General features: G+C 64.0%; 55 protein-coding genes and 1 tRNA gene (2 of these 56 only partly in view). 35 read left to right on the top strand and 21 right to left on the bottom strand.

From position 1 onward, the window contains the following. A protein-coding gene (locus AC1MBU_RS12270) for an alkaline phosphatase D family protein (RefSeq protein WP_471671859.1) crosses the window boundary here: on the bottom strand, positions 1–332 show its beginning. Its footprint begins 1,351 nt before the window's first position; 332 of the gene's 1,683 nt are visible here — the first part of the coding sequence; the start codon lies at positions 330–332; its stop codon lies off the left edge, out of view. A 159-nt stretch (positions 333–491) separates the two neighbouring features. Here AC1MBU_RS12270 and AC1MBU_RS12265 point away from each other — a divergent pair, with 159 nt between their 5' ends. From AC1MBU_RS12265 to AC1MBU_RS12255, 3 genes are read left to right on the top strand one after another with little or no spacing between them, the layout of a single operon-like run. Further along, positions 492–1,325, top strand: a complete 834-nt coding sequence (locus AC1MBU_RS12265) for a sulfurtransferase (protein WP_479787296.1) — start codon at positions 492–494, stop codon at positions 1,323–1,325. Positions 1,326–1,379: 54 nt separating this feature from the next. Next, a complete protein-coding gene (locus tag AC1MBU_RS12260; RefSeq protein ID WP_479787294.1) occupies positions 1,380–2,441 on the top strand; it encodes an NAD(P)-dependent alcohol dehydrogenase in 1,062 nt (353 codons plus the stop codon). Next, positions 2,438–2,863 (top strand): HIT family protein, encoded by a 426-nt coding sequence (locus tag AC1MBU_RS12255; RefSeq protein WP_056548050.1) that lies wholly within the window; start codon positions 2,438–2,440, stop codon positions 2,861–2,863. Before AC1MBU_RS12260 ends, AC1MBU_RS12255 begins: the two co-directional genes overlap by 4 nt. Positions 2,864–2,948: 85 nt before the next feature. On the opposite strand, the gene hrpA is transcribed toward AC1MBU_RS12255, so the two are convergent. From hrpA to AC1MBU_RS12240, 3 genes are read right to left on the bottom strand one after another with little or no spacing between them, the layout of a single operon-like run. Beyond that, positions 2,949–6,875 carry an ATP-dependent RNA helicase HrpA gene (gene hrpA / locus AC1MBU_RS12250; RefSeq protein WP_479787293.1) on the bottom strand — a complete coding sequence of 1,309 codons (3,927 nt, stop codon included), beginning with the start codon at positions 6,873–6,875 and terminating at the stop codon, positions 2,949–2,951. Positions 6,876–6,912: 37 nt separating this feature from the next. Continuing rightward, a complete protein-coding gene (locus AC1MBU_RS12245; protein WP_277357871.1) occupies positions 6,913–7,599 on the bottom strand; it encodes a DNA alkylation repair protein in 687 nt (228 codons plus the stop codon). A gap of 33 nt (positions 7,600–7,632) precedes the next feature. Continuing rightward, entirely contained in the window at positions 7,633–8,640 is a 1,008-nt protein-coding gene (locus AC1MBU_RS12240) for a helix-turn-helix transcriptional regulator (RefSeq protein ID WP_277357870.1), read from the bottom strand. A gap of 87 nt (positions 8,641–8,727) precedes the next feature. Here AC1MBU_RS12240 and AC1MBU_RS12235 point away from each other — a divergent pair, with 87 nt between their 5' ends. Beyond that, a complete protein-coding gene (locus AC1MBU_RS12235) occupies positions 8,728–9,309 on the top strand; it encodes a DinB family protein (RefSeq protein ID WP_479787292.1) in 582 nt (193 codons plus the stop codon). Here the strand turns inward: AC1MBU_RS12235 and AC1MBU_RS12230 are convergent. From AC1MBU_RS12230 to AC1MBU_RS12190, 9 genes are all read right to left on the bottom strand, one after another. Then, positions 9,287–9,805: a hypothetical protein gene (locus tag AC1MBU_RS12230; protein ID WP_479787291.1), complete on the bottom strand. Its 519-nt coding sequence runs from the start codon at positions 9,803–9,805 to the stop codon at positions 9,287–9,289. The genes AC1MBU_RS12235 and AC1MBU_RS12230 overlap by 23 nt on opposite strands. Positions 9,806–9,813: 8 nt before the next feature. After that, positions 9,814–11,190, bottom strand: a complete 1,377-nt coding sequence (locus AC1MBU_RS12225; protein ID WP_479787290.1) for a DUF58 domain-containing protein — start codon at positions 11,188–11,190, stop codon at positions 9,814–9,816. Continuing rightward, entirely contained in the window at positions 11,180–12,157 is a 978-nt protein-coding gene (locus AC1MBU_RS12220) for an AAA family ATPase (RefSeq protein ID WP_479787289.1), read from the bottom strand. Before AC1MBU_RS12220 ends, AC1MBU_RS12225 begins: the two co-directional genes overlap by 11 nt. Beyond that, entirely contained in the window at positions 12,154–12,657 is a 504-nt protein-coding gene (locus tag AC1MBU_RS12215; RefSeq protein WP_479787288.1) for a hypothetical protein, read from the bottom strand. Before AC1MBU_RS12215 ends, AC1MBU_RS12220 begins: the two co-directional genes overlap by 4 nt. Further along, positions 12,654–13,403 (bottom strand): DUF4129 domain-containing protein, encoded by a 750-nt coding sequence (locus tag AC1MBU_RS12210; RefSeq protein ID WP_479787287.1) that lies wholly within the window; start codon positions 13,401–13,403, stop codon positions 12,654–12,656. Before AC1MBU_RS12210 ends, AC1MBU_RS12215 begins: the two co-directional genes overlap by 4 nt. A gap of 102 nt (positions 13,404–13,505) precedes the next feature. Then, positions 13,506–13,578: transfer RNA gene (locus AC1MBU_RS12205), tRNA-Arg, on the bottom strand. A gap of 99 nt (positions 13,579–13,677) precedes the next feature. After that, positions 13,678–15,189: a ferredoxin--NADP reductase gene (locus AC1MBU_RS12200; protein WP_479787286.1), complete on the bottom strand. Its 1,512-nt coding sequence runs from the start codon at positions 15,187–15,189 to the stop codon at positions 13,678–13,680. Continuing rightward, positions 15,190–16,059: an FAD:protein FMN transferase gene (locus AC1MBU_RS12195; protein WP_479787285.1), complete on the bottom strand. Its 870-nt coding sequence runs from the start codon at positions 16,057–16,059 to the stop codon at positions 15,190–15,192. Next, complete coding sequence (locus AC1MBU_RS12190; RefSeq protein WP_346028110.1) at positions 16,056–16,520, bottom strand: FMN-binding protein; 465 nt, start codon at positions 16,518–16,520, stop codon at positions 16,056–16,058. Before AC1MBU_RS12190 ends, AC1MBU_RS12195 begins: the two co-directional genes overlap by 4 nt. A gap of 174 nt (positions 16,521–16,694) precedes the next feature. Here AC1MBU_RS12190 and argS point away from each other — a divergent pair, with 174 nt between their 5' ends. The 9 genes from argS to AC1MBU_RS12145 all read left to right on the top strand — a co-directional run bounded on the left by argS (position 16,695) and on the right by AC1MBU_RS12145 (position 28,605). Continuing rightward, on the top strand, positions 16,695–18,335 hold the full coding sequence (gene argS, locus AC1MBU_RS12185; protein WP_346028111.1) for an arginine--tRNA ligase: 1,641 nt from the start codon (positions 16,695–16,697) through the stop codon (positions 18,333–18,335). 1 nt (position 18,336) lies between these two features. Then, complete coding sequence (gene lysA, locus AC1MBU_RS12180) at positions 18,337–19,797, top strand: diaminopimelate decarboxylase (protein WP_479787284.1); 1,461 nt, start codon at positions 18,337–18,339, stop codon at positions 19,795–19,797. Between the two features lie 8 nt (positions 19,798–19,805). Continuing rightward, complete coding sequence (locus tag AC1MBU_RS12175) at positions 19,806–21,140, top strand: homoserine dehydrogenase (protein WP_471671849.1); 1,335 nt, start codon at positions 19,806–19,808, stop codon at positions 21,138–21,140. Beyond that, the gene (gene thrC, locus AC1MBU_RS12170; protein ID WP_277359703.1) at positions 21,140–22,270 is read left to right on the top strand and encodes a threonine synthase; all 1,131 of its coding nucleotides are present in this window, start codon (positions 21,140–21,142) and stop codon (positions 22,268–22,270) included. The genes AC1MBU_RS12175 and thrC overlap by 1 nt, the downstream gene beginning before the upstream one ends. Before the next feature lie 13 nt (positions 22,271–22,283). Next, entirely contained in the window at positions 22,284–23,234 is a 951-nt protein-coding gene (gene thrB, locus AC1MBU_RS12165) for a homoserine kinase (RefSeq protein ID WP_277359704.1), read from the top strand. A 350-nt stretch (positions 23,235–23,584) separates the two neighbouring features. Continuing rightward, the gene (gene rho / locus AC1MBU_RS12160) at positions 23,585–25,741 is read left to right on the top strand and encodes a transcription termination factor Rho (RefSeq protein WP_277359705.1); all 2,157 of its coding nucleotides are present in this window, start codon (positions 23,585–23,587) and stop codon (positions 25,739–25,741) included. 102 nt (positions 25,742–25,843) lie between these two features. Then, positions 25,844–26,920, top strand: a complete 1,077-nt coding sequence (gene prfA, locus AC1MBU_RS12155; protein WP_056548352.1) for a peptide chain release factor 1 — start codon at positions 25,844–25,846, stop codon at positions 26,918–26,920. Positions 26,921–26,935: 15 nt separating this feature from the next. After that, positions 26,936–27,784 (top strand): peptide chain release factor N(5)-glutamine methyltransferase, encoded by an 849-nt coding sequence (gene prmC / locus AC1MBU_RS12150; protein ID WP_346028114.1) that lies wholly within the window; start codon positions 26,936–26,938, stop codon positions 27,782–27,784. A 17-nt stretch (positions 27,785–27,801) separates the two neighbouring features. Further along, positions 27,802–28,605 carry an L-threonylcarbamoyladenylate synthase gene (locus AC1MBU_RS12145; protein ID WP_479787282.1) on the top strand — a complete coding sequence of 268 codons (804 nt, stop codon included), beginning with the start codon at positions 27,802–27,804 and terminating at the stop codon, positions 28,603–28,605. Here AC1MBU_RS12145 and AC1MBU_RS12140 read toward each other — a convergent pair. The 3 genes from AC1MBU_RS12140 to AC1MBU_RS12130 are packed head-to-tail and all read right to left on the bottom strand — an operon-like array spanning position 28,556 to position 31,365. After that, positions 28,556–29,500: an NAD-dependent epimerase/dehydratase family protein gene (locus tag AC1MBU_RS12140; protein ID WP_471671845.1), complete on the bottom strand. Its 945-nt coding sequence runs from the start codon at positions 29,498–29,500 to the stop codon at positions 28,556–28,558. The two genes, AC1MBU_RS12145 and AC1MBU_RS12140, sit on opposite strands and share 50 nt — an antisense overlap. Next, the gene (locus tag AC1MBU_RS12135) at positions 29,497–30,462 is read right to left on the bottom strand and encodes a glycosyltransferase (protein ID WP_277358613.1); all 966 of its coding nucleotides are present in this window, start codon (positions 30,460–30,462) and stop codon (positions 29,497–29,499) included. The genes AC1MBU_RS12140 and AC1MBU_RS12135 overlap by 4 nt, the downstream gene beginning before the upstream one ends. 3 nt (positions 30,463–30,465) lie before the next feature. Then, positions 30,466–31,365 (bottom strand): glycosyltransferase, encoded by a 900-nt coding sequence (locus tag AC1MBU_RS12130; RefSeq protein WP_479787279.1) that lies wholly within the window; start codon positions 31,363–31,365, stop codon positions 30,466–30,468. Between the two features lie 177 nt (positions 31,366–31,542). On the opposite strand from AC1MBU_RS12130, the gene AC1MBU_RS12125 reads away from it, so the two are divergent. The 13 genes from AC1MBU_RS12125 (at position 31,543) to AC1MBU_RS12065 (ending at position 42,950) form a co-directional block, all read left to right on the top strand. After that, complete coding sequence (locus AC1MBU_RS12125) at positions 31,543–33,405, top strand: polysaccharide biosynthesis protein (protein ID WP_479787277.1); 1,863 nt, start codon at positions 31,543–31,545, stop codon at positions 33,403–33,405. Between the two features lie 2 nt (positions 33,406–33,407). Then, positions 33,408–34,415 carry an MraY family glycosyltransferase gene (locus tag AC1MBU_RS12120; RefSeq protein ID WP_277358610.1) on the top strand — a complete coding sequence of 336 codons (1,008 nt, stop codon included), beginning with the start codon at positions 33,408–33,410 and terminating at the stop codon, positions 34,413–34,415. A 103-nt stretch (positions 34,416–34,518) separates the two neighbouring features. Then, positions 34,519–35,016, top strand: a complete 498-nt coding sequence (locus AC1MBU_RS12115) for a Cg1360 family ATP-synthase-associated protein (protein ID WP_479787276.1) — start codon at positions 34,519–34,521, stop codon at positions 35,014–35,016. Further along, positions 35,003–35,335, top strand: a complete 333-nt coding sequence (locus tag AC1MBU_RS12110; protein ID WP_404800719.1) for a hypothetical protein — start codon at positions 35,003–35,005, stop codon at positions 35,333–35,335. The genes AC1MBU_RS12115 and AC1MBU_RS12110 overlap by 14 nt, the downstream gene beginning before the upstream one ends. Before the next feature lie 85 nt (positions 35,336–35,420). After that, positions 35,421–36,245 (top strand): F0F1 ATP synthase subunit A, encoded by an 825-nt coding sequence (gene atpB, locus AC1MBU_RS12105; RefSeq protein WP_277358607.1) that lies wholly within the window; start codon positions 35,421–35,423, stop codon positions 36,243–36,245. Between the two features lie 78 nt (positions 36,246–36,323). Then, the gene (gene atpE, locus AC1MBU_RS12100; RefSeq protein WP_009356484.1) at positions 36,324–36,527 is read left to right on the top strand and encodes an ATP synthase F0 subunit C; all 204 of its coding nucleotides are present in this window, start codon (positions 36,324–36,326) and stop codon (positions 36,525–36,527) included. A gap of 53 nt (positions 36,528–36,580) precedes the next feature. Further along, positions 36,581–37,132, top strand: coding sequence for a F0F1 ATP synthase subunit B (locus AC1MBU_RS12095; RefSeq protein WP_479787274.1), 552 nt, complete (start codon positions 36,581–36,583; stop codon positions 37,130–37,132). Further along, positions 37,132–37,947 carry a F0F1 ATP synthase subunit delta gene (locus tag AC1MBU_RS12090; protein WP_277358606.1) on the top strand — a complete coding sequence of 272 codons (816 nt, stop codon included), beginning with the start codon at positions 37,132–37,134 and terminating at the stop codon, positions 37,945–37,947. The genes AC1MBU_RS12095 and AC1MBU_RS12090 overlap by 1 nt, the downstream gene beginning before the upstream one ends. A 106-nt stretch (positions 37,948–38,053) precedes the next feature. Beyond that, positions 38,054–39,688 (top strand): F0F1 ATP synthase subunit alpha, encoded by a 1,635-nt coding sequence (atpA, locus tag AC1MBU_RS12085; RefSeq protein WP_056548099.1) that lies wholly within the window; start codon positions 38,054–38,056, stop codon positions 39,686–39,688. 88 nt (positions 39,689–39,776) lie between these two features. Further along, entirely contained in the window at positions 39,777–40,670 is an 894-nt protein-coding gene (locus AC1MBU_RS12080; RefSeq protein ID WP_056548101.1) for a F0F1 ATP synthase subunit gamma, read from the top strand. Between the two features lie 83 nt (positions 40,671–40,753). Continuing rightward, a complete protein-coding gene (gene atpD, locus AC1MBU_RS12075) occupies positions 40,754–42,217 on the top strand; it encodes a F0F1 ATP synthase subunit beta (RefSeq protein WP_277358605.1) in 1,464 nt (487 codons plus the stop codon). Between the two features lie 5 nt (positions 42,218–42,222). Then, a complete protein-coding gene (locus AC1MBU_RS12070; RefSeq protein WP_056548103.1) occupies positions 42,223–42,507 on the top strand; it encodes a F0F1 ATP synthase subunit epsilon in 285 nt (94 codons plus the stop codon). Positions 42,508–42,518: 11 nt separating this feature from the next. Next, on the top strand, positions 42,519–42,950 hold the full coding sequence (locus tag AC1MBU_RS12065; RefSeq protein WP_277358604.1) for a DUF2550 domain-containing protein: 432 nt from the start codon (positions 42,519–42,521) through the stop codon (positions 42,948–42,950). Between the two features lie 88 nt (positions 42,951–43,038). On the opposite strand, the gene AC1MBU_RS12060 is transcribed toward AC1MBU_RS12065, so the two are convergent. Both AC1MBU_RS12060 and nucS read right to left on the bottom strand, forming a co-directional pair. After that, positions 43,039–43,242, bottom strand: coding sequence for a cold-shock protein (locus tag AC1MBU_RS12060; RefSeq protein WP_056548105.1), 204 nt, complete (start codon positions 43,240–43,242; stop codon positions 43,039–43,041). A gap of 314 nt (positions 43,243–43,556) precedes the next feature. After that, positions 43,557–44,252 (bottom strand): endonuclease NucS, encoded by a 696-nt coding sequence (gene nucS, locus AC1MBU_RS12055; RefSeq protein WP_479787271.1) that lies wholly within the window; start codon positions 44,250–44,252, stop codon positions 43,557–43,559. A 65-nt stretch (positions 44,253–44,317) separates the two neighbouring features. Between nucS and AC1MBU_RS12050 the strand changes: the two genes are divergently transcribed. Together AC1MBU_RS12050 and AC1MBU_RS12045 are read left to right on the top strand one after the other, a co-directional pair. Then, positions 44,318–44,638, top strand: a complete 321-nt coding sequence (locus AC1MBU_RS12050; RefSeq protein ID WP_277358602.1) for a hypothetical protein — start codon at positions 44,318–44,320, stop codon at positions 44,636–44,638. A 14-nt stretch (positions 44,639–44,652) separates the two neighbouring features. Beyond that, entirely contained in the window at positions 44,653–45,441 is a 789-nt protein-coding gene (locus AC1MBU_RS12045; protein ID WP_479787269.1) for an alpha/beta hydrolase, read from the top strand. A 24-nt stretch (positions 45,442–45,465) separates the two neighbouring features. On the opposite strand, the gene AC1MBU_RS12040 is transcribed toward AC1MBU_RS12045, so the two are convergent. Continuing rightward, on the bottom strand, positions 45,466–46,785 hold the full coding sequence (locus AC1MBU_RS12040) for an AI-2E family transporter (RefSeq protein WP_056548110.1): 1,320 nt from the start codon (positions 46,783–46,785) through the stop codon (positions 45,466–45,468). A 240-nt stretch (positions 46,786–47,025) separates the two neighbouring features. Between AC1MBU_RS12040 and AC1MBU_RS12035 the strand changes: the two genes are divergently transcribed. The 7 genes from AC1MBU_RS12035 (at position 47,026) to AC1MBU_RS12005 (ending at position 55,915) form a co-directional block, all read left to right on the top strand. Further along, positions 47,026–48,759, top strand: a complete 1,734-nt coding sequence (locus tag AC1MBU_RS12035; RefSeq protein ID WP_479787268.1) for a DUF8094 domain-containing protein — start codon at positions 47,026–47,028, stop codon at positions 48,757–48,759. Between the two features lie 62 nt (positions 48,760–48,821). Further along, entirely contained in the window at positions 48,822–49,820 is a 999-nt protein-coding gene (locus tag AC1MBU_RS12030) for a co-chaperone YbbN (protein ID WP_479787266.1), read from the top strand. A gap of 85 nt (positions 49,821–49,905) precedes the next feature. Further along, on the top strand, positions 49,906–50,739 hold the full coding sequence (locus AC1MBU_RS12025) for an ABC transporter ATP-binding protein (protein ID WP_277358598.1): 834 nt from the start codon (positions 49,906–49,908) through the stop codon (positions 50,737–50,739). Continuing rightward, on the top strand, positions 50,721–52,292 hold the full coding sequence (locus AC1MBU_RS12020) for an ABC transporter permease family protein (RefSeq protein WP_277358597.1): 1,572 nt from the start codon (positions 50,721–50,723) through the stop codon (positions 52,290–52,292). The genes AC1MBU_RS12025 and AC1MBU_RS12020 overlap by 19 nt, the downstream gene beginning before the upstream one ends. 39 nt (positions 52,293–52,331) lie before the next feature. Continuing rightward, positions 52,332–52,628 (top strand): DUF3039 domain-containing protein, encoded by a 297-nt coding sequence (locus tag AC1MBU_RS12015; protein WP_479787265.1) that lies wholly within the window; start codon positions 52,332–52,334, stop codon positions 52,626–52,628. Between the two features lie 63 nt (positions 52,629–52,691). Beyond that, positions 52,692–54,140 carry an MFS transporter gene (locus tag AC1MBU_RS12010; protein WP_479787264.1) on the top strand — a complete coding sequence of 483 codons (1,449 nt, stop codon included), beginning with the start codon at positions 52,692–52,694 and terminating at the stop codon, positions 54,138–54,140. After that, entirely contained in the window at positions 54,137–55,915 is a 1,779-nt protein-coding gene (locus AC1MBU_RS12005) for a DEAD/DEAH box helicase (protein WP_277358594.1), read from the top strand. Before AC1MBU_RS12010 ends, AC1MBU_RS12005 begins: the two co-directional genes overlap by 4 nt. Before the next feature lie 77 nt (positions 55,916–55,992). Here AC1MBU_RS12005 and AC1MBU_RS12000 read toward each other — a convergent pair whose 3' ends face one another. Together AC1MBU_RS12000 and AC1MBU_RS11995 are read right to left on the bottom strand one after the other, a co-directional pair. Continuing rightward, positions 55,993–56,616, bottom strand: coding sequence for a nicotinamidase (locus AC1MBU_RS12000; RefSeq protein ID WP_277358593.1), 624 nt, complete (start codon positions 56,614–56,616; stop codon positions 55,993–55,995). Continuing rightward, on the bottom strand, positions 56,613–56,875 hold the 3' end of the coding sequence (locus AC1MBU_RS11995; protein ID WP_479789774.1) for a nicotinate phosphoribosyltransferase. 1,003 nt of this gene lie beyond the right edge of the window; 263 of the gene's 1,266 nt are visible here — the last part of the coding sequence; its start codon lies beyond the right edge, outside the window; its stop codon occupies positions 56,613–56,615. Before AC1MBU_RS11995 ends, AC1MBU_RS12000 begins: the two co-directional genes overlap by 4 nt.

Genomic DNA, 56,875 nt, shown 5'->3' with positions numbered 1-56,875 from the left:
GGGACGCTGGTCCGGCATGAGCCGAAGGCGAGGCGCAGCCGCCCCTGAGGATGAAGCGTACGGATGGACGGTGCAGGGAATTCAGAGGCAGGTTCCGGCCATGCGCGCTCGCCGGCTATGTCTACGGTGTACTCCACGGTGGTGCCCGGCGGAAGATGCTCCGCCTCGACCAGCGCATAGTGATGACCATGGACGCCGAACGTGGCAGCGGTCCACGTCTTTCCATCCGCGCGCAACTCGACCGTGCAGGCTGCACTGGTTTCCATCCATAGCGTCGCCGAGGTTTCATCGACATACCGGAGCATGGGACCGAGCACCAGTGAAGCTGTCATTACCCTTTTGTACCCCGTGACGCCCTTCAGGACCAGAGCCCTGCCCGCTTGGTCACCAGGTGTGCGCCGCCGGCTTGGAGGGGACCGCGGAGCTGTGGTGAACTTGGCTCACACCTGTGACCGGCGTGCCACCGGTCACACATTCATAAGGAGATCTTCATGGAGACTCTGATGGACGTGCAGGCGCTGCGGAACCGGATGACCTCCGGTCAGCAGACCGTCCTGCTGGATGTTCGCTGGACGCTGGGCAACCCCCACGGTCACGAGCAGTACCGATCAGCTCACATTCCCGGCGCCGTCTACGTTGACCTTGAAACGCAGCTGTGCTCCCGTCCATCAGCAGCGGAGGGACGGCACCCGCTGCCCGAACCGGCCGCGCTCGAGGAGGCGGCCCGTCAGTGGGGCATCAACGACGGCGATGTGGTTGTTGCCTATGACGACAAGGGGAACCTTTCGGCAGCGCGCCTCTGGTGGCTGCTTCGCGATGGGGGCCTCACCAGCGTCTATCTACTCGATGGCGGACTGAATGCGTGGCAGGCGGCCGGGTATGAGACGGAGCGGGGCGAGGAGCAGCACTGCCTGGGCGAAGTCACCCTGAGTTCCGGACACATGCCGGTCCTGACGACGGCCGACGGCGTTCTCGCTCTGGCTGGGAACGGCGTGCTGCTTGATGCCCGGGCGTCTGAACGCTTTCGCGGCGAGACCGAGCCGGTCGATGCGAAGGCCGGGCACATTCCCGGTGCCTCCAGCGCTCCCACGTCCGAGAACCTCACGGCGGAAAACACATTCCTGCCGCCGCCGGAACTGCGCCGGCGTTTCGCTGCGCTCGGCATTACCGAGACAGCAGAGGTTGGCGTCTATTGCGGCTCCGGTATCACTGCTGCGCACGAGATCGCCGCGCTTGAGGTTGCCGGCTATCAGGCGGCGCTTTACCCCGGCTCATGGTCTCAGTGGTCCCAGCGTGCGGATCTGCCGGTGGCCACCGGTCCCTGATCCTGCACCGGACGGGCTCGGTTGCAGGCGTTCGCCCGTGAGAGAGTAGCCGTTATGAGCATCGCACACGCCTACGCTGCCACCTCGGCCTCCAGCGGACTGGGACGCACAACCGTCGAACGCAGGGAACCTGAGGACGACGACGTCGAAATCGCCATCGAATACTGCGGACTATGCCACTCGGATGTCCATGCAGCCCGCAGCGAATGGGGCACTGCCCGCTACCCCCTGGTGCCCGGCCACGAGATTGTAGGCCGGGTCACCCGGGTCGGGGCATCCGTGACGTCCTTTGCGGTCGGCGCCAGGGTGGGAGTCGGCTGCATGGTGGACTCATGCCGCGAATGCGAGAGCTGTATGGACGGGTTGGAGCAGTACTGCGTCAACGGAATGACCGCTACCTACGGGACTCCGGACCGAAGGCGCGACGGTGAAGTCACCCAGGGCGGCTACTCGACCTCGATTGTCGTGAATGAGGGCTACGTTCTCCGGATACCGGAGTCCATGGACCCTGCCGCCGCTGCGCCGCTGCTGTGCGCCGGTATCACCACCTTCTCGCCGCTGAATCACTTCGGCGTGGAAAAAGGTGACGCTGTCGGCGTCGTCGGGCTCGGTGGCCTCGGACATCTGGCGGTGAAGATCGCCAAGGCGATGGGGGCGGAGGTGACGGTCTTCACCACCTCGTCCGGCAAGATGGACGCCGCACGCGAACTGGGAGCGGATCACGTGGTGTTGTCCAGGGATGCGGACGCCATGGCAGCCGTATCCAACACGCTCGACGTCGTCATCGATACGGTGGCGGCGCCGCATGAGCTGAACCCCCTGATCCGCGCGCTTCGCCTGGACGGTGCACTATTCCAGCTCGGGCTGCCGGCGGACCCGATGCCCGCTGTTGACCCGGGACTGCTGGTCCGGAAGAGACGCAAGTACGCGGGCTCACTCATCGGCGGTATCGCAGAAACCCAGGAGATGCTTGATTTTTGTGCCGAGCACCAGGTGGCATCGGATATAGAACTTGTTTCTGCTGACCAGCTCAACTCCGCGTATGACCGCATGGTTGCAGGCGACGTAAAGTACCGCTTCGTGCTTGATGCCGGATCCCTGAAGGAGGACTTATGAGCACGCTGTTCACCAGGATCATCGCCGGGGAAATCCCGGGCAGGTTCGTCTGGAAGGACGAGGACGTGGTGGCGTTCCTGACCATAGAGCCCATCACTGACGGGCACCTCATGGTGGTGCCACGCCACGAGGTTGCGCACTGGGTGGACCTGGACCCGGACCTGCTCGGCAAGGTCATGGATGTGGCGCAGAAAATTGCCAAAGTTCAGGAGTCAGCCTTTCACGCCCGGCGCATCGGAGTGCTCATGGAGGGCTACGAAATTCCGCACGTGCATGTGCACATCTGGCCGACGCAGAGCCCGGCTGACTTTGACGTACACAACGTGGACCATAATCCCGATCCGGCGAAGCTCGACGAAAATGCGGAACGGCTCCGCGCGGGCCTGCGAAGCGCAGGGTTCGGCGACAACGTCCCTGACTGAACCCTCAACCAACCGAACTTTTGGGCACCTTCAGCGGGTTCGAGGGGTGCCGAACCCGCCGGAGCTGCGCAAAATTTCCCGGTTCTCAGGCGGCGAGTGCTTCGCCCAAAGCTGTCCGGATACGCTTTTCGGAGACCGAGTAGGCGGTTCCCAACTCCTGGGCGAACAGGCTGATCCGGAGTTCCTCGAGCATCCAGCGAACCCGTCGTAACGCCGGCGGCACGGGCCGTCCGTTTGGAGCCACTGCGGCCACGGCGTCGTCGTACTCGTCTTCCAGGCGCTGCACTGCTGCGGTATTCACGCCGTCGCGCTGGACATTGGTCTCCAGTTTCTCGAGCCGCCTTTCGATGCCGGCAAGATACCGCGGCAGATGGGTCAATTGCGCGTATCCGGTCGTTGCGACAAAGCCGGGAAAGACGAGCTGCTCAAGCTGGCTCTTCACATCGTTGAGTGCGGTGATGAGCGCCAGACTCGTGGTGCCTTTCAGTCGCTTTTCGATCCTGCGTGTACTTGCGAGGATCTTCTCAACCGTTGCCGTAACGATGAACACGGTATCGATGAGTTCGGCGCGGACGTTCTCGTACAGCGCATCGAACTCGCTGACGGTCCACGGCAGCTCCTCGGGCGTGAGCTTGTCGATGGCCGCGATGGCGCAGTCCTCAATCAGCGCCGCGACACTGCCGTGTGGATTCTGGCTGAACGTGAGCTTCTCGGCGTTGCTCAGGTGCTCAAGGACGTAGCGCGCTGGGCTAGGAACCCGCAGCGCAAGCAGGCGGATAACGCCCGCCCGCATGGCAGCTGCCTGCCCGGCGGCGTCGGGGAAAACCCTGAGTCCGACGGCGTTATCCTCAGCTACGAGCGCGGGATACCCGGTCACCCGGTGACCGCCGACAAGCCTGGAAACGTCCCGCGGGATGGTTCCGAAAGTCCACGCGGTTGCGCCGCTGACCTCCTTGATGCCTGGTGTGGCCGCTGGCGACGCTGACGGTGACGACGACGGCGCTGCCTCCTGCTCTCGGCTTGCTGCCTTCGAAATCCGCTGAACAGATCCAGGGGTGGCCCCGAGTGATTCGGCGATTGCCCGCCGGGTCTGCGCGGCAAGCCGCTCCTGGAGCGCCTGCAGATCCTTGTCTTCGTCCAGAATGCGTCCGTTCCCGTCCACCACCTCGAAGCTCATCAAGAGGTGCGGCGGCAGGGCATTACGGTTCCAGGACCCCGGGGGAATGATGTGTCCCTTCAACCTGCGCAGGGCCAGTTCCAGCGAGGGCTCAAGTGCGTCCCTGCCCGGATCGAAATCGGCGTGCAGGGCATCGACGGCGCTCCGTGCGACGTCGGGTGCGGGAATGAAATTCTTGCGCACCTGCTTCGGCAGCGATTTGATGAGCGCGGCAACCAGTTCGACGCGCAACCCGGGAATCTGCCACTGGAAAGGGGCAGGCTCCAGTTGGTTCAGGAACAGGATGGGCACCTGCACCGTGACGCCGTCCGAGGCACCCGGGATGTTGGGGGAGAACTCGTAACGGAGCGGCAGGTCAAAGCCCTGCTGGTGCCATGTCTTCGGAAATGCCGTCTCGTCAAGGTCGGCATCGCGGCTGAGCAGTTCCTCGGGCTTGAAGTCCATCAGATCCGGATGGTCCTGGCGTGTCTGCTTCCACCACTTGTCGAAGTGGCGCTCGGACACCACATCCTGCCCCACGCGGGCATCGTAGAAGGCAAACAGTGTTTCGTCGTCCACCATGAGGTCGCGGCGGCGCATCCGGTTTTCCATCTCTTCGATCTCGGCGATGCGCGCCTTGTTGCGGTGGAAGAACTTGTGATGGGTGCGCCAGTCGCCCTCCACCAGGGCATGGCGAATGAAGAGCTCACGGGCCAGCTCCCTGTCGATGCGGCCATAGTTGATGCGCCGCTGGGGCACAATCGGTACGCCGTAGAGGGTGACCTTCTCATAGGCCATGACTGAGCCCATTTTGCGGGACCAATGGGGCTCGCTATAGCTGCGCTTCACCAGATCCGGCGCCACCTCCTCGGCCCAGAGAGGATCAAACGCTGCCACCACACGGGCCCATAGCCGGGAAGTTTCCACCAGCTCCGCGGCCATCACCCAATCAGGGCTCTTCTTGAACAGCGCGCTGCCCGGGAAAATGGCAAAGCGGGTGCCGCGCGCGCCTGAGTATTCGCGCTTGCGCTGATCATAGAGGCCAATGTGGCTGAGCAGGCCGGACAGCATGCTGATGTGGATCGCATCATGGCGGCCCACCGGATCCACTGCGCTGGGAGCCAGTGTGATCCCCAGCGGCTTCGCGAGCTGCCGCAGCTGAGCGAAGAGATCCTGCCACTCGCGTACGCGCAGGTAATTGATGAATTCGTTGCGGCACAGTTTTCTGAACTGGGTGGAGGACAGTTCCTTCTGCTGCTCCTGCAGGTACCGCCACAGGTTGAGGTATCCCGTGAAGTCTGACTTCTCATCCGCAAACCGGCGGTGTTTTTCGGTTGCACTCTGGAGCTTCGCAGCCTGGTCCGGCTGCGGACGCTCCCTCGGGTCCTGGATGGTGAGTGCCGCAGCCAGGACCATGACCTCTTTGGTGCAGCCGCGGCGCCCGGCCTCAACGATCATGCGCCCGAGCCGCGGATCAACGGGCAGTTGGGCCAGTTGCCGACCCACCGGCGAGATGCTGCCGTCCGCGCTAAGCGCGCCGAGCTCGCGAAGGAGCGTGACGCCGTCGTTGATTGCTTTTGAGTCCGGTGGTTCCACAAAGGGGAAGGCTGCGACGTCCTTCGGTCCGCGGGTCACTCCCATGGCCGTCATTTGAAGGATGACCGCAGCGAGATTGGTACGGAGAATTTCCGGATCCGTGAAGGGGCGTCTGGATTCGAAGTCCTCCTCGGAGTAGAGGCGGATCGCTATGCCGTCGGATACGCGGCCACAGCGGCCGGACCGCTGGTTCGCAGAGGCCTGAGACACTCGCTCAATAGGCAGCCGCTGCACCTTGGTACGGTGCGAATACCGGGAAATGCGGGCGGTTCCGGTATCAATGACGTACTTGATCCCGGGAACGGTCAGTGACGTTTCGGCGACATTGGTAGCGAGGACAATGCGCCGTCCCGTCCCGCCCGGCTTGAAGACCTGGTGCTGCTCCTGCAGGGAGAGGCGGGCAAAGAGGGGCAGGATCTCCGTGCCACGAAGCCGCGGGTTCACCTGCACACGCGCGCGGAGTGCATCGGCTGCATCCCGGATCTCGCGCTCGCCGGAAAAGAAGACCAGGATGTCGCCGGGCGCTTCGCGGGCAAGCTCGTCAACGGCGTCGCACACAGCGTCCAGTGGGTCGCGGTCTTCCTCAAGCTCGTCCTGTGCGCCGAGCTCAGCGTCAGACCCTGTGTCACCGGCGGGTTGGCTGAGCGGGCGGTAACGAATCTCTACCGGGTAGGTCCGCCCGGACACCTCGATGATAGGCGCTGGCTGTTTATCCGGCGCAGCCTCATCCGCCGCGAAGTGGTTTGCGAAGCGCTGCGGATCGATGGTGGCCGAAGTGATGATGAGCTTCAGGTCGGGACGCTTGGGCAGAATGCGCTTGAGGTAACCCAGGATGAAGTCGATATTGAGGCTGCGCTCATGGGCCTCGTCGATGATGATGGTGCTGTACTTCTTCAGTAGCTTGTCATGCTGGATCTCGGCGAGCAGGATACCGTCCGTCATCAGCTTGATGCGCGTGCTCCGACCCACCTCTCCGGTGAACCGGACCTGGTAGCCGACTTCCTCCCCGAGCCTGACGCCCAGTTCCTCGGCGATGCGTTCGGCAACGGTACGGGCCGCAAGGCGGCGCGGCTGGGTGTGGCCGATCATTCCGGACCGGCCAAGGCCGAGTTCCAGGCACATCTTGGGAATCTGCGTGGTTTTTCCCGAGCCCGTTTCGCCGGCGATGATGGTGACCTGGTTCGCCGCGATGGCAGCCATGATGTCTGCCCGCCGTTCCGAGACCGGGAGCTGGGCAGGGTAAGTGATTGTCAGCGACATGATTGCTTCAAAGTTTACTCGGAGCCATCCGGCTCCCCTATCCGGCCTCCTGTCGACGCACCATTTCGTTGATCCATGCGGGTGCGAACGGCGAGGTGCAGCCGGGGGAGGTCGGGTAGTCCTTCAGCACCTCCAGCCGCTCGCCGATCTCCAGCGCCCTGGTGCGGTGTTCGGGGTGTGCGATCCCGATCTGGGCCAGGCAGGTATTCATGGCCCACTGCAGGCGGTCCGGTGCGTTCTTCATCTCCGTCTCGATGACATCCAGAAGAACCGGCAGGTCAAGCCCATCGGGGTTCTTCGCCACCCGGTCCGCGGTCAGCGCCCAGCCTGCGCCGGCGACCACCGGATCCGGATCAGCAAACCAGGTGAGGCGCAGATCCTCCGCGTGCGGATTCTTCTTCACCACGTAGCTGATGAGCCAGTCCTCGACTTTGGGTGCGCGTGCCGTGCGCAGCATCGTATCCAGCTCATCCGGTCGGAGTGTTTTGGGGCGGCAGATCAGAATCGCGAGGAGCCTCGCTGCGGTGTCGTCTGTCTCCCAGAGCTGAGAGGCCAGCACCTCCTGCGTCTTCAGGCGCTTGGCGAGCGCACGCAGCTTGCTGAGGTTCACTCCGTGGTCATCGCCGTGCCTGAGGTTCACCGCGCGCATCTTCGGGTCCTCGAGCGCGGCAAGCTCGGCCATTACCTCATCGACCGTCGTCTCCGCGTGCTTTGCTTCAACCATGGTGGTCTCCTGTCCTTGTGTGCCGGATCCAGCCTATGACGAACGTGAAACTGGGCCATGACCGTCACCGGGCGCCGTGGCGTGGGCGGCGGGTCCGGCCGCGTGGATCAGCCGCGCGGCAACGGTGATGGCGTGTTCCTGGAGTGCGAGAGGTTCGAGGATGTCAAAATCGAAGCCCAGAGCCGCGACATGCATCAGAGGCCATTCGAGCGAATCTGCGCCGAACCGCATAATGGTGCGTCCGGCGTCGTCCTCGAGTTCAGCGATATTGGGCGGGACCAACTGGCTGACATCTGCAACAGAGGCGTGAATCCGAACCACCACGTCATGGCTGTACGGCGACCGTGTGATGGATTTTTGCACGTAGCCGGCAAGATCGCTGGCAGGAAGGGGACGTCCGGGAAATCTATCCCGCGGCGAGGGCACGCTCCGGCACCGGTCCACGCGGAACGTCCGCCAGTCCTGCCGGCCGGTGTCCCACGCCACGAGATACCACCGGCGGCCGGTGTCCACCAGACGAACCGGCTCAACGACCCGGCGGGAAGATTCACCGTCATGGCGTTCATACCGGAAGACCACCACCCGACGCTCCGTAATGGCGGCTGAGAAAGCAGTGAGCACTTCCGGATTGACCGGTGTGCTGACCGCAGCCATCCGGGTGACGGCGGTGCGCAGTCCGGCGAACTTCGGCCGTAGCCTGCCGGGAAGGACCTGTTCCAACTTGGTGAGGGCTCTCACCGACGCTTCACCGAGGCCCGAGACAGGACTCGCTGTGACGGCACTCAAGCCGATGGCAACGGCGAGGGCTTCGTCATCATCGAGGAGCAGCGGAGGCAGTTGGGCACCCGCGCCCAACTGGTATCCGCCGGCGATGCCCGGGGAAGCGTGAATAGGGTAACCGAGAGTGCGCAGCTTGCCGATGTCCCTGCGGACGGTGCGCTCGGTGACGGACATCCGCTCCGCGAGGGCAGGCCCAGTCCACTCGCGCCGGAGTTGAAGCAGGGAAAGAAGCTGCAGCAGCCGCGCCGAGGTTTCCAACATGACACCACGGTACCGATCCATGCGGACAGTTGCTGTCCGCAATGCTTTCTACACTGGAATGGTCCCCACGCACGGAAGGAAATATCAATGGACATTCGCAGGGAGCTGACCGACCAGCTTCAATGGCACTGGAAGAATCACGCGCGGCCACGATTGGAAGGGCTGGGTGATGACGAGTACTTCTGGGAGCCCGTACCCGGTAGCTGGAGCGTGAGGCCGCGCGGCACGGGCACAGCACCGCTGCAGGTCGGCAGCGGAGACTATACGATCGACTTTGCCCTTCCCGAACCGGCGCCGGCTCCAGTCACCACCATTGCCTGGCGGCTTGGCCACATCCTGGTCGGCGTGCTGGGAGGGCGGCTGGAGTCGCACTTCGGCGGTGTGCCGGTCAGCTACGAAACGTATGAGTACCCGGGTACAGCTGTCGCGGCTCTCGAACAATTGGACGGCATGTACGCGCACTGGCACAGTGCTGTGTCCGCACTGTCACCCGATGCCCTGGAGCGGCCGGTGGGACCTGCCGAAGGTCCGTTTGCAGAGGCTCCCATGGCTGCGCTGATACAGCACATCAACCGTGAGATGATCCATCATCTTGCGGAGATCGCGCTGCTGCGGGACCTTTGGGCGCATGGACTTGGCAGGAATGCTAGCTTCGCCGCAACGTCCTGACCAGCCAGAACGTCCACGCTGCCAGGACAACGCAGGCGATAGTGACGAGCGCCGGTTGAGTTCCGGCGTCCTGCACGAGCAGGGCGACGGCCGCCGCCGGCTGCACAAGCATCTGAATCTTCCCGGCGCGAACAAGGAACTTCAGCACCGCCGCTGTGCTCAGGTCGGTCCGTCGCGGGATGCCGAGCAGCAGGGCGTAACACACGAAAAGCAGATGGATTCCGGCGGCATAAGGGAAGACCGCCCAGGATCCACTCGGAACGATCGCCGCATAGCTGCCCACGATCAACAGGAGTGATCCAAGAGGTAGCAGGACGAATGGAACCAGCACCGAAGCCGCGAAGAAAGCCAGCGGCAGAAGTACCAGGGCAGTGTTCTGCCATAGCGACAGACCGAGCACGGCAGACAGTGCGAAGGCGAAGATCCGCAGCCAACCCGCCGAAAATGAGGGGCCGATATTCAGCGATCGGTCGGCCTCCGGCGGGCGTGTACTCAACCTGCCACTCATACCGGTCCGCCTACCGCGGACCGGTAGCTCCCGGTCGGCCGACGCAGCGACGCCAACCCCGTTTCGAGGGGAAGTTGTCCGGGAATCGAGTCCAACGCGCCGCCCGCGGCGATCGATCCTCCGCCGCGGTAGCCAAGAACCGCCATCCCGGACACCGCCAGAGCATTCATCACTTCGCGGCGTCTTAGCAGCACGAGGCGCGAGGCCCGGCGGCCGGAAGGGGAAACGGCGCTGCCTTCCAGCGCTGGAAGAATGTCCACACCGATGACCCGGTGACCTGCCGCCTGCCACAACCCCATGAGTCTCGCCGGTTCCTCGTCAGTAAACGTGCTCATCACGTAGATGAGGGAACCTGCCGGCGCGCCGGGATCGCGTGAGGACTGCTCGGGCCGTCCGGACGCCGTCATCAGGGCGAGCTGGGTGCGGATCAGTTCAAGCTGCCGGTGCCCGCCCGTGGCCCGCACGGGCCAATGCCTGGCGGAGAGATCGTTCAGCCCTACCCGGTCACCCGCAGCAAGATAGGACGCGGCGAGCAGTGTTGCTGCTTCCCGCGCGAGGTGGAGCGAGCTGAGCGCGTTCACAGGTTCAGTGCGCAGCGGGAACCAGGCGCGGAGCCGGGCGGGATAGTCGTGTGCCGTATCCAGAACGAGGTGGACGCCCGCTTCGGAGCGGGCGTAGGAGCGGCGGACGAAGAGGCGGTCTTCATTCCCTGACTGGCGGGCCGTTGCCCGCCAGTCGATGCGTCGCAGCTGGTCCCCGGGACGGAACTCATCAATGCTCCGAAGCTCCCCGCCGTCTCCGATGCTTCGAGAGGTATGCTCGCCGGTGCGGCCCTGCAGACGGTGAGGCAGCGGAAGCAGCCTGGCTTCGCGAACCCGCGGCAGAACAGTCAGCCGCACGGGCTCAAGCTCCCGGGCCTCCTGACGCATGACGCCGTCAAGGGTCAGCGCGGCCGCCCCGACCGTGAGCACCCTCGCTCGGCCTGACCGCGGAACGGGAACCGAAACAGCGAATGGCCCGCCGAGAAGCACAAGGGCGGAGACAGCTGGACCTCCCGCGGCAGCGGCCTGAATCAGCGCGATGCCGCTTGGACCGCCGGAGGCCACGCGGAAGGTGCGGCGTCCCTCGTCGGACTCTCCAGGGTCCGGCTCGACCCCGAACGTCGTTGCCTCCATACCGGCGGAGGATCGTGCCTGCCCGGCCGGCGGCGGCCGGAGTGCGCTCCACCCTGAGGCGGCGGCAAAAGCGAGGGGAAGACCAAGCACGACGACGTCTGGCCGGCCCATGAACAGCCCGACGACGACGCACACCATCATGGTGATCGAGGCGAGACTCCACTGACCTCCGGGGCGGAAGCCGCCCTTACCGCTCATGGGCCGACGCGGTGGTGGGAGTAGCCACCCGGTCCACAACTTCTGCAACGACGTCCACTGCCCGTATGCCGCGTGCCCATGAACCGGGCGTCAGGGTCAACCGGTGTGCAAGTACGGGTTTGGTTCCCAGCTTGATGTCCTCGGGAAGGACAAACGCCCGGCCGTCCATGAGCGCCAGCGCACGCCCCAGCAGGACCAGCGCCTGTGAACCGCGAGGGGAGGCTCCCACATCGACGGCATCGTGCGAGCGGGTCGCGGCGGTGACCCGTACTGCATAGTCGATGACGTCGGAATCGACGTCAACGCGGTTGACCGCCCGTTGAAGCTCCAGGAGTTCGCCGGGATCCAGCACGGTGCGTACTGTGGTGGCCTCCGTGCCCCGGGCGAGGCGGCGGCGAATGATGTCCTGCTCGGCCGACGGCTGCGGATAGCCGACGTCGACACGGATGAGGAACCGGTCCAGCTGCGCCTCGGGTAAGGGATAAGTGCCCTCGAACTCAATCGGATTAGCAGTGGCGAATACGTGGAATGGCTGATCGAGGACAAGGGTGCGGCCCTCGACCGACACCTGGGCTTCGGCCATGGCTTCCAGGAGTGCTGATTGCGTCTTGGGTGAGGTGCGGTTGATCTCGTCCGCCAGCAGCAGATTGGTGAAGACGGGACCGGGCACGAAGTCGAACCGGCGTTCGGCCGGGTCGAAGATGGAGGAACCCGTGACGTCGGAGGGCAGCAGGTCCGGCGTGCACTGCAGTCGTCGGAATTCCAGTCCCAAAGCCTGCGCCATGGTTTCTGCGGCGAGCGTCTTGCCGAGTCCGGGCAGGTCCTCGAACAAGACGTGGCCGCCTGCGAGAACCGCTCCAAGTGCGAGTTTGAGCGTGGTGTCCATTCCGACCACCACGGTTCCGATCTCGCTCAGGACGTTCCCGCATCGAGCTGCGGCTTCTTCAGGCGGGAGGCCTCGCGTCATAGGTAATCCTTCGGTGGTTGGGGGACCTGGCGGGAATCGGGCAGCTGGCCCGGACCCGCCAGGACCAGCTGCTCCAGCTGGTCCATTGCAGCGTCGAACACCCCTGTGTCAATCACGGCTGACGGGTCCGTTCCCCGCCGGGCAGCGAGGAGGGTACCAAGCGGTCCTCCAATGGTGGAAGGGTCCATCCGCCGCGATTCAAGCACTCGAGCTGCCACGTCGGCCAACTGGTTGACCGCGCGCGCGCCCAGCCCGGATCGGGAGCCGGACAGCGAAAATTCGAGTGCCTGCACCTCGGCCAAACCTTTCGACCGCGGCGGCGTGCTCAAGGCAGGCATGCGATCGGCGTCAAGGTTGTCAAGGATGCCGTTCACCGCACCGGCCGTGAATGCCGCTGTCACCAGGACCGCGGCGTGCGCAGGATCGAGGGTGAGGAAGATCGAGGACGCGAGGGCGAGCACCACAAGCAGGGCGGTTACCCTCCACTGTCCCGCGGTCACGGGTAATCCCTCCGTACCGAAGGACGGAGCGTTGCCCGGTCGGGCCGGCGAGCTGCCGAATCGTGATTACTGACGGCCGCACTGATGGCAGCGAGGCTCGTCCGTGCGCTGTCAAGGTCTTCTTCAGTCATCCGGGCGCCGGCGTCGACGCCGAACCGGGCCCGGTCATAGAGGCGACGCAGAACAGCGACGTGGGCCGCCGGTGCGCTGAAAGCCGTGAGTACCCGTCCGGCATATTCCGACGTCGTTTCCTGGCGTATTCGCGGCAGGCCGGCAGCCGAAGTTGCGCGCTCAAGCGCGAGCCAGCAGGCAACGACCGCGTTCCTCGAATCGGCTGGCCCATACAGTTCTGCTTCGGCGCGCGCGAGACCGTCGACGACGACGCCCCGGTCAGCCTCCAGACTCCCGGCAGCGCTGGAATCATGCGCGTAGTCAACCTGGTCCGCGTACGGCAACCTCTCGCGGCGAAGGGATACCAGGAAGGAAACGAGGTAGAAGGTGCAGACGAGCAGAACGATCGTGAAGATCACAACAGGCAGCGAGGAACCCGTTGCATCAGGAAGCTCCCGCGACTCGTCCTGTGCAGACTCCGTGCTGGAGGGGGTGGGCTCAGCGGTGGGAAGAAGGGCGCCATTGTTCAGCTCCAGATCAGGAGCCACAGCGCTCAGCGGGCCAACGAAACCGGCCGCGACCATAACAAGGAGCAAGGTCAGGATGCCGAAAAGCAGGAGGGGTTCGGCGCGCACTGGGGCGAATCTGCGCACCTGCATCAAGGCCTCCCGCGTAACTCGTCCGTGGGATCAGTCTAGGTGGTGCGCTCTGGCCGGGAGCCCGGCAGCTACGAAAAGTGCCCTCGATAGGATTCGAACCTACGACCTTCTGCTCCGGAGGCAGACGCTCTATCCCCTGAGCTACGAGGGCACGGCCAACCGGTGTTAACCGCTGGTCGAAAGGGACTTATGAAGCTTAGCAGGGAAAAGTTGGCGGAACGAAACCCCTGCCGGCAGTGCCGGAAAAGCGCTAGTAACCGAGGAAAGCGTCGGTTCGGATGGACCTGCCGCCGGCGTCGCGGATGACGGGTTTGGCCCGCGCGAGAGTACTCGGGGAACCCGACAGAAAGACGCGCCGCCGGTCAAGGTCCGGAACAAGGGAGCGCAGTTCATCGGCGCTGGGGAAGCTCCCGCCGCCGTGCGTCCAGGCAGCGGGCAGTGGTCCCGGCTCTCCGGGACAAAACAGCACCACCCGGAAGTTGGCCAGCTCGTCGACATAGCCGAGCTCGTCCGGCGCGCTCACAACATAGATGAGGATGATGTCGCGTTCTGCTCCTGCAGGCGAGCGCAGTTGGCTGAGGAACGGCGTGACGCCGATACCTCCTGCGAACAGCATCAGCGGCACTGACGGATCGGCAGGAAGGAGGAAGTCACCCGCAACACTCGTTGCATCGACGTGAGCGCCGGGCCTGAGATTCAGCAGTGCTGCCTTGAAGGAACTGGGCGGGTCCGAGAGGCGCAGGCCAAAACGGACCGTTCCGTCGTCGGACGCTGAACTGATACTGAAGATGCGGCGGAAGCCGCGCCGGTCCGCCCGCGCATGCGGAAGGGTGAGTTCCATGTACTGGCCGGGTTCGAACCGGACGGGTTTGTCCGGAATGAAGGAGACCTCCGCGCTGGTCGGGGTCAACTGCCGCGATCCCTCGAAACGCAGGCGGATGCGCCGCCGCTGGCCCATGCCGAAAGCGACGGCGTTTCCGATCAGCAGGGCGTACTCCGGCCCGAGGAACACCGGCGGGATACTGATCTGCAGCGCCAGTACTACTGCGACGACGCCCGCAACGAGCAACTGCTGCCAGCGCCGGGGCGGGAGGGTCAGCGGTTCGGTCAGCATGAAACCGAGCAGGAAAAGCACGGGGTACGACACAAAGACCAACTGCAGGGCAGCGGCAGGATCAGTGCCGCCGGCGGCGAGGCGCACCACCAGGATGCCGACGGCGAGGACGATGAAGACGGCTCCCATAGGAAGTTTCCGCGTCCGGTAGAGGATCAGGAGCGTGGCGACGAGCACGAGCGGCAGCATGGCGGGATTGGCTGCCCACCAGGCTGCGGCGCCAAGGCCCAGCAGCGTTACCGCCACTGCTCCGAACGCGGCCGGATTGAAGATGTGCCGCCCGCGGACGACGATGAGGTATTTCGACGCGGACGCGAGGAGCCCCGCCAGCGCAATTTCGGCCACACCGCTGGCGTCGTCAGAGGGGAACATCACGAAAAAGAGCAGCAGGCCGGTGATGACTGAGGATTCCGTGTGCGGGCGCGCACGAAGCATCATCGCCATGACGCGCGTGCCGCCCCACGAGGTGATAACAGCGGTGGCAAAGGTCACGCCGAGTTCCGCCGGTGTGAAGGCAAGAAGCCCGAGGGCAGAGAGGATAAACGCGTACGCCGCCAGGATCAGCAGCAGGATCAGTACGAGCCGATACATGGTGGCGCGGCCGAGGAACGTGTCGAACCTGCTAAGCCACTTCAGCCGTCCGGCCATCTAGAACAACGCTCCTGCCAGGGATAGGGAATACTGCGCGCGTCCCTCGGAGCTGATCCGGACGTAGTCGAAGTCGAACTCGGCCAGCAGTACCTCGGGTGGAACAAGGAAAAGGGCAGTGGCGAGAGCGTCCGCAACCATCGCGTCGTCAGCCAGTACCCAGGTAGCCACCACTGTATCCACGCATTGCCCGGTTGTGGCATCAAGGACATGGTGCAGGCCGTCCGCCCAGCGGCGGCGGTTGGACGCGGATGCGCACAGCGCGCGGTCCTGGAGGTCCACCACGCCGATCGCCGAATCAGCGGTGTACGGGTGCTCCAGGGCGACCCGCAGCGGCGTGGGCCCCCGGTGCAGCATGTCCCCGCCGGCGTCAATGGTGTGCTCCGGGTAGCCTGCGTCGTGCAGTGCTGTGGACACGAGGTCAACGAGTTGTCCTTTACCGACCGCGCCGACATCCAGGGTCACCGGGCGCTCGGACCGGATTGTGCTCCCGCTCCACTCGAACTGCTCGTCCCAGACAGCCGCCGGCACAGGTCCGCCGTGCGGCACAAAGGAGTAGCCGGCGTCGTACCCCAGTTGTTCAAGGGACCCTCCCACCAGGGGAGACATGGCGCCAGTCGTGAGCCGGTAGAGCATCCGGTAGAGATCGCCCAGCGCCTCACCGGACGGCGGAAGGGTGATGCTGCCGCCCCCGGCGAGCGCCGCAACGAGTGAGTCGGGTCGAAAACGGGAGTAGACGGCGTCGTACTGTTCAACGGCAAGGACGACGACGGCGAGCGCGTTCGCCGACAACTCCGCAGGGGTGTCGATGTGCCAGGCGGTGCCGATGGCGTCGAAGCTGAACCGCTGCCACTGGCCCGCGGGGCTCACTGCGCGGCTTCGCCCTTGATCTGCTCGATGGCGTCGCTGAATCCGCCGCTGGTCAGGGATGATCCGGACACTTTGTCAACGTTCAGTTCACTGAGCGGCATTCCGACGACTTGTTCCGCGATGCCGCTGCTGAATTTGCCCTGGTAGAGCTCCGTGGTGGGATTGCTCGGCATCGGCTCTGTCTGTACGTCGCTGACACTGCCCGATGCAAGCGTGATCGTTACTCCGATCTCCTCCTCACCACCCGGGGTCTGGTAGGAGCCGGTGGCCGAGTACGTGCCGTCGGCGTAGTCGCCGGTTGCGGACCCCGCGGTGTCCGGTTCTGCCGCGTTGGCGGCATCCCCACCTGCGCCCGGTGCCGGCGTCGGGCTGGCAGCACAGGCAGCCGACCCCAGGAGGGAAACGGCGGCGAGCCCCGTCAGGGCCCAGCGCTGGTATGGCTTGTTTACGGCGGGGGTCACAGAATCTCCTTGGTTTCAGACGCAGCTGGGGCCGGTCTGCGCTCGAAGTACAACGCTAGCGAACTTGATTCGGTTCAGTGCGGTACTCCGGATGGGCCACGGTATGGATGAACCCCGAGTAAGGCGTCCGTCACAGAATCCGGGGGATTAGACCCGCGCCGTTATGCTGGATGAGTGACTCCCGAAGAACTCTCCTCCGCAATCTCCTCATGCCTGAAAGACGCCGTCGCTGCCGGCGAGATCGATGTGGAGCTGCCCTCAGAGGTGCGGGTTGAGCGGCCCAAGAGCCGCGAGCATGGGGACTGGGCCACCAATATCGCGCTTCAGCTGTCGAAGAAGGCCGGAATGAATCCGCGTGCGTTCGCGGAACTGCTCAAGGGCCGCCTGGACGCGCTCGACGGCGTTGCCTCCGTGGAAATCGCGGGTCCGGGATTCCTCAACATCCGAGTGGACGCAGCCGCCGCCGGGGAATTGGCTCGGAACATCGTTGAGGCGGGCCCGGTGTACGGGACCAACGCCGCGCTCGCAGGCCACACAATCAACATGGAATTCGTCTCTGCGAACCCCACCGGCCCGCTGCATCTGGCGCACACCCGCTGGGCTGCCCTCGGTGACTCCCTTGCGCGCGTGCTGATCGCGAGCGGTGCGGATGTCACCAAGGAGTACTACATCAACGATGCCGGTACCCAGATGAATAACTTTGCCGCGTCCGTGCTGGCTTCCGTCAAGGGCCGGCCGACGCCGGAGGGCGGCTACCCGGGTGAGTACATTGCCGATCTCGGACGCACCGTGCTCGCTGAGCGCCCCGAGGTCGCGGACCTGCCCGACGACGAAGCGTTGCCTGTAATCCGGGACATTGCCTACCGCGCGCAGATGGATGACATCAAGGAGACCCTGGCGGCTTTCCGTGTCCACTTCGATGTCTACTTCTCCGAGACAGGCCTGCACTCCGGCGGAGCTGTTGAACAGGCGGTGGACCGGCTGCGCGAGCAGGGCCACGTGTTCGACGACGGCGGTGCGGTCTGGCTGCGCACCACCGATTTTGGCGATGACAAGGACCGCGTCCTCATCCGCGCCAACGGCGAGCCGACCTACTTCGCCTCGGATGCCGCGTACTACCTCTCAAAGAAGGACCGCGGTTTCACCGAGAAGATCTATCTGCTCGGTGCCGATCACCACGGTTACATCGGCCGCCTGAAGGCCATCGCCGCCTGCGCCGGAGACAACATGGACGCCAATATCGAGGTGCTCATCGGACAGATGGTTTCGGTGAATGGTGCCCGGTTGTCCAAGCGCGCCGGAAACATCATCGAACTCCGCGATCTCCTCGACTGGCTGGGAGCGGACGCGCTGCGGTACTCGCTCGGCAGGTCTCCCGCTGATTCGGCGATGTCCCTTGATCCGGAGCTGCTGAAGAAGAACACCAACGAAAATCCGGTGTTCTACGTGCAGTACGCCCACGCCCGAACCTGCGCCGTGGCACGCAACGCTGCCGCCGCCGGAGTTGACCGCTCGGCGTTCGACGCCGGTGCCCTCGACCAGCCGGCGGACAGCGAGCTGCTTGCCCACCTCGGTTCCTACCCGGCCGTTGTCGCGCAGGCCGCGAAGTTCCGTGAGCCGCATCGGGTTGCACGGCATCTCGAGGTCATTGCCGGTGCGTATCACCGCTGGTATGACGCCTGCCGCGTGACGCCCTTGGGCGATGAGCCGGTCACTGACACCAATCGCACCCGGCTCTGGCTGAATGACGCCGTGACGCAGGTGCTCGCCAACGGCCTCGATCTGCTGGGCGTCTCAGCGCCGGAACGGATGTAGCATGCCTGCCTCACCTCTGGCTCCCGGCTGGCTTACCTACCCGGCTGACGCCAACGAGCTCAACCCGGCGTTGTGGGCATCCACGGTCACCAGGACGCGAAGCGGCGCCGTGTCCGTGGACGGTGTTTCTGTGACCGAACTCGCTGAGAAGTTCGGCACCCCTGTGTACGTGGTCTCGGAAACAGATTTCCGCACCCGGGCAAGGAATTTCCGGGAGGCGTTCAACGCTGCGTTCCGTGACCTGTGCGGGGGAGTGGACGTCTACTACGCGGGCAAATCGTTCCTCTGTTCGGAGGTGGCCCACTGGGTCTCGGAGGAGGGCCTGCGCCTGGACACCGCGTCCGGCGGTGAGATGGCGGTCGCGCTCCGCGCGGGCCTGCAGGGACGCCAACTCGCGCTGCACGGCAATAACAAGTCCGACGCCGAGCTGAACCGTGCGCTCGATCTCGAGGTCGGCCGCATCGTGGTTGACAGCCTCGATGAGCTGCAGCGGGTCGGCGCGCTCGCCCAGGCCCGCGGCGCCACTGCGAATGTCATGCTCCGGCTCACTCCTGGTGTGCACGCGCACACGCATGAATTCATTGCCACCGCGCACGAAGACCAGAAGTTCGGGCTGTCGCTGGCGCCGTCGTCGTCGGGCACGGAATCACCAGCGGCGCAAGCCGTAGCTGCGGCACTGGACCACCCCTGCATCCGCCTGCTCGGAGTACACAGCCACATCGGGTCACAGATTTTCGAGTCCGCCGGGTTCGAGCTGGCGGCGCGCCGCCTCCTGGGCTTCCTCGCCGAGGTCCGGGACCGTCACGGCGTCGAACTGAAGGAACTCGATCTGGGCGGGGGCTACGGCATCGCCTACACCGAGGAAGACACCCCGCGCTCGCCCGCGGCCATCGCCCAGGCAATGGCCGCCGTCGTCGGTGAGGCGTGCGCTGCGCACGGTCTGCAGGCGCCGCGGATCTCGATCGAGCCCGGCCGCGCCATTGCCGGACCAAGCACCTTCACCCTGTATACCGCCGGCACCACCAAGACGGTGCAGGCGGACGTCGACGGCGCCTCCCACCCCCGCCGCTACGTCTCAGTTGACGGCGGAATGAGTGACAACGCTCGCCCGGTGCTGTACGACGCCGACTATTCGGCCGTGGTTGCATCACGCACCTCCGCAGCGGAGCCGGTGCTCTCGCGCGTTGTCGGGAAGCACTGCGAAAGCGGTGACATCGTTGTGCGCAGCGTCTACCTGCCCGGCGACACCACGCATGGAGACCTGCTTGCGGTGCCGGGAACAGGCGCCTACTGCTGGTCGCTGGCCAGCAACTACAACTACCTCACCCGACCCCCTGTGGTCGCAGTGAAGGACGGCGAGGCACGCATCATCGTGCGCGGCGAAACCGAAGAAGACCTCCTCTCGCGCGATGTGCTGCGCAAGACGGGAAACGACCGAGCAACTCTGGAAGCAGGAGCCTGATCGATTTGATGAATGCCCCCCACACCACCGTTTCCGACGGCACACTGCGTGTGGCCCTGCTGGGCTGCGGAAACGTCGGTTCGCAGGTTGCGCGGATCCTCCTCGAGGACGCCGACAACCTGGCCGCCCGCATCGGTGCGCGCCTGGAGCTCACCGGCATTGCGGTGCGATCCATCGACGCACCCCGTGAGGCCGAGCTCCCCAGGGAGCTGTTCACCACGGATGCGGAATCCCTGGTGGAGGGAGCGGACATCGTCATTGAGCTCATGGGCGGAATTGAACCCGCCCGCACCCTGATCCTGCGGGCGATCGACCACGGAGCCACCGTGGTCACCGGCAACAAGGCACTGCTCGCCCAGGACGGGCCCACCCTCTACGAGCGCGCGGACGCGGCGCACGTCCAGCTGTCCTACGAGGCCGCCGTCGCCGGAGCCATTCCCATTCTCCGCCCGATCCGCGACAGCCTCTCGGGAGACCGCATCACGCGCGTCCTCGGTATTGTCAACGGGACCACGAACTACATCCTGGACCAGATGGACTCCACCGGCGCCCAGTTCGCCGATGCACTGGCCGACGCGCAGCGCCTCGGTTACGCCGAGGCCGATCCCACGGCGGACATCGAGGGATATGACGCCGCTGCCAAAGCGGCGATCCTCGCCTCCCTGTCCTTCCACACGCGCTTCGCGCTGGAAAACGTGCACTGCCAGGGCATCACCTCCGTCTCGGCGGAGGACATCTCTGCGGCCAAGGACGCCGGCTACGTCATCAAACTGCTCGCCATTGCGGAGCTGCTGAAGGATGAAGCGGGCGACGACGGCGTCAGCGTCCGCGTGCACCCCACCCTCCTGCCGCGTGAGCATCCACTCGCCGCGGTGCGCGGAGCGTTCAACGCGGTCTTCGTCGAAGCGGAGAACGCCGGCGAGCTCATGTTCTATGGCCAGGGAGCCGGCGGAACACCGACCGCCTCCGCCGTCCTCGGAGATGTGGTCAGCGCCGCCCGCCGCATGGTGCTTGGCGGTCCGGGCCGAACCGAAACAACGACGGGCCACGTCCCTGCGCTCAGCATCGACATGGTGAACACGAGCTATTACATCGGCCTGGACGTGGCGGACCAGCCCGGCGTGCTCGCTCGGATCGCGCAACTCTTCGCCGAGCACGGCGTCTCGATCGAGACCATGCGGCAGACTATCCACCCGGCAAGCGACGGCGGGGCGGCGAGCGCGGAACTGCGCATCGTCACACACCGGGCCACCGAATCCGCGCTGGCAACAACTGTGAAACATATCCAGGACCTGGACGTCATCAATGCAGTGACCTCCGTCCTCCGAGTAGAGGGACTCTGATGGCTCACCAATGGCGCGGGGTTATCCGCGAGTACGCTGACCGTTTGCCGGTGACGGAGTCCACGCGCGTGATCACGCTGGGTGAAGGTGGAACGCCGCTGGTGCACGCACCGGCGTTGTCGGAGCTCACCGGTTGCAGCGTGTACCTGAAGGTCGAGGGGATGAACCCGACCGGTTCCTTCAAGGACCGGGGCATGACCATGGCCATCACCGCGGCTGTTGAAGCCGGGGCGAAGGCCGTCGTGTGCGCCTCCACTGGCAACACTTCGGCGTCCGCTGCGGCTTACGCAACGCAGGCCGGCCTGACCTGCGCGGTATTGGTGCCGGACGGCAAGATCGCCATGGGCAAACTCAGCCAGGCCATAGCCCACGGCGCAGAGCTGTTGCAGGTGCACGGCAACTTCGACAACTGCCTCGATGTGGCCCGGAAACTGGCGGAGTCCTACCCGGTGTTCCTCGTGAATTCCGTGAACCCTGCACGCATCGAGGGCCAGAAGACAGCCGCCTTCGAGGTTGTTGATTCCCTTGGCGACGCCCCCGACTATCACCTGCTGCCTGTGGGCAATGCGGGAAACATCACCGCCTACTGGAAGGGCTATAAGGAGTACTCGCAGCCCTATACCTCTCCCACAGCAGGGGAATTGCCCGCGGTATCGACTCGCACCCCCATCATGTGGGGCTTCCAGGCCGAAGGGGCATCGCCGCTGGTGAAGGGCTACCCCGTGACTGAGCCGGACACCATCGCCACCGCCATCCGCATCGGCAATCCGGCGTCCTGGGACCAGGCCATCACCGCGCGGGATGAATCGGGCGGGCTCATCGAGGCGGTGACCGATGAGGAGATCCTCGAGGCGCACCGCTGGCTTTCGTCCCGTGAGGGCGTCTTCGTGGAACCGGCGTCGGCTGCCGGCGTTGCGGGCCTGATCAAGAAGCACACAGCCGGAGACGTCCCGGAGGGCAAGACCATCGTCATTACAGTCACGGGGCATGGCCTCAAGGACCCGCAGTGGGCGCTCAAGGCGGCGGACGGTTCTGACGTTGAGCCCACCAAGGTGGAGTTCGACGTCGTCAGCGTTGCAGGGGCGCTGGGCCTGGCGGACTCGCACGTGGGCCAGCGGGCAGATGCTTAGCGGAGCGCCGGCCATGACTGAGGCCATGGTTGCGTCCGGGCAGGAGGTTTCGGTGGAAGTTCCGGCAACCAGCGCCAACCTCGGCCCCGGTTTCGACAGCCTGGGGCTGGCCGTGACGCTCTACGATTCCATCCGTGTCCGGACCACCGAAACCGGCACGACGACGGTGACGGTCACCGGAGAGGGCGAGGAGTCCTTGCCGCGGGACGAGACGCACCTGGTTGCAGCAACTATCCTCGGCACGCTGGAGCGTGCAGGGTTCGCCAGCCCCGGCCTGGAAATCGAGACACGGAACGTGATTCCCCATGGCAGGGGCCTCGGGTCTTCCGCGGCGGCAATCGTCTCCTCCGTTTTGGCGGCCAACGCGATTCTTCCCGAGTCCGCCCGGATGGATGCGCGCGCTGTCCTGCAACTGTGCTCCACGCTCGAGGGACACCCGGACAATGTGGCACCGGCGCTGCTGGGTTCACTAGCGGTCTCGTGGGAAACGGGTCGTGCCTACCAGAGCACCATCCTCCCGGTGCATCCTGATGTAGTGCCTGTTGTCGCCATTCCCGCCAGCGAACTGTCGACAGAGGCAGCGCGTGCCCTGTTGCCCGCTTCCGTACCGCATAACAGCGCGTCATCCAACGCCGGCCGCGCCGCCCTGCTGGTGCACGCGATGACAAACTCGCCCGAGTTTCTCTTCGATGGGACCAGGGACCTGCTGCATCAGGATTACCGCGCCCAGGCCATGCTGCACAGTGCCACACTGATGCGGGCGTTGCGATCCGAGGGCTTCGCCTCGGTGATCTCCGGCGCCGGGCCTACAGTAATGACGCTTGCCGTGGGTCAGGACCAGGCAGCCGCGGTCATCGAGGCGGTCCAGCGCATCGTCGTCGGTGCGGATGAGGGTATTGACTGGCGTGTTCTACGGCTGAACGTGGACACAGAAGGTGCTAAAGTGAAGGTGCACCAACGGTAATTGCCTGCTTGAATCGTTGACGTTCATCACGCACCGATCTTACGAAGACAGTTCCGTATTCAGATGTGCTTCTGTTGATCTGGCCGTCATCTTCTGTGACCGTCGTGAAACTGCCTGTGTGTCAGCAGTGGCTCAATCTCAGGTGTACCTCCCAGAACCTGATGCGGCAGCAGTCACATCGTGACTGCTACGCACTGGGGCTCGAGGTCTCCAGCACGCTCGGCCACGCCGGAAAGCATCCGGCCAGCACCGAAACCTTAGCTTCCAACTCTTCTGACTTGGCGGCGGGCAAACCAAAACCGCGATCCACATCAGAGATGGATCGCCCGACGAGGGGGAAGGAATCCTTCGTGACTCAAACCACTGACCTGCCGACAGGCGTGGATACCCAAGCCGCCGAAACGAACGGCGCACCAGCTTCCAAAAGTTCCGGGCTTGCCGGACTGAAGCTCGCCCAGCTGCAGGCGCTTGCCGGTCAGCTTGGTATCACCGTAGGTTCGCGGATGCGCAAGGGTGACCTCGTGGCCGCAATCTCCGACCACCAGCGCGGCGCGGCAGTGGCAGACCGCCCCAAGGCGACGTCTGCACAGGCTCCGGCACACGAGAATGCATCGTCTTCGTCAGGCAACGCTGCTGCACAGAACGGTGCCGGTGCTGCATCGCAGGAGCAGGCAGCTGAGCCTGCCGAGCGGCCAACCCGCACCCGTAACCGTAATAGGCGGGCGGGAAGCGACGGCGTCGTAAAGACGGAGCAGGCTGCCTCTGACAGTGCGCAGGGCAATCAGGCTGTGGGCTCCGCGGCCGAGTCCGAGGGCGGGGCCGTCCAGGAGAATTCCGGAGCTGATTCGGAAACTCCGGATCGAGGCCGCCGCAGCCGGGACGGGCGCCGTGGGCGACGCACCGAGTCTGAGGCACAGGGCAGTGCGCAAGCATCTGAGACCGACGGTGCCGAGCAGGGCGCGCAGCAGAATGCTGAGAACTCCGAGGGTTCGGATAGCCAGGGCGAGCGGCGCAATGACCGCCGCGACCGCAACCGCGACCGCAACGAGCGACGCTCCAATGACGATCGCCGTTCAACCGAAGACAACCGCGATAACCAGAACGACCGGGACAACCGGAATGATCGCGGAGACCGTGGCGACCGTGACAACCGTGGCGACCGGGACAACCGGAATGACCGTGACCGGGACAACCGCGGCGACCGCGACGAAGGCAACAGCCGCAACCGGCGCAACCGTAACCGCAACAACCGCGAGGATGACCGCAACAACCGGTTCCGCGACCGCAACGAGCGCCGTCGGGGGCGCAGCAACCAGAACCCGGACGTCGACGACGTCGAGGTCACCGATGACGATGTCCTGCTGCCCGTTGCAGGCATCCTGGACGTCCTCGAGAACTACGCATTCGTGCGCACCTCCGGTTACCTGCCAGGAGCCAACGACGTTTACGTCTCTCTTGCCCAGGTCAAGAAGTACGGGCTGCGCAAGGGCGATGCCGTAGTCGGTGCCATCCGTGCGCCGCGCGAGGGCGAGAGCCAGAGCAGCACCCGCCAGAAGTTCAACGCGCTCGTCCGGTTGACCTCCATCAACGGCAAGAACCCTGAAGAGCTGAAGGACCGCGTGGACTTCGCGAAGCTCGTTCCGCTCTACCCCTCCGAGCGCCTGCGCCTGGAGACCGAGCCCAAGAAGATCGGTCCGCGCGTCATTGACCTGGTGGCGCCGATCGGCAAGGGCCAGCGTGGACTCATCGTGTCGCCTCCGAAGGCCGGCAAGACCCTGATCCTGCAGGCTATTGCCAACGCCATCACGGTGAACAACCCGGAAGTGCACCTCATGATGGTGCTCGTGGACGAACGTCCCGAGGAAGTCACCGACATGCAGCGCACGGTCAAGGGTGAGGTCATCGCCTCTACCTTCGATCGCCCGGCTGACGACCACACGACCGTTGCCGAACTCTCGATCGAGCGCGCCAAGCGCCTCGTCGAGATGGGAATGGACGTCGTCGTACTCCTTGACTCGATGACCCGCCTGGGACGCGCCTACAACCTGGCAGCACCTGCCTCGGGCCGTATTCTCTCCGGCGGCGTCGACTCGGCGGCCCTGTACCCGCCGAAGCGCTTCTTCGGTGCAGCCCGCAATATCGAGAACGGCGGCTCGCTGACCATTCTCGCCACGGCGCTGGTGGAGACCGGTTCGAAGATGGATGAAGTGATCTTCGAAGAGTTCAAGGGCACCGGCAACATGGAACTGCGACTGTCCCGCAACCTCGCGGACAAGCGCATCTTCCCCGCGGTCGATGTCAACGCATCGGGTACCCGGCGCGAGGAGAACCTGCTCTCGCCGGACGAGGTCAAGATCATGTGGAAGCTTCGCAGGGTCCTTTCCGGACTGGAGCAGCAGCAGGCACTCGAGCTGCTCACCAACAAGATCCGGGAGACGCAGTCGAACGTCGAGTTCCTCATGCAGGTCCAGAAGACCACGCTTGGATCAAAAAGCGACAACGATTAGTTGAGTAGCCGTTCGAGACATGCCGGCCGGCATGTCTCGAACGGCTTCGCGCGTTAAACCACCCACCACCGCTCGAATCCGATACTGAAGGTTGTGTCCGCCATGTTTGAGTCCATTCAGGGCCTGCTCGATGAGCACGCCGAGCTGCAGGTCCGGCTGTCTGATCCGGCCGTCCACACAGACCAGTCCCTGGCTCGCAAGCTTGGCCGACGCTATGCCGAACTCAGCGGCATCGTGGAAGCGCACACACGGTGGCAGGCCCTGGAAGATGATCTTGAAGCCGCCCGTGAGATGGCCGAGGACCCTGAATTCGCTGCCGAGATCCCCGAGCTTGAGCAACAGTTGGCTGCCGCGCAGGAACGTCTGCGACGGCTGCTGATCCCACGTGATCCCAACGACTCCCGCAACGTCATCATCGAGGTCAAGGGTGGCGAAGGAGGAGACGAAGCCGCGCTGTTTGCCGGCGATCTCCTCCGGATGTACACCCGGTACGCCGAATCCCGCGGCTGGAAGACCGAGCTCATTTCCGCCAATGAATCCGATCTCGGCGGGTACAAGGATGTCCAGATGGCCATCAAGGGATCATCGAATGACCCTGCCGAAGGCGTGTACGCGCGGTTGAAGTTCGAGGGCGGAGTTCACCGGGTGCAGCGCGTTCCGGTCACGGAGTCGCAAGGGCGGATTCACACCTCGGCAGCCGGAGTACTGGTACTACCCGAGGTTGATGAGCCCGAAGAGGTGGAAATCAGTCAGAACGACCTCAAGATTGACGTCTACCGGTCGTCCGGGCCAGGCGGCCAGTCGGTGAACACCACGGACTCCGCCGTGCGCATCACCCACCTTCCTACCGGCATCGTCGTTGCCATGCAGAACGAGAAATCCCAGCTGCAGAACCGGGAGGCAGCCATGCGCGTGCTGCGCTCTCGCATCCTCGCTGCCAAGCAGGAAGAGATCGACGCCGCGAACTCTGACATCCGCAAGTCCCAGGTGCGCACCATGGACCGGTCAGAGCGGATCCGCACCTACAACTTCCCCGAAAACCGCATCGCTGATCACCGCACGGGCTACAAGGCGTACAACCTCGACGCCGTCATGAATGGTGAGCTCGAACCGGTAGTACAGTCCGCCATCGAACTGGACGAACAGACCCGGCTCGACGCCATCGGCGACGACGCGTAGGAGAGTCGGCACAGCATGGAGTCGCTGGCGGATGCCCTGCGCGAAGCTGCGTCGACGCTGGCTGAGGCAGGTGTGCCGAGTCCGAGGGTCGACGCGGAACTCCTCGCCGCGCACCTCATGGCTGAGAGTGTGGGTCGGGTGCGTGCCCTCGCCTTGATCGGGGCTGCGGTGCCGGAGGGGTACGGCGAACTCGTTGCCGAGCGGGCCCAGCGGGTGCCGCTTCAACACATCACGGGCATTGCGTACTTCCGCGGTCTGGAGGTTGCAGTGGGACCTGGCGTCTTCATTCCACGCCCGGAGACGGAGGCGGTTGCCCAGCTTGCCATTGATGCGGCGCGGGGTATCTCCGGGGCGCGCGTGGCGGACCTTGGAACCGGGTCCGGCGCCATAGCAGGCTCGATTGCGCAGGAGGTGCCGGACGCGGACGTTTATGCGGTTGAACTGAGCGAGCTGGCGTTGGCATGGGCGGCGCGCAATTTGAAGCCGCACGGTGTCACCCTGGTCAACGGCGACTATGCCACGGCGCTCAGCGAACTGAACGGAACGTTCGACGTCGTCGTATCTAATCCTCCCTACATCCCAACCGATGCGGTTCCTCGCGACCCCGAAGTTGCTGAGCACGACCCGGAGATTGCACTGTTCGGGGGGAGTGCCGACGGGCTGCGCCTACCCCTGGCCGCTGCAGCTGCGGCCGTGCGCCTCCTGAAGCCCGGCGGTTATTTCGTGATGGAACACGCCGAGGTGCAGGCAGAAGCACTGATGCGGATACTGGGCGCAGACCCGTCGTGGAAGACTGTCTGCACGCACCAGGACCTTGCTGAGCGGGACCGTGCAACATCGGCAATTCGAACCGACGTGCTGTAAATGAAAGGATGGCTGGCGTGAGTGCCACCTTCGATTGCTCCGACTCCACCGAACGCAGTGAGGGAATTGCGCGTGCCCAACGTGCGCTTGCCGCAAAGCAGTGCGTGGTGATTCCCACCGACACCGTGTACGGCATTGCCGCGGATGCCTTCACACCGCAAGCCGTTGCCACGCTGCTCGCATCCAAGGGCCGCGGCCGCAGCATGCCGCCGCCGGTTCTCATTCCACGCCTCCAGACCATGGACGGGCTGGCAACCGACATCAGCCTTGAAGCCCGCAGGCTCGCCGAGGAGTTCTGGCCGGGCGGCCTCACCCTCATCTGTCATGCCCAGCCTTCGCTCACCTGGGACCTCGGGGACACGTTCGGCACTGTGGCCCTTCGCATGCCGAACGACCGCGTTGCGTTGGACCTCCTGATCCTGACGGGTCCGCTCGCCGTCTCCTCGGCGAACCGCACGGGGCAGCCGGCGGCTGCTACCGCGGCTGCTGCCTATGCCCAGCTGGGAGACGCGGTGGAGGTCTACCTTGAAGACGGTGCACGCTCAGCCGACGCCGGTGCGTCCACCATCGTGGATACCACCGGAGATCTGCCCGTCGTGGTTCGCGAGGGCGTGATTTCGTTCGAAGAGCTGCGCGCTGTGGTTCCCGGGGTCGTACGTGGAACCGCCGGTGACGACGCCGGTGCAGAGGACGGGAGCGCGGAAGAGGAACGCGGCACGGAAGAAGAACCTGCGGGCCCGCCGGACGCGACGCCCGCTGAAAGCCAGCCCACTAGCGAGGACCGCGTCGACGAGCCCCGGCCTCCTCAAGGATCGAACTGACGCGGGCAGGAAGGGCGACGCCCTGCCGGGCAACCCAGCCGGCAACCTGATCCTGGCCGAACCACATCAGTTCAACCCGCCGGATCGACCCGTGCAGGCGTTCCTTCAGAAGTGCGGATACCCCGTATCCCGTGCGCAGGATGAGCCGACAGAGAAATGCCGGAAGAACCAGGGGAATGCCGCCGGTGGCCTCGAGCACTGACCGCACGGTCATCCCTTCCCAGGGCTGCAGGACAATGCGCGGCACCTCACCCTCATGCAGGCCGACCGTCCGGATCAGTTCAGCGAGGGCATCGACCGAGGAGACCGGGCTGGGTGCGGTGCCGGGTGAGGCGACCGATGCCAGCGGTGAGGCAGCGAGCCGGGCCAGTGCCGTCGTCGTCGGCCGTTCAAGGCCCTGGACGGAGGTGGCGCGCACCGAGACAATTTCAAGCGTGCCGAAGGGGCCGAGTCCAAGCGCCTGTTCCCCGAGCGCCTTGCTCCGAGAGTAAGGGGAAAAGGGTGCAGTGTCCGGCGATTCGTCGAGGACCGGACGGTGCCCCTGCACGGCCGCGCTGCTGAGGTGCACCAGCCGATGAACCCCCGCCGCGGCGCACGCGCGGGCGAGCAGCACGGGGAGCAGGGCGTTGGCGCCGGTCAGCTCCGGTGAGCCGGGACTGCGCGGTGCGGCGGCGCCTGCCGCATTGACCACCACGGTGCAACCGGCGAGTTCAGCCGCCAGGCGGTCGACGACGGCGGCCTGCCGGTCAGCCTCCGCGAGTACCCGTGCCGGTGTGTCTGCTGATGCACTGACGCGCGGTGCCCTGACCGGCCTTGCTTCCTCACCTGCCTCCGTGAGCGCCTTGAGGACTGCGCTCCCGACGAAGCCGCTGCCGCCGACGACGGACCAGATCATGAGGCAGCGCCCGTTGCCCGGGGAGTCAGCGCCGGCATCGGCAGCCAGTCGGGATCCCGCAGGACAAAGCGCGACTCGCGCCACCCGTGCCACAGGGAACCGACGCCCGAAAGAGTATGCTCGACCGCGATCAGCCGTACCAGTTCCTTCGCTGCGGTGAGGGCTGTTCCCAGTGCGAATCCGACGCGGTTGAATTGCCCGTACTCCATCAAATACCTTGCGAGATGCCCGCGGTTCCGCATTCCGCAGTAGCGTCCCAGGTTGCTCGAATCGTTCAGATGCCGCAGGCCGAGGTCGATCTGCTTCTGCGGGCGGGCCTTCCGCAGCACGAACTCGTCAATGTAGACAACTGGCTCCCGCTGGGAGATGAGCCAGCCGTAAGTGGTGTCATCGCCGTTGATGAAGAACCGCGGGTCAGGCAGTCCCACCTCGCGGACGACGCCCGCATGCAGGAGAACACCCTCGAAGCACGCCACATTGGTGCGGAAAACCGGAGAAGAAGCGAAGACGTTGCCGGGAATCGGGAAGTGCACGCCAAGGAACGGGTTGAAACGGTGTTGCCAGAAGAAAGGTTCACCGGTGTGGTCCAGGCGCCGGCCGTGCAAGCATCTGTAGTGTTCGAGCCACGGGGAAAAGGCGGCCAGCGCGCCGGGCAGGACTTCGACGTCGTCGTCCATCAGCCATAGCCAGGTCGCGCCGTCGGCCAGCGCGCGCTCAACACCGGCGGAGAAGCCGCCGGAGCCACCGGCATTGACTCCCAGCCGGTGAACCGTCAGCGGGACCGGAAACGAGGCGGCCGCCGCTTCCAGTACCTCACCGGTGGAGTCGGTACTGGCGTTGTCAACGACGACGACAGCGGCAGGCGCCGGATCGAGCTGTCCCAGAGAATCCAGCAGTCGGCTCAAGTAGCCGGCGCGATTGAAAGTAGTCACCACCACGGTGACGGACGGCTGCGCGGTCATCAATCAGAACCCGAAGTCGGAGGGAGGGCCGAAGCTTCGCCCACGCATTCCTGCAGCGTAGGCACGGGCCCAGGAGGCAAGCCCGCGGATATCACCCCTGCGGACGTAGTAGACCGGGTACCCCACCACGTCCGCTACAAAGGAACGCACACGGATGTACCGACGCGTGAGATGTCCGCGGTTCCGGAAGAAGTAGAAGCGCTTGAAGGGTGTTTCCGGAACCAGCACATGGAGCCGGTCGCCTATGACGTGCTGCACTTCAGCCCATCCCGGCGGGTGGCTGAGCGCAACGGTGGTGACCGTACCGAAGGGGATGCCGGCGCGGCGGAGCCTCAGCATGAAGTCAGTTTCATCGCCGCGGATGAACAGGCGTAGATCCGGCAGCCCGACCCGGAAAAAGACGTCGGCGCGGATCAGCGCTCCGTTGAAGAACTGGGCAATGTCCGGAATGAAGCCAAGGTTCTCCACCTGATCCCGATCGTGGGTGGTGCGCCCCTGGATGCGAAAGGGGAAGGCGAGCCGGGTGGAATCGGTCGGTGGGACGATCAGGGGCACGACGACGTCAAGGTTGCGCAGATGGGCGGACTCAAGCAGTTTGCTGAGGACAGCGGTGTCCTCAGGGTGGGCGTCGTCGTCCATGATCCAGATCCACTCGGCGCCGCTCGCCATCGCGGAAAGAATTGCGAGGGAGAAACCGCCGGCGCCGCCCAGATTGGTGGCGGACCGGATGTAGTTCACGGGAGCGCTGGATTGTTCAGCCAGGGCAGAGACGTCCTGTGTGCCCGAGTCAACCAGTGCCACAGATGCGATCGGGTGATCTTGCCGTGCGAGCGCTTCGAGAAGTGTCTGTACGTCATCCGGTCTGTCGAAAGTCACTGCCGCTACAGCCACGGTTTCCTGCAAAACGGTCCTTTCGGCCAGCCTCCGCAACGCTCAGCTCGCGGTGATCGGTCACAGGGAGCACGCATCAGTCGGGCTAGTATTCTCGGGTAGGGAAAGTCTATTACACGGCCCGGACGGCCTTTTCGCGCCGGATCGAAGGGGGCGTGACGCTACGCCAACCGCCCATCCAAAGGAATCATGACACAGACGGATAACCAGAATTCCGCGGCTCGCGTGAATCAGGACGACTCCGCCGGCAGGACAGACAAGCCGGCCCTGTGGTTGTGGTCCCAGTACGCCTTTGATTCCTTCGCGTGGATTGTTGCTGTCTTCCTGGCCGTGATCCTTCGCCTGGAGCTGCTGGTCACCCAGATCAATGTGCCGGGTGCAGTCGTCTTCTGCGCCGTTGCAGTGATCTCCCAGCTGGTTGTCGGGATGAGCTTCGCCCTCTACCGGGGGCGCTATGCGTTCGGTAGCTTCCACGAAGCGCGTCTGCTGGTGATCGTGACGGTGATTGTTTCTGTGATCCTGCTGCTGGTGAGCATCGCTTTCATCAGCGTCATCCAGATCCCGCGAAGCGTGGCTATTATCGCTTTCCCTTTTGCCTGTATCTTCATGGCGTCAACCCGCTATCTGAAGCGTATGTATGTGGAGAGCAAGGCCAAACCCGGCGACGACGCGCAGCGGACCCTGATCTATGGGGCAGGCTTCCTCGGCAAGTCGCTGGTAACCCGGATGATGCAGGATCGGGAGTCCCCCTACTTTCCGGTCGGCCTGATCGATGATGATCCCGCCAAGAAGCACCTGCGGCTCGCCACGGTTCCGGTACTGGGCCGCCTCGAAGATCTGCCCGAGATGGCGCGGCGCACGCGTGCAACCGCCCTCGTCATTGCGTTTTCCGATGTTGAAGCGGCGCAGGTGAGGCGCGTTTCGGACCTCGTCACTGGGCTTAACATACGCGTACTCGTGCTGCCGCCGCTGCGCGAGATGCTCGCTGGAGGCGGAGAGAAGGGCCTCACCGATTTCCGTGAAGTGGCGGTGGAGGATTTGATCGGCCGGCGTCCGGTGGATATCCGCGCTGACGAGGTGGCGGGCTACATCGCCGGCAGGCGGGTTCTGGTGACCGGTGCAGGCGGTTCCATCGGCTCCGAGCTGTGCCGCCAGATCGCAGAGTTCGGGCCAGCGGAACTCATCATGCTTGATCGTGACGAAACGGGACTTCAGACCACCCAGATCTCCCTGACAGGCAGGGGACTGCTGACGGGCAGGGACACAGTCCTTGCCGACATCCGGGAAGCAGACACGCTGCGCGCAATCTTCATAGACCGCAAACCTGAGGTGGTTTTCCATGCGGCGGCGCTTAAGCACGTGTCCCTGCTTGAGCAGTATCCGGAAGAGGCGTGGAAAACGAACGTCCTTGGCACGCTCAACGTTCTGCGGGCAGCCGAAGCGGCCGGTGTCAGCAACTTCGTAAACATTTCCACGGACAAGGCCGCCAATCCCACCAGCGTTCTTGGTCACTCGAAGCGCGTCGCTGAGAAATTGACGGCCTGGACGGCCGGCGCGGCGGGCGCAAGGTACGTGTCCGTCCGCTTCGGCAACGTTATTGGTAGCCGCGGATCGATGCTGCCGCTATTCACTGAGCAGATCAGGGTGGGCGGACCGATCACTGTCACCGACCCCGAGGTGACCCGCTTCTTCATGACCATCCCTGAAGCCTGCCAGCTCGTCATTCAGGCGGGAGCAATCGGCAGCGGGGGGGAAGTCCTGATCCTCGACATGGGGGAGCCGGTGAAGATTCTGGATGTGGCCCAGCGGATGATCGCAATGTCCGGGAAGGACATCGAAATAGTCTTCACCGGCCTGCGCAAAGGCGAGAAACTACACGAAGACCTTGTGGGGATCGACGAGGACGACGCCCGCCCCCTCCACCCCAAGATTTCGCACACCCGGGTAGCGGCACTTGATCCGGGCATGCTCGACCTGCGTGACTGGAAGGTCAAGGGCGGCATCGAGGCCTATTCCGAGGGCATGCAACCTCCGGCTGAAAAAGGGGCCTGACCATGCTGCTCTGGGTTGTTGTTGGTTCCTCCCTGCTGCTCAGCCTGGTCCTGCCGTTTGGACTGAAGCCGATCCTGCAGAAGCTGGGCGTGCTCGACATCCCCAATGAACGGTCCTCTCACACCTCGGTGGTTATCCGGGGAGTGGGCATCACCGTCGCAGTGGGGATCGTCGTCGGGCTTCTTCTGTCCCTGCTGACCGGCCTGGTCCCGGTAGACCGCTCAGTGGTGCTCATCGTCCTGGCAATCCTTTCAGCGGCGGCCGTACTCGGCTGGATCGAAGACTACCGGGGTCTGTCGATCCGGCTGCGTGCGCTGATCCAGTTGACGATCGGAGCAGTCGGAACCACTGCTCTTGCATGGACGATCGGGCAATCCTACTGGTGGGTGCCGATTGGCGCGCTTGCAGTGGCCGCCTACGTGAATGCCGCCAATTTCATGGACGGCATCAACGGTATCTCCGGCCTCCATGGCGTCCTGGTGGGCGTGTTCTACTCGGTAGCCGGCATGCTCGTGGGCCAGTTCTGGCTTACAGTCGCTGGACTTGTGGTTGCTGCAGCTTTCGCTGGATTCCTGCCCTGGAATCTTGGGCGGGGTTTTGTTTTCCTCGGCGACGTCGGCAGTTATCTGCTGGGCGCGTCCATCGCCGGCATGGCGGTCGCTGGCTTGCTGGCGGGCGTTTACCTCGAGTACCTGCTGTCTCCTGTGCTGATCTATCTGGCCGACACCTTCATCACCTTCCTGCGGCGAGTGAGAGCGGGGGATCGCTGGTACGCCTCGCACCGCGAGCATGTCTACCAGCGTTTGACCGACGTCGGACTCACCCACGTGCAGTCAGCGCTTGTGGTCACCGCGTGCTCTGCACTGGTCGGTGCGGCCGGATTTGTCCTCGCTACGGCACCGGCACCACTGGCGATCGTCTGCTCAGTGTTCGCGGCCGCCGTCGTCGCGCTGTACATCTACTCGCCGAAACTCCTTGCCCGACGACGGCTGATTCCGGCTGACGGTTGAGAAAAGCAACTAAGAGCGGGATCGATTTCTATCTGCTGTAGAATTTCAGGGACCGGCCGGGCTGAGACGCCTGCCCAACCTACCCCTCGATGGACGGAACCCCATGAGCGCACCCGACGCACCGCGCGCCAGTGTGTCCCGTGCCTCCGCGTCTGGTCCCACTGAGTCCCTGTGGCTGCGGATCCTGCTGCGTTGCCTCGCTGTCACGGGGGCGGCGCTGGTCATCACCACCGCCATCGCATTCGCGATGAACGGGGGGAGCGGGGCCGCGAGCGTGCTCTTCGGCTACGCCGTGGTGGCACTCTTCTTCGGGCTGAGCCTGCTCATCGGCCATTTCGTCGGTCGGTCGAATCCCAGCGGCGCCCTCGGAATCTTCATGGTCACTTACGCCATCAAGGTGGTCGGCTTTGCCGCTGTCCTGTTTTTTGTCGGTGTCCCCTCCTGGCTGGAACGCACCTGGTTTTTCGGTGCGGCCGTGGGAGCAGTAGTTCTTTGGCAGATTGTCGAGGTCACCGTTTTTGCCAAGGCGCGCCACCAGCTCTACAACGACTGTGACTCGACCGGGTCGTCCGGAACGCAGGCGGTTGATGGACGTGCGTAAAGGAGCCTCCAGCACCGGCTCGGGCTCGGGCGATGAGCGCCCAGAGGCTGACGCGCGCGGTCGCTACGGCGAAGCCGGGTACAACGATGGAATAGCTGTTTTCAGCTACATCATTGGCGGGATCATAGTCTGGAGTTTGATAGGCTGGGGGCTGGACAGTCTCCTGGGGACGCGTTGGATCGTGCTCGCAGGAGGCCTCTTGGGTGCAGTGGGCGGCTTTTATCTCTCCCACAAGCACAACCTCACCCGTTCCAACTCCTCCGGTCCTGGATCAACGCCGGAACGCAGGAGCGGTCCGGAGGAAGGTTCCCCTGAGTAATGTCCCATAACTTCATGCGTCGGAGCAGTAACGCTGTGCCCGATCCAACTCCGCCCAACGATGGACACTGCAGAGAGGAAACGCGTTGATCGCGCTTGCGCTCCCCGCTCAAACCACCACTGAAGAGGGCTTTGTCCCACCCACGATTGAAGAAGCGCACCCGCCGAACATTCTTCCCTGGAATAGTGAATATGGCGTTTGGTTCGCGCCAGGCTTCGGCAAGCAGATGCTGCTGGTCATCCTGTCGGTCATCCTCATCGGCGCATTTTTCTATATTGCCTCCCGCCGTGGTCAACTTGTTCCGGGCAAGATGCAGTTCCTCGGAGAAGCCGCGTACGGCTTCGTGCGTAACTCCATCGGCAAGGACATCATCGGCGGACGCGAGTACATGAAGTATGTGCCGTGGCTCTTCACCGCGTTCTTCTTTATCCTCGTGAACAACATCTTCGGTGCGGTCCCGCTGCTTCAAATCCCCACTTTCTCCCACCCTGGCAGCGCGTACGCGATCGCGGCCATCTTCTACATCCTCTGGATTGCCGTCGGCGTGAAGAAGCATGGCCTGCGCTACTTCAAGCTCGCCGTGGTTCCCTCCGGAGTGCCGTGGTACATCATGCCGCTGGTAGTTCCGATCGAGATCATTTCGAACTTCCTGGTTCGTCCGGTCACCCACTCCCTCCGTTTGTTCGCAACCATGCTGGCAGGTCACCTCATCGTGATGTTGGCCGGCAGCGCGATCGAATTCATGACCCTGTCCGGCAACATCCTCCTGCAGGGAACCGGAGTTTTGGTTCTTGGCGGCGCGGTTGCCATGTACATGCTCGAAGCTTTGATCATGGTTCTCCAGGCCTACGTTTTCACCCTGCTGGCCGCGATCTACATCGAGGGCGCCCTTCATGCGGACGCCCACTAATACCTAACAAAAGTCTTCCCCGCTGGGGATGATCCCAACCAACCTGCCGGCATAGCGCGGCATCTTGAAAGGAAAAAAATGGAAGGCAATCTGAACCTCGTAGGTTACGGTCTCTCCGCAATCGGCGGTGGTATCGGTGTGGGCCTCGTGTTCGCCGCGTACATCAACGGTGTTGCTCGTCAGCCGGAGGCGCAGCGTGTACTGCAGCCAATCGCATTCCTTGGCCTGGCACTGACCGAAGCCCTCGCAATCCTCGGTCTGGTCTTCGCCTTCGTTCTCTAGAAGAGTCGCTGGCTGACCAAACGGACTAGTGGTAGAAAGACGGGTGAAACAACATGGATAGCGCAGTCATACTTGCAGCTGAAAGTCCCCTCGCACCGAACCTATGGGAACTATTGGTTACGGTCGCAGGGTTCGCTGTACTGATGTACATCGTTATCAAGTTCGTCATGCCGGCGTTTGAGAAGACGTTTGCAGAGCGGACTGAAGCCATTGAGGGTGGCATCGCAAAGGCGGAGGCCGCACAGGCTGAGGCCAACGCGGCACGCGAGGAGTACAAGCAGCAGCTGGTCGACGCTCGCACCGAGGCGAATCGCATCCGCGAGGAAGCACGTGCTGAGGGCGCCCAGATCCTGGCTGAGCTCAAGGAGAAGGCAGTCGCCGAGGCGAACCGCATCTCCGAGCAGGCTGAGGCACAAATCGAGGCCGACCGTCAGGCAGCTGCTGTCTCACTGCGGGCTGACGTCGGAACCCTTGCCACTGATCTGGCCAGCCGAATTGTCGGCGAGTCCCTGGCTGATGACGCGCGCTCTGCACGCGTTGTCGACCGCTTCCTCGCTGACCTGGAGGCGCAGTCCGCTACCCAGAGCGCAGGTGCAGCCAAATAATGGCAGGCGTATCAAGCCAGTCCCTCACGGCGGCGCGGCAGGAACTTGAGCCTCGTCTCGGCACAGCATCGCTGACGCTGGCCGAGGAATTGTTCGGTGTGCTGGACACACTCGATTCGAACGCCGGGCTCCGCCGCGCCGTCACTGACCCGAATCGCGACGGCGAGCAGAAGGTTGCTTTGTCCACGCGGTTGTTCGCTGGACGGATTTCGCCGGAGGCATCGGACATCGTTCGCGACCTCGTTGCCCGCCGCTGGGCCAAGCCCCGCGACATCGGTGACGCACTGGAAGCGCTCGCCGCAACCGTCGCTATTGCGGTGGCCGAAAACAGGGGACAGGGAATCCGAGGGCTCGAGGGACTTGAGAACGATCTCTTCTCATTCCTGAGCGTCGTTGGCTCGAACCACGATCTGCAGCGCGCATTGTCTGAACCCCAGGCAGAAGGATCAGCGAAAGTGGCCCTTGCGCTGAAGCTCGTTCCCTCGGCCGGAGATGAAGCCAGGCTTCTGATCCGTCAGGCGGTTCTGTCGCCGCGTGGCCTGCGGCCGTCGGCGTTGGTTGAACGCTTTGTCGAGCTTGTTGCACTGCGCCAGGAGCGCTGGATTGCTACCGTCAGCGTTACCCGTCCGCTGTCGGACGAGCAATTGGCCCGGCTCCAGGCAGGGCTGAATGCGCTCTACGGGCGAGACCTCAAGGTCAATGTCAGCGTGGATCCGTCCCTCGTGGGCGGCGTTCGCGTGAAGGTGGGAGACGAAGTGGTTGACGCCACGGCGGTAAGCCGTCTGTCCGAACTCCGTCGAAAGATGGCCGTTTAGCTGCGGACAAGGCAACGCTGAAGCTCGCGGGCTTCGACTACAGACGAAAACAAAACGGTCACCGCTTACCGGCGGTGGTCACAACACAGGAGAGCAGGGACTGCAGATGGCCGAATTGACCATCAACGCCGACGACGTCCGTAATGCGTTGAACGAGTTCGCGGCGTCCTACGAACCCGGAAACGCGGAGCGGGTCGAAGTTGGCCGCGTAACATCCGCGAGCGACGGCATCGCCAGGGTAGAGGGACTTCCCTCGGTCATGGCAAACGAGCTGCTGCGTTTCGAAGACGGCACGCTGGGCCTCGCCCAGAACCTCGACACCCGTGAAATCGGTGTCGTTGTCCTCGGTGACTACACCGGTATCGAAGAAGGTCAGGAAGTACACCGGACCGGAGAGATTCTCTCCGTTCCCGTGGGCGACGCCTTCCTTGGCCGTGTGGTTGACCCCCTTGGGCAGCCGATCGACGACCTCGGTGAGATTAAGGCAGAGGCGCGTCGTGCACTTGAGCTCCAGGCGCCGGGCGTAACGCAGCGCAAGTCGGTGCACGAGCCGATGCAGACCGGCCTCAAGGCCATCGACGCCATGATCCCGATCGGCCGCGGACAGCGCCAGCTCATCATCGGTGACCGCCAGACCGGCAAGACGGCCATCGCCGTCGACACCATCATCAACCAGAAGGCCAACTGGGCATCCGGAGACGTGCAGAAGCAGGTCCGCTGCATCTACGTCGCCATCGGCCAGAAGGCTTCGACCATCGCGGCCGTTCGCCAGACGTTGGAGGACAAGGGCGCCCTGGAGTACACCACCATCGTGGCGTCGCCTGCCTCGGACCCGGCCGGCTTCAAGTACCTTGCTCCCTACGCGGGTTCAGCCATCGGCCAGCACTGGATGTACGGCGGCAAGCACGTACTGATCATCTTTGATGATCTCTCCAAGCAGGCTGAGGCCTACCGCGCGGTGTCGCTGCTGCTGCGCCGCCCGCCAGGACGCGAAGCCTACCCGGGCGACGTGTTCTACCTGCACTCCCGCTTGCTGGAGCGTTGCGCGAAGCTCTCGGACGAGTTGGGCGCAGGTTCGATGACCGGCCTTCCGTTGGTCGAAACCAAGGCGAACGACGTGTCGGCCTACATCCCGACCAACGTCATCTCCATTACTGATGGTCAGATCTTCCTTCAGTCAGACCTGTTCAACGCCAACCAGCGGCCCGCCGTTGATGTCGGTGTGTCCGTGTCCCGCGTGGGCGGTGCCGCGCAGGTGAAGGCAATGAAGAAGGTTTCGGGTACGTTGAAACTCGATCTCGCCCAGTACCGTGACATGCAGGCGTTCGCCATGTTCGCTTCGGACCTGGACGCTGCCTCCCGTCAGCAGCTGACCCGCGGGGCACGCCTCATGGAGTTGCTGAAGCAGGGCCAGTACGCGCCGTTCCCCATGGAGGAGCAGGTCGTTTCGATCTGGGCCGGCACCAATGGGTACCTTGACGATGTACCGGTTGAGGACATCCGCAAGTTCGAGTCCCAGTTCCTGGAGCACCTGCGCCACAAGTCCTCAGTGCTGACCACGCTGGCGCAGACCAATAAGCTCGAAGACTCCACTGTGGATGAGCTCAAGTCCCACATCACGGACTTCAAGCAGGGGTTCTTCGGCGAAGGTCATGATGGTCTTGTCGCAGGCCACGAGGAACACAGCCCACTCGATGAGGGCTCCGTGGACCAGGAAAAGATCGTCAAGCAGAAGCGCTAACGGCGCGGGCGTTCGCGCGCACCGCGCGCGAACGCCCGATGCCTGAACCGTAGTTCCTTTCATAGGGACTACGAAGGAAAGGACAAGTATGGGAGCCCAGATCCGGGTCTACCGCCAGAAGATCGTGTCGACGACGTCGATGCGGAAGATCTTCAAGGCGATGGAACTGATCGCCACCTCTCGCATTGGCAAGGCACGCGCCCGCGTGTCGTCGTCACTGCCCTATGCCAATGCCATCACCCGTGCGGTTTCCGCTGTTGCGTCGCAGTCCGAGATTGATCACCCACTGACCACTGAGCCGGAGCAGATCCGGCGGGCGGCAGTGCTCATCATGACCTCGGACAGAGGCCTGGCGGGCTCCTACTCGGCCACTGTGCTGAAGCAGGCGGAAGCTCTCCTTGAGCTTCTCCGCGAGGAGGGTAAGGAAGTCAAGACCTATCTGATCGGCCGGAAAGCCCAGGCGTACTTTGATTTCCGCGGTCGTCCCTACGAGCAGGTCTGGACGGGCGGCACGGATGCGCCCGAGTTCGAGACCGCGCGTGAGGTTGGCGCCGTGCTTCTGGAGCAGTTCGGAACCGACTTCGAGGACGGTGGTGTTGACGAGATCCACGTCGTCTACACGCGTTTCCGTTCGATGGTCACCCAGGAACCGACGGTCATTCGTCTTCTGCCGCTTGAGGTTGTCGAAGAGGAAGCAGCGAGCGAGTCGGACATCCTTCCCCTGTACGAGTACGAGCCGGAACCCGAAAGAGTTCTTGATGCGCTGCTTCCGCGGTACATCGAGTCCCGGATCTTCGCAGCGCTGCTTCAGGCGGCTGCGAGCGAGCTCGCAGCACGCCAGCGTGCCATGAAGTCGGCCGGCGACAACGCCACCGAACTGATCAAAAAGTACACGCGCCTTCGCAACACCGCCCGCCAGGCGGAAATCACGCAGGAGCTTTCGGAGATCGTGGCAGGTGCGGACGCACTAAGCGCGTCCTGACCCCCCCGGCCTCCGCGGACCCCACGGGGTTCCCAACCGCACTACCATTAGCACCACGCCATCTACTGAATGAAGTGAGAGAGATGACTGCCCAGACTGTTGAGAACAGTACGGACTCAGTTGCCCCCGGCGCGACCGGCCGCATAGCCCGTGTCATCGGCCCGGTTGTCGACGTTGAGTTTCCGGCTGACGCCATTCCCGCCATCTACAATGCGCTGACCACCGAGGTGACCCTCAACGGTGAGACGCGCATGATCACCTTCGAGACCTCGCAGCATCTGGGCGACAATCTCGTGCGTGCGATCTCCCTGCAGGCGACCGACGGCCTGGTGCGCGGTACCACCGTTCAGGACACCGGCTCTGCCATTTCGGTTCCCGTCGGAGACGTCGTGAAGGGCCACATCTTCAACGTTCTGGGCAAGCCGCTCGACGTCGAGGAATCGCAGCTGGAGATCACCGAGCGCTGGCCAATCCACCGCAAGGCTCCCTCCTTCGCCTCGCTTGAGGGCTCCACCGAGATGCTTGAAACCGGAATCAAGAGCATTGACCTTCTTACCCCCTACATCAAGGGTGGAAAGATCGGTCTCTTCGGCGGTGCCGGAGTGGGCAAGACGGTGCTGATCCAGGAAATGATCACCCGAGTGGCACGCAACTTCGGTGGTACCTCGGTCTTCGCCGGCGTCGGTGAGCGTACCCGTGAAGGAAACGACCTCTGGGTCGAAATGGAAGAGGCCGGCGTCTTGAAGGACACCGCCCTTGTCTTCGGTCAGATGGATGAGCCGCCAGGCACGCGCCTGCGGGTTGCGCTGTCCGCACTCACCATGGCGGAATACTTCCGCGATGTTCAGAAGCAGGACGTGCTGCTCTTCATCGACAACATCTTCCGTTTCACCCAGGCAGGTTCCGAGGTGTCGACCCTGCTGGGCCGCATGCCGTCGGCCGTGGGCTACCAGCCCAACCTGGCAGATGAGATGGGCCTCCTCCAGGAGCGCATCACGTCCACCAAGGGCCACTCCATCACTTCGATGCAGGCCATTTACGTGCCGGCGGATGACTACACGGACCCGGCCCCGGCCACCACGTTCGCGCACCTCGATGCAACCACGGAACTGTCGCGTGAGATCGCTTCACGCGGTCTGTACCCGGCCATCGATCCGCTGACCTCCACGTCGCGGATCCTCGATCCGCAGTACATCGGTCACGATCACTACAACACCGCTGTGCGCGTCAAGCAGATCCTGCAGAAGAACAAGGAACTCCAGGACATCATCGCCATCCTCGGTGTCGATGAGCTGTCCGAAGAAGACAAGATCGTTGTTTCGCGCGCACGCCGCATCCAGCAGTTCCTGTCGCAGAACACCTACACGGCAAAGCAGTTCACCGGTGTCGAGGGCTCGACCGTGAGCATCAAGGACACGATCGAGGGCTTCAACGCCATCGCCAACGGCGATCTCGACCACATTGCCGAGCAGGCGTTCTTCAACATCGGCGGTCTTGACGACGTCGAGCGTCAGTGGGCACGGATTCAAGAGCAGAGCGGAAAGTAAGCTCCATGGCTGAACTCGAAGTCGAAATCGTCGCGGCGGACCACTTCGTGTGGTCCGGCGCGGCGACCATGGTCAAGGGCCGCACTGCTGACGGCGAGATCGGGATCCTTCCCGGACACTCTCCGGTGCTCGCGATCCTCGCAGAAGGAGAGCTCGCCATCCAGCCGGTCTCCGGCGAACGGCTCATCGTCGGCGTTGATGGCGGCTTCTTCTCAGTGGACAGCAACCGTGTGGTTATTGTTGCCGACAATGCCAGGATCGGCGGTTCAGTGACCGCAGACGCTAAGTAGCGTAAGGCCTGATGGACGGCATCGGTATCACGTTCATCTCGCTTGCTGCGCTCTTTGCCCTGCTGGTCTTCATGGTCGGTGCTTTTTGTCTGCGCCGCTTTCAGTTGCGCACCGCGCTGGGAACCTTCGACGCCTCCATTCGCCTCCCGAGCAAGGGCTGGCGGATGGGGGTTTGTCGTTATACAGACAAGCACCTTGAGTGGTTACGGCTGGTCTCGCTCAGCCCACGACCCCGTCAGCGGTACCTACGCAGCTCGCTCGAACTGAAAGGCTGGCGTCAGCCCACTGAGGTGGAAAAGGCCCGTATCCAGCCGGGGGCAATAGTGGTGACGCTGAGTTACGAGGGGACCGAGGTGCTTCTCGCGATGAAGTTCGACGTCTATGCCGGTTTGTCCTCCTGGTTGGAAGCAGGCCCGGTGATAGGCATCGGTACGTGGCGCTGATGTTCGTGCACGGCAGGGCAGCAGGAACCAGTTAAATAGTTTGGGCCCCCGCACAAGTGGGGGCCCAAACTATGTGCTTCAACTCGAGTTACAGCGCGGTGACGCCTGTAGCCTGGGGACCCTTGGCGCCCTGACCGATCTCGAACTGTACTCGCTGATTTTCATCGAGGCTCCGGAATCCTCCGGTCTGGATCTCGGAGTAGTGAACAAAGACATCGCCCTCGGAGTCGTCCGGCGTGATGAAGCCGAAGCCCTTTTCAGCGTTGAACCACTTGACGGTTCCCTGTGCCATTTATATTTCTCCTCATAATGGAACATATTTCTGAATCGACACACTGTATGCCGACCGCGAGTTACTTCGCGTGAATTCCATCGAGGACAAGAACGACCTTGCACCTACGACAAGCTTCACGCTCGCAACCTGTCTTGCGAGCATGAAAACCACGTACACAAAGACTGAAATAAGCATCACATAGCCGTATGGGCTGGTCAACGGACATTCCGACGATTAAACCGATTGTTAAGCGGGAATTCGAATATCCGGATGCTCAGGATTGCGGTAAGCGGTTCAAACCGTCACCGCGGTCCCCCAGATCCGGACAGCGGTTAGAACAGGCGCGAATCCGCATCGTCAACACCGCGCATTGCATCATAGTCAAGTGTCAGGCAATCGATTCCCCGGTCTTGAGCCAGCACCCGCGCCTGGGGCTTGATCTGCTGTGCCGCGAAAATGCCTTTGACCGGAGCCATCAGCGGATTGCGGTTCAGTAGTTCGAGGTACCGGGTGAGTTGTTCGACACCGTCAATATCGCCACGGCGCTTCAGCTCAATGGCGACCGTGCGGCCCTCGCCGTCCCGGGCAAGAATATCCACCGGACCAATTGCGGTCATGTATTCGCGGCGGATGAGCGAGTAGCCGTCGCCGAGAAGGCTGATCTGCTCCGCGAGCAGCCGCTGCAGGTCTGCTTCGACGCCGTCCTTGATCAGGCCGGGGTCCACGCCGAGATCATGCGAACTTTCATGCAGTAGCTCATGGATGCTGATGACCAGGCGGTCATCGCTCTTGGCATGCTGGACGTTCCAGGTTTCGGTGACCCCCAGCTCGGCATCCTCGGCTGCCGGCTCGAGGATCCTCAGGGTGGCAGGCGGGCTCATCCAGTTCAGCGGCTTGTAGGAGCCGCCGTCGGAATGGATCAGAACCGAGCCGTCCGCCTTGACCATGAGCAGTCTGGTCGCGAGGGGAAGATGGGCGCGGAGGCGTCCGATGTAATCGACGGAGCAGCGGGCAATGACTAAACGCACCCTGTGCACACTACCCGCCCCAGGGCAGTTTCCCGTTCTCAGGGCGCCCGGTGCAGACTTGATCCATGCCCCGTTCGAACCAGCCGAGGAAGTCGCGCGCCCAGCCGCGCCGCAAGTGGTCCGAGGCGCCGGAGCTCGATCTGGAGCGGGCCAGGGCGGGCATTCCCACGAGGGAATCCGGTCGTGACGGCGTCTGGTCGGTGCGGCGAATCACCGAACAGAACGCTTCCAAGCACTATCTGTGCCCCGGCTGCCACCGGGACATTCCACCCGGCGTCGCCCATCTGGTGGCGTGGCAGGAAGACTCGCTGTTCGGAGCCGAGACTGCGCTGGCCGACCGGCGGCATTGGCATCTGGCGTGCTGGCGTACCCGCCGGTCGGGGTAAGTAGACTGGATCAGGTGACCAGCTCAGAGCCCGCGTACCAGTTTTCCGAAAGTTCCGAACCGGCCGAAATCAGGGCGGGTACGGTCTTGCCTGCTGACCGCCGAAATATCGAACTGACGACGGCGGATGGCAAGACGCTGGTGGGCGAGTTTGCCGCACCTGTGGGTAGGGTCCCGGCTGCAACGCTCGTGACTTTGCATCCCTTGCCGACAGCAGGCGGTTTCATGGACTCCCACGTCTACCGGAAGGCCTCATTTCGGTTGCCGGCGCTGGCGGACATCGCGGTGCTCAGATTCAACACCCGGGGCACCTGCTCACCTCGGGGGTGCAGTGACGGGGAGTTCGACGGCGGCGGCCTGGAGCAGTATGACCTGCAGGCTGCGGTGCAGTGGGTCGTCAACGAGGGCCTGACCAACGTCTGGCTGGTCGGCTGGAGCTTCGGCACAGAGCTGTGCCTGAAATACGGGGCGAGGGAGCCGGTCGCCGAGTATATCGAGGGCGCCGTCCTGCTGTCTCCGCCGCTGCACAGGGCCACGGACGCAGATCTCGACTCCTGGGCGGAAGCGGAGCTGCCCCTGCATGTCCTCGTTCCCGAGCACGACGACTACCTTCAGCCGCCGGAGGCGGTTAGCCGCTTCGCCCGGGTGCCGCAGGCCCGGGTAACCGGGGTGGACGGCGCCAAGCACCTGTGGGTGGGGGAGAAGTACGTGAGCCGCATACTGGAGGAGGTCGCCGCCGTCGTACTCGGTAAGCCTGTTGCCCTGGCAACAGAATGGAACGGACCCACGGCACGGGCTGACTAGCGCCTTCGGCAGCTGGTTCTGCCGCTACTGATTGTCCTGGCGGGCAATGAAGACTTCCTTCAAGAGCAGCATCGCGCCGGCTGCCAACGGAATGGCGATGAGGGCGCCGAGCACTCCGAGCAGGCTCCCGCCCGCAATCACCGCGATGACGGCGATCGCGCCGGGTACCGCCACAGCCTTCTGCATGATCCGCGGAGAGATGAAGTACGCCTCTACCTGGAGATAGGCAACGTACAGCACTGCGAACAGCGCTGCGGTCTGCCAGCCCACGGTGAGCGCCACCAGACTGACGACGACGGCGGCAATCACCGCGCCGACCAACGGTATGAATGCGAGCATTGCCACGACGAAAGCAAGCAGTACCGAGAACGGCACATCCGCGATGGTCATGAAGATGAAGGCGAAGGTTGCGTTCAGCAAGGCCACGCAGGCCTGGCCGATGACGTAGTTGCCCACACTGCGGGTGATCTCCTCGGCGAGCCGCTCGACCCGGGGCCGGCGCGAGCGGGGAGCAAGACGGTACGCCCATTTCTTCATCGCGGGCAGCGATGCGAGGAAGTACAGCGTGAGCACCAGAATCACGAGAACGCCGAACAGGCTGTTGAGGATCACGGTGCCCACACCCAGAACACCGCCGAAGATGCCGCCGACCGCTTCCGAGTTGGCGAAGAACCTGTTGACTTCCTCGGTTGCGCGTTCCCGTACCTCGAACTGCTGGTCAACCGTCTGGAAGAAGTCGGACGCCAGGAACTCCCGCGCGTAACCGGGCGCGCGTTCGACCAGTTGGGCGGTCTGCGAGACAATCGTCGGGATCAGGACCGCAAAGAAACCCACGATGATGCCAACAAGCATCACCAAGGCCAAAGTGATGCCGGCGGGGCGGGGCACGTTTCGGTTCTCAAGCCAGCGAACGATGGGGTCGAGCCCGAGTGCTATGAAAAGCGCTGCGCCGATCCAGACAAGAAGCTGGCCGACATTGGTGATCATGAAGTATGCCAGTAGCGCAAGCCCTGCACCGACGCTCGCCATGAAGCCGAAGTGAATTGGATGCTGGCGCATCGATCGCGGCTGCGGGCCACCGAACTTGAGGCGATCGTCGCTGATGCTGACTGACTCGTCGACGGGCACCTCCTCGCCGCGTTCGGGCGGGAATTCGAACCGCGGCCGGGGCTGCGCCACGGGCACCAGGTGCCGCAGGCGTGCCAAGGCGAAGCCCAGCCCCCGCCGGCGCACCTCGACGCGCGGTGCAGGTTCTTCTACGCGGGGAGCCTCCGGCGCGGAGTTCACTGACGATACCGGGCGAGGCAGCGGCTCGCTGATCGGCACGTCTTCGGGTTCACTCACGTATGTCCGCTTTCATTTGCCTGTTGGCGCTGCAGCGCCGGATGCATGACTAGCGAAACAGTAACAGGAGCGGCGGGCCCTCCGCCGGAAACTCCTGGGCGGCGCCGCGCGTTGTCAAGGGGGTCCTCGCAGGCGTCGGCGGCCGACGGGTCCGCTGGGTGCATTTTCGTTACGATGGGATCTGGTCCGATTCTCGGGGTAATGCTCGGGCTTGACTCAATCCAACGTTAGGTTTCTCGCGTGCGCTTTCCTCTTGCTGCTCCGATCATGGTGATCGGTGCGTTGCTCGTCGTACTGGGTATCGGTCAGCTCACGTGGTGGGCGCCGTCGGAGACGGTAACGGTCGGCGTCCCCGCAGACGTTCGCAGCGGTCCGGTCACAGTGATCGATGCCGGCACCAAGGAGGCAGACGACGGCGAGATGGACATCACGGTCCAGTCGGAGGGCACGTTCACTCTTGCCGTGGGCAGGGCGTCCGACGTCGATGCCTGGGTGGCGGATGCAGCACACCTGACGGTCACGGGCGTAGGAGAGGATCAACTGCTCACTGAGTTTACGGAGGGCGTAGAGTCGGTTCCGAACCCTTCGGGGTCTGATCTGTGGACAAGCGAGGAGACCGCTGACGGTACTTTGACCCATCGTTGGCTGGACCCGGGGGAGGGTGAGTGGTCCATCCTGATCGCTGCTGACGGCGAAAATCCTGCGCCCACTGCTGTCTCAATCACCAGCCCCAACGACACGGCGACTCCCTGGGCGGTTCCGTTACTCATCCTCGGCGCTCTGCTGTTGGTTCTCGGGATCGCACTTGCCTTCATCAAGCCGCGCAAGACCCGGCGGGAACCGGCCACCGTCGGCTCCCGCGCCTACGCACGCCAGCAGGCGCACCGCCAAGGCCGTGGAACCGCCTTTTCTGCTCACCAGGTCCGTCCGTTGGCAGCACTGGGTCTGGCCGCCGCGCTTGGCTTGACCGGTACGGCCGTGGGTACTGCGTCGGAATCCGAATCTGCAACGCCGGGCGAGTCAGCGCCGGGCGAGGAAGCAACGCCGGCCGAGGAAGCAACGCCGGCCGAGGAAGCAGAGGGTACGCAATACCCGGTTCTCCTCGAGAGCCAGCTGGACCGGATCCTCGCAACAGTAGCCACCTCCGTGACAGAGGCTGACGCTGCCGCGGACGCTACGCTGCTTGAGCAGCGTGTCGCAGGTGCCGCCGCAACTCTGCGAACCGCAAACTACTCCGTCCGTTCGCAGGCGGACGATGTGCCGGCACCCACGCCGGTAGCTGCGGATCCGGTACTCGCGAGCATGATCCCCACAGGAAATGACTGGCCGCGCACCGTCGTCGCGCTGACGCAGGGGGAGTCGAACCCGGTGCCGCAGGCCCTCGTGCTTGTCCAGGAGGATCCCCGGTCCAATTACAGGCTCACCTCCTCTATCCAGATGCTGCCGGGCACGACCTTCCCTACGGCGGGATCGCCGGAGGGGCTCCAGGAGATACCGGTCGACGGCGGAGAGGACCTCGTTGCCTCTCCTCAGGACGCGGTTGCTGCAATCGCCGATTATCTGACCAGTCCGGACGGCGGCAACGCGGGGACGTTCGAACCCAACTCCTTCGCGGACGCGATCACCTCTTTCCAATCCGACGTTGTAGCCGACGCCGGGAATGATTCGGCCGAGATCACTTTCACCCACGAGCCGGTTGCCGAGTACACCAGGGCTATCTCCACCGGTGACGGCGGAGCGATGGTATTCGGATACCTTGAGCACACTTACAGCAGTGTTCCGGAAGGCCCCGGCGACTCGATCGCCCTGGAGGGAACGGTCTATGAGACGCTCACCGGCGAGGAGTCCACCGAGGAAGGCATCGACGTCCGGTATGGCGAAGCGGTGATGATGTATGTCCCGGCTGCAGGCAGCGAGAAGAAGATTACTGTGATCGGTGCGGCCCAGCAGCTCCTTTCCGCTGAACTGCGTTGACGACCGCCATTGCCACGGGCGTGAGTTGCCCATGGGTCCGGCCCCAGTAATAAGGTGAAAGCATGAGCATTCCGAATATCCCGGGCGGCCCCGCGCCATCGTCCATGAATTTGCGCGGCGCCGTCGATCTTTCCGCACTGAAGGCCCGAGCGCAGTCGGCTGGCGGAGCGGCCGGAAGCCAGGGCGGCCCCGCCGCTGAAGGCCCGGGTTCCACACGTCCAGCGGCAGGCGGTAGCCCGTACATCGTCGACGTCACGGAGCAGGTTTTCCCGCAGCTGGTGCAGTTGTCTGCGCAGGTGCCGGTGATCGTTGCGATCAGCGCGACCTGGAGCGAACATTCGGCGCAGGTCCTCGACGCCCTTGAGGCCATTGCAGTGGAACAGGCAGGCAGGATCCTGCTCGCGCGCGCGGACTTCGATTCGCAGCAGGGGATTGCGCAGGCCTTCCAGGTGCAGGGCGTCCCCACGGTCGTTGGCGTCCTCAAGGGGCAGCCCGTACCCCTGTTCGAAGGCCCGCTCGCGGAACCGCAGATCAGAACCTACGTGGACGAGCTGCTCAAGGTCGCACAGGCCAATGGCGTGAGTGGTTCGCTCAATGACTCTCCGGGCGAGGATCCGACTTCCACCGGGGAGCCGGCCGAGGAGCCGTTGCCGCCGCTGCATCAGGAAGCGTTCGACGCCATCGAAGCAGGCGACTACGCAACAGCTGCCGCGGCCTATCGCAAGGCGCTTGCCGAGCAGCCGGCCGACACCGATGCAAAATCAGGGCTCGCCCAGGTGCAGCTCATGCAGCGGCTTCAGGACGCTGACGCCACCGCTGTTCGCGCGTCAGCGGCGGAGGCTCCCGATTCCCTCGAAGCGCAGCTCGCTGTTGCGGATCTTGACCTCTCGGGCGGACATGTCGAAGATGCGTTTGCTCGACTGACCACTTTCATCGCACGCAGTGCCGGTGGGGACCGGGAGTCCGCGCGGGTTCGCCTCCTTGAGTTGTTCGACATCGTCGGTCCTACTGACCCTAGGGTGAACAAGGCGCGGAGCGCACTGGCGAGGGCGCTGTTCTAATCGCCTGCTCCATCCTCGCCGTGCGTTCTGTTTTTAGTCCTTTCGGATGACGAACAAGCGCCGACGCCGTTGTTAGCGTTGACGTATGACTTCCCATTCTCCTTCTGAGCCACCGCCTGCCCAGGAACCGCTCCAGCCGCCCGCCGGTGGCTCGACGTCGGCGGGCAGGCCCGCCCTGGTGCTGCGCGGACTTGCGAAGCGCTTCGGCGAGAAGGTTGCAGTCAACGGCATTGACCTTGATGTTCCGGCAGGCTCCTTCTACGGGCTCGTCGGACCGAACGGCGCCGGTAAGACCACAACGTTGTCGATGGCTACGGGACTGCTGCGCCCTGACTACGGGCAGGCATGGGTGCATGGCGTCGATGTGTGGGAAAGCCCGTTGGACGCCAAACGGCTGATGGGCATCCTGCCGGACGGCGTCCGGCTCTTCGACCGCCTGACCGGTGAACAGCTGGTCACCTACGCGGGCCTGCTTCGAGGGATGGACCGGGACGAGGTCGCTGGAAGAGTGGCAGACCTCCTGCGGGCGCTCGACCTCGCACAGGACGCAGGAACGCTTGTCGTGGACTACTCGGCAGGCATGACGAAGAAGATTGCGCTCGCGTCGGCACTTGTCCATGCACCAAGACTCCTCGTGCTCGATGAGCCGTTCGAGTCCGTCGATCCGGTCTCAGCGGCCAATATCCGGGACATCCTTGCTACTTACGTGGCTTCCGGCGGCACCGTCATCGTGTCGAGTCACGTCATGGACCTGGTTCAGCGGATGTGTGACCATGTGGCGGTTATCGCCTCCGGTACCGTGCTGGCGGCGGGGACGGTCGATGCTGTGCGCGGCGGCGCGAGCCTGGAGGACCGGTTCGTGGAGCTTGTCGGAGGCAGGAACACCGCGGAGGGGTTGTCGTGGTTGCGCACCTCCTGAAACTCAAGCTTCTACTCCTGCGCAATTCCCTTCGTCGCAGCACCTGGCAGTTGGTCGGCGTCGTTCTCGGTGGTCTCTACGGTCTTGGTCTGCTCGGACTGATCGTGGCGGGGCTGATCGTCCTCGGTACGCTCGACCTCGACCTGATGCGGACCGTCGCTGTGCTGGGCGGATCCGCCGCCGTTCTCGGCTGGCTGGTGATTCCTCTCGTTGCCTCCGGGGTGGACATGACGCTTGACCCGGCCCGGTTTGTCACGTTTGCAGTACCCATGCGCCAGCTCATGGCCGGCCTCGCCCTGGGCGGGGTGATAGGCATCCCCGGGATCGTGACCCTCGTTGCGTTCCTCACCCTGGCGCTGACCTGGATACGGTATCCGGCAGCAGCTGTTGCAGCGATAGTCTGCGCGCTTTGCGCTGTCCTGCTGTGTATCGTAGGTTCCCGCCTGATCACGACGGCGGGCACGGCGCTTTCCTCCTCGCGGCGCTTCAAGGACCTCAGTTCGACGGTTGCGATCATTCCGCTGATCCTTCTCGGTCCGATCTTCGCCGGGATCACTGCCGGCTTCCAGAACTCGCCGGAGTTCGCGGGGGAGCTTGCGGACATCCTCGCGTGGACGCCGCTCGGCGTGTTCGTTGCCGTTCCAGCCGACCTCGCTGCCGGGGATGCGCTGACTGCGGTGGCGCGTTTCTGCATCGGTATCGGAACCATCGCCGGGTTGGCCTACCTCTGGCACAAGAGCCTCAGCCATGCACTGGTTACGCCGCCCTATAACGCGGTCACCCGTAAAGGGGCGGGTAACCTCGGCCTGTTCGCACGCTTTCCCGGAACGCCGACCGGCGCGGTGGCAGCGCGGGCCTTCACCTACTGGATCCGCGACCCACGGTATGCGGCATCCGTCATCGTTGTGCCGCTGCTGCCGATTCTGCTCTGGTTCATCAGCCGAGATTCCGGTGACCTGTCCCTGCTCAACTATCTGGGCCCCATCACAGCGTTCCTGCTCGCCTGGTCCATTTCGGCTGACATCTCATATGACAACACGGCGTTCTGGCTACACCTTTCGGCGGGAATCAGCGGCACGGCCGACCGCGCGGGCCGGGTGCTCGCCCTGATGGTTTTCGCACTGCCCGTGGTGCTGGTTTTCACCATCGTTCCGCTCTGGTTGAGCGAATCGCTCGCGGATCTTCCCATGATGCTCGGGCTGAGCCTGGGAGCGCTGCTGACGGGAGCCGGCTTCTCCAGCGTTCTCTCGGCACGTTATACCTACAATGTTCCGCTTCCGGGAGAAAGCCCGTTCAAGACACCGCCCGGCACGGGATTCTCGATGCTGGCCATCCAGGCGATCGGCTGGGTGGTCCTGATGGTGCTTTTGCTGCCGGAAATCGCACTCGCAATCGCCTATCTTGTCACTGGGGACGCAGTGCTCGGATGGTTGACACTACTCGCCGGAGTGGTACTCGGGACGGCAGTGCTAATCGGAGGTGTCCGCCTTGGGGGAGCCTGGTATGACAAACGCGGACCGGAATTGTTACAGGCTGTCAGCGTCAACAAGTAGGCCGGGCGGGTGCCGGGTGCCGCGCAGTAGAATGGAAGAATGAGTATGCCTGCAGACCCGTTTGACGACAGCCCGCACGGAGCGCCGGGGGACTCCGGCACGTCCACAGCCACAATCGAACGCGAAGAACTGCTTGAAGAAGTTGAGCCCGGCGATCGTGAACGGTTCGCCCACTACGTACGCAAAGAGAAAATCATGGAATCCGCTCTCTCCGGCGAACCCGTGATTGCACTGTGCGGCAAGGTCTGGACCCCGGGCAGGGATCCTGAGAAGTTCCCGGTGTGCCCCGAATGCAAGGAAATTTATAACTCGATGCGGCCAGGGGACAAGTCCTAGCCACCTTTCCCATCCGTCCGCCGGGCATATCCCGGCGGACGTTCGCATGCTCGTGAGGAATCCATGTCACACCCTCAGGCTCTGCGCAGCGGGGCGATGTCGGCATCACTGCGGCCCCTGACAATCGGGGTCATCGCCATCATCACTTGTGCCGCTTTCGAGGCCATGGCGGTGGTGACGGCGATGCCCTCCGTCGCAGCGGAACTGAACGGCGTATCCAGTTACGGACTCGCGTTCTCCATGTATCTGACCGCCTCGCTGCTCGGCAGCGTCCTGGGCGGGATCTGGTGCGACCGGCGTGGACCCCGCCCTGCACTTGCCGTCGGCATGGGCCTCATGATCGCCGGTCTGGCGGTGTCCGGGAGCGCGCCGGCATTCTGGATCATGACTGCCGGACGCGCAGTGTCGGGCCTTGGCGGCGGCTTCATGATCGTTGCCGTCTACGTGATCATTGCCAAGGCTTATCCGCAGCGGATGCAGCCGGTGGTCTTCGGCTGGCTTGCGGCGGCGTGGGTCGTCCCTTCGCTGATCGGACCGTACGTTGCCGGTGTCCTCGCAGAGCAGGCGAGCTGGCGTTGGGTCTTCCTTGGTGTGGCGCCTGTCATCGTTGCAGCATTCCTCCTGGTCTGGCCGCGGACAGAACGGCTCAAAGTGGCAGGTTCGCCGGAGCCGCTGGACAGGGCTGCACGCAGGAATGCGGGAACTGGATTACTGCTGGCGGGCGGCGTTTTTGCGGCGCAGTTCGCACTGACCAAAATCGCCTCTGACGGATTCGCCGATCCTGTTGCTGCCTGGCTCCTGGTGATGTTGGGCGTCGCGGGGCTGGCGGCCGCGGCCGTTTCCTTCCCCCGCTTGCTGCCGGCCGGCACGGTCCGGCTGGCACCGGGTCTTCCGAGCGTCATCGCAACCCGCGGGCTGATGACCGTCGCCTTCTTCGGCGCGGAGGCGTTTGTTCCACTGATGTTGGTCTCCGCTCAAGGCCTCAGCGCCTCCACCGCGGGTCTGGCGTTGAGCGCTGCGGCGATCGGCTGGAGCGCGGGCTCCTTCGTGCAGGCCAAGGTGAGTTTCCGCCGTCAATGGCTGCTCGTGATCGGTGCCTCGCTGCTGTCCGTGTGTATCGGCGGCCTTGCGCTGGCCGTAGCTGCCGAGGTGCCCTTCTGGGTGCTCGTTTTGGTGTGGAGCGCTGCCGGCTTTGCCATGGGACTTACGTTGTCCAGCACATCGGTGCTTGTCCTGAAGCTCTCTGCACCGCACGAGCAGGGCCGCAACTCGGCGGCTCTGCAGCTCTCCGACCAGCTTGGCGGAGTAGTCGGAACAGCCGGCGCAGGCGGCCTTTTCGCGCTCCTGAGGGACCCGGAAGCGCCGGGCCAGATACCGGTGTTTGTTGCAATCTGGCTGGCTCTGTGCGTGTTCGCGGTAGTCGGTATAGTGGCCGGGTTGAGGGCTGCGCGAGGTGAATCGGAGCACCTCCCAGCAACAACCCACACAGGAAAGGTGCCGTCCCAAGAGTGAGCAATAACGCACTGTTCGGCGCCGGTCCGGCACTTCCGCCCGCGTACCCGGAACGCGCTGCCTGGGGCACTGCACCCAAGTTGCGGCAGTGGCAGGAAGAGGCGCTCGCAAAGTACTTCGCCAACTCACCACAGGATTTCCTTGCTGTGGCTACTCCCGGAGCCGGTAAAACCACGTTCGCGCTCCGGGTGGCTACCGAGTTGGTGGAACGGCGCATCGTAAACCGAATCGTCGTTGTTGCTCCCACCGACCACCTCAAGCGCCAATGGTCTGACGCCGCCGCCAAGGTTGGCCTGTCGATCGACCCGAACTTCCGCAACGCTGACGGCCGGCACGGCGAGGGCTTCATCGGCGTCGCCGTGACCTACGCCCAGGTCGCAAGCAAGCCCATGTTGCACCGGGCCAAGACCGAAGCGGCGAAGACGCTGGTCATCCTCGATGAGATTCATCACGGCGGCGACGCACTGTCATGGGGTGACGGTATCCGCGAGGCATTTGAGCCGGCAACGCGTCGGCTCGCCCTCACGGGAACCCCGTTCCGTTCAGACACAGCGGCCATCCCGTTTGTTGAGTACGCCGAAGACGCCGACGGCATCCGCCGTTCACGGTCGGACTACACGTATGGGTACGGTGACGCGCTGCGGGACCACGTAGTCCGTCCGGTGATCTTTATGGCCTACTCCGGACAGATGCGCTGGCGGACCAGCGCGGGAGAAGAAATGGCCGCTTCCCTGGGTGAGGCGGCCGTCACCAAGGACATCACGGCCCAGGCCTGGCGGACGGCCCTCAATCCCAACGGCGAGTGGATCCCTGCAGTGCTGGCGGCGGCCGACCGACGCCTCACAGAGGTCCGCCGCGCTGTTCCTGACGCGGGCGGCCTGGTGATCGCCACCGATCACGATGATGCACGCGCCTACGCCGGGCAGTTGAAGAAGATCACGGGCGAATCCCCCACGGTTATTCTGTCCGATGATGCCAAGGCGTCCGGAAAGATCGAAGACTTCTCTGCCGGTGAGACGCGCTGGATGGTCGCTGTCCGCATGGTGTCCGAAGGCGTGGACGTTCCGCGCTTGGCCGTGGGTGTGTATGCCACCTCCACGGCGACGCCCCTGTTTTTCGCCCAGGCAGTCGGCCGGTATGTCCGTGCCCGACGGCGCGGGGAGACCGCGTCGGTTTTCCTGCCGTCAGTGCCCAACCTCATGGCGCTGGCAAATCAGCTCGAAGTAGAGCGGGATCACGCACTGGACCGTCCGGACAACAACGAGGACGGCTTCGCGCCGGAGGAAGCGCTGATGGAGGCTGCCAACCGTGAGGAGAAAGCCTCCGGTGAGCTGACCAAGCAGAAGTTCGAAGCCCTCGAATCCCAGGCTTCGTTTGACCGGGTGCTGTTCGACGGCGGAGAGTTCGGCACCGGCGGCGAGATGGGCAGCGAGGAGGAACTGGACTTCCTCGGCATCCCGGGCCTGCTCGATGCGGATCAGGTGGGCGTCCTGCTGCGGCAGCGCCAGCAGGAGCAGCAATCACGACGACGGCGCCCCGTTGCCGCGCACGAGCCCGCGGTCCCCGAGGTGATGGACCACCGCCAGCTCACAGAGCTGCGCGGTCAGCTCGCCAAGAATGTCTCGGCGTGGTCCGCTCGTTCCGGAATGCCCCACGGGGTGGTGCACTCGGAACTCCGCAAGGCGTGCGGAGGCCCGGCCGTGGCGCAGGCAAACGAGGAACAGCTGCAGCGGCGGCTCAAGAAGCTGCAGGACTGGTTCATCGGCCGCACGTGAGACGCGCACTGACCGAAGCACACTGACCGACGTACACTGACCGACGTGCACTGACCCAAGCGCACTGACCGGTTGTATCACTCGAGAAGCTCGACCCCGGCGTCCTCAAGCTCCGCAAGAACCTCACTGAGGCGCTCGGCGTGGACAGGCCGTGTGTAATCCACGAGGAGGCGCGTGGTGTACCCCGCCACGACAGCGTCGAGCGCTGTGGCCCGTACACAGTAGTCCGCGGCCAGACCGGCGACCGCCACTTCGTCCACCTCGTTCTCGCGCAGCCAGTCGTCCAGTGAGACGGCTTCATCCGCCGCGGCCGGGACGGCTGCATCCATCTTCCGCTCGCCGGTAGGTACCTGGTCTTCCGGTGCCAGGACGCCTTCGAACCCCGAGTACGCCGCCTCGTACTGACCCTTGCGGAAGACGGCGTCAAGGCTCTCGGTGTCCAGATCTGGATGGAACTGTGCGCCCGGCTGGTCCGCAACGCAGTGCACAGGCCATGAGTCCACGAAGTCAGGCTGGTCGGAGAAGTGCGAACCAGGATCGATATGCCAGTCCTGGGTGGCAACGATGTAGTCGTAGTGGAAACCTTGTGCGTCGATGTAATCACTGAGTGCCTGGGCCACGCCCGCACCGCCCTCTACGGCCAGCGAGCCGCCCTCACAGAAATCGTTCTGTACGTCGACGATGATCAGTGCGCGTGTCATGTGGACTCCTCGTATTCGGTCGGAATGGCAGGCTCACCGCGCTGCAGTCGCATCACGGAGCCGGGCAGCTCCGCCATGGACTGGCGGTGGCGTTCGACGGCGCGCTGCACGCCCTCCGGTCCTGTCCACCCGGGGAGCACCTCGCCGTCTGCCACGAACTGGTGCAGCAGCGTGCGGTCATTGCCGTCGTCGTAAGGGTGGCTGCCGATGCCAAGGACTTCGGCGACCGCCCTGCCGGACTCATTGAGGCGTCGCAGCG

The organism is Arthrobacter sp. PTI12, assembly GCF_056679915.1.
This window is presented reverse-complemented; position numbering and strand designations above follow the sequence as displayed.

Bases quoted from the DNA above. Each gene is read 5' to 3' on its own strand.
- AC1MBU_RS12095 (WP_479787274.1), top strand. From the start codon at position 36,581: ATGGATAGCGCAGTCATACTTGCAGCTGAAAGTCCCCTCGCACCGAAC.
- AC1MBU_RS12110 (WP_404800719.1), top strand. From the start codon at position 35,003: ATGGACGTGCGTAAAGGAGCCTCCAGCACCGGCTCGGGCTCGGGCGAT.
- atpD (WP_277358605.1), top strand. From the start codon at position 40,754: ATGACTGCCCAGACTGTTGAGAACAGTACGGACTCAGTTGCCCCCGGC.
- lysA (WP_479787284.1), top strand. From the start codon at position 18,337: ATGCCTGCCTCACCTCTGGCTCCCGGCTGGCTTACCTACCCGGCTGAC.
- AC1MBU_RS12060 (WP_056548105.1), bottom strand. From the start codon at position 43,242: ATGGCACAGGGAACCGTCAAGTGGTTCAACGCTGAAAAGGGCTTCGGC.
- hrpA (WP_479787293.1), bottom strand. From the start codon at position 6,875: ATGTCGCTGACAATCACTTACCCTGCCCAGCTCCCGGTCTCGGAACGG.
- AC1MBU_RS12090 (WP_277358606.1), top strand. From the start codon at position 37,132: ATGGCAGGCGTATCAAGCCAGTCCCTCACGGCGGCGCGGCAGGAACTT.
- thrC (WP_277359703.1), top strand. From the start codon at position 21,140: ATGGCTCACCAATGGCGCGGGGTTATCCGCGAGTACGCTGACCGTTTG.
- AC1MBU_RS12260 (WP_479787294.1), top strand. From the start codon at position 1,380: ATGAGCATCGCACACGCCTACGCTGCCACCTCGGCCTCCAGCGGACTG.
- AC1MBU_RS12015 (WP_479787265.1), top strand. From the start codon at position 52,332: ATGAGTATGCCTGCAGACCCGTTTGACGACAGCCCGCACGGAGCGCCG.
- AC1MBU_RS12245 (WP_277357871.1), bottom strand. From the start codon at position 7,599: ATGGTTGAAGCAAAGCACGCGGAGACGACGGTCGATGAGGTAATGGCC.
- AC1MBU_RS12030 (WP_479787266.1), top strand. From the start codon at position 48,822: ATGAGCATTCCGAATATCCCGGGCGGCCCCGCGCCATCGTCCATGAAT.
- AC1MBU_RS12220 (WP_479787289.1), bottom strand. From the start codon at position 12,157: ATGACGCGAGGCCTCCCGCCTGAAGAAGCCGCAGCTCGATGCGGGAAC.
- AC1MBU_RS12010 (WP_479787264.1), top strand. From the start codon at position 52,692: ATGTCACACCCTCAGGCTCTGCGCAGCGGGGCGATGTCGGCATCACTG.
- AC1MBU_RS12135 (WP_277358613.1), bottom strand. From the start codon at position 30,462: ATGACCGCGCAGCCGTCCGTCACCGTGGTGGTGACTACTTTCAATCGC.
- prmC (WP_346028114.1), top strand. From the start codon at position 26,936: ATGGAGTCGCTGGCGGATGCCCTGCGCGAAGCTGCGTCGACGCTGGCT.
- AC1MBU_RS12115 (WP_479787276.1), top strand. From the start codon at position 34,519: ATGAGCGCACCCGACGCACCGCGCGCCAGTGTGTCCCGTGCCTCCGCG.
- AC1MBU_RS12140 (WP_471671845.1), bottom strand. From the start codon at position 29,500: ATGATCTGGTCCGTCGTCGGCGGCAGCGGCTTCGTCGGGAGCGCAGTC.
- atpA (WP_056548099.1), top strand. From the start codon at position 38,054: ATGGCCGAATTGACCATCAACGCCGACGACGTCCGTAATGCGTTGAAC.
- prfA (WP_056548352.1), top strand. From the start codon at position 25,844: ATGTTTGAGTCCATTCAGGGCCTGCTCGATGAGCACGCCGAGCTGCAG.
- AC1MBU_RS12070 (WP_056548103.1), top strand. From the start codon at position 42,223: ATGGCTGAACTCGAAGTCGAAATCGTCGCGGCGGACCACTTCGTGTGG.
- AC1MBU_RS12240 (WP_277357870.1), bottom strand. From the start codon at position 8,640: ATGTTGGAAACCTCGGCGCGGCTGCTGCAGCTTCTTTCCCTGCTTCAA.
- AC1MBU_RS12050 (WP_277358602.1), top strand. From the start codon at position 44,318: ATGCCCCGTTCGAACCAGCCGAGGAAGTCGCGCGCCCAGCCGCGCCGC.
- thrB (WP_277359704.1), top strand. From the start codon at position 22,284: ATGACTGAGGCCATGGTTGCGTCCGGGCAGGAGGTTTCGGTGGAAGTT.
- AC1MBU_RS12125 (WP_479787277.1), top strand. From the start codon at position 31,543: ATGACACAGACGGATAACCAGAATTCCGCGGCTCGCGTGAATCAGGAC.
- AC1MBU_RS12065 (WP_277358604.1), top strand. From the start codon at position 42,519: ATGGACGGCATCGGTATCACGTTCATCTCGCTTGCTGCGCTCTTTGCC.
- AC1MBU_RS12235 (WP_479787292.1), top strand. From the start codon at position 8,728: ATGGACATTCGCAGGGAGCTGACCGACCAGCTTCAATGGCACTGGAAG.
- AC1MBU_RS12265 (WP_479787296.1), top strand. From the start codon at position 492: ATGGAGACTCTGATGGACGTGCAGGCGCTGCGGAACCGGATGACCTCC.
- AC1MBU_RS12200 (WP_479787286.1), bottom strand. From the start codon at position 15,189: ATGGCCGGACGGCTGAAGTGGCTTAGCAGGTTCGACACGTTCCTCGGC.
- AC1MBU_RS12225 (WP_479787290.1), bottom strand. From the start codon at position 11,190: ATGAGCGGTAAGGGCGGCTTCCGCCCCGGAGGTCAGTGGAGTCTCGCC.
- AC1MBU_RS12025 (WP_277358598.1), top strand. From the start codon at position 49,906: ATGACTTCCCATTCTCCTTCTGAGCCACCGCCTGCCCAGGAACCGCTC.
- AC1MBU_RS12120 (WP_277358610.1), top strand. From the start codon at position 33,408: ATGCTGCTCTGGGTTGTTGTTGGTTCCTCCCTGCTGCTCAGCCTGGTC.
- AC1MBU_RS12080 (WP_056548101.1), top strand. From the start codon at position 39,777: ATGGGAGCCCAGATCCGGGTCTACCGCCAGAAGATCGTGTCGACGACG.
- AC1MBU_RS12255 (WP_056548050.1), top strand. From the start codon at position 2,438: ATGAGCACGCTGTTCACCAGGATCATCGCCGGGGAAATCCCGGGCAGG.
- atpE (WP_009356484.1), top strand. From the start codon at position 36,324: ATGGAAGGCAATCTGAACCTCGTAGGTTACGGTCTCTCCGCAATCGGC.
- AC1MBU_RS12175 (WP_471671849.1), top strand. From the start codon at position 19,806: ATGAATGCCCCCCACACCACCGTTTCCGACGGCACACTGCGTGTGGCC.
- AC1MBU_RS12000 (WP_277358593.1), bottom strand. From the start codon at position 56,616: ATGACACGCGCACTGATCATCGTCGACGTACAGAACGATTTCTGTGAG.